This window comes from Mesorhizobium sp. M0145 (assembly GCF_040322355.1).
Lineage (GTDB): Bacteria > Pseudomonadota > Alphaproteobacteria > Rhizobiales > Rhizobiaceae > Mesorhizobium.
Window position 1 is genome coordinate 113047 of record NZ_JAMYTK010000005.1, and the last position, 55524, is coordinate 168570.

Annotated in this window: 54 protein-coding genes (2 of these 54 cut by a window edge); 23 read left to right on the forward strand and 31 right to left on the reverse strand. The window is 63.1% G+C overall.

The window, feature by feature from the left end:
- Positions 1-548 carry the 3' end of a xanthine dehydrogenase family protein molybdopterin-binding subunit gene (locus NKJ28_RS11170; RefSeq protein ID WP_352635529.1) on the forward strand. The gene continues 1714 nt to the left of window position 1, outside the view, so the window shows 548 of its 2262 coding nt (coding positions 1715-2262); its start codon lies off the left edge, out of view; the stop codon is at positions 546-548.
- On the opposite strand, the gene NKJ28_RS11175 is transcribed toward NKJ28_RS11170, so the two are convergent.
- Positions 487-1686, reverse strand: coding sequence for an amidohydrolase (locus NKJ28_RS11175; protein WP_352635531.1), 1200 nt, complete (start codon positions 1684-1686; stop codon positions 487-489). The two genes, NKJ28_RS11170 and NKJ28_RS11175, sit on opposite strands and share 62 nt — an antisense overlap.
- An 84-nt stretch (positions 1687-1770) precedes the next feature.
- Between NKJ28_RS11175 and NKJ28_RS11180 the strand changes: the two genes are divergently transcribed.
- Positions 1771-2601 carry an AraC family transcriptional regulator gene (locus tag NKJ28_RS11180; RefSeq protein ID WP_352635533.1) on the forward strand — a complete coding sequence of 277 codons (831 nt, stop codon included), beginning with the start codon at positions 1771-1773 and terminating at the stop codon, positions 2599-2601.
- Positions 2602-2671: 70 nt separating this feature from the next.
- Positions 2672-3103 carry a cupin domain-containing protein gene (locus tag NKJ28_RS11185; RefSeq protein WP_352635535.1) on the forward strand — a complete coding sequence of 144 codons (432 nt, stop codon included), beginning with the start codon at positions 2672-2674 and terminating at the stop codon, positions 3101-3103.
- A 55-nt stretch (positions 3104-3158) separates the two neighbouring features.
- Here NKJ28_RS11185 and NKJ28_RS11190 read toward each other — a convergent pair whose 3' ends face one another.
- The 5 genes from NKJ28_RS11190 to NKJ28_RS11210 form a co-directional block, all read right to left on the reverse strand.
- A complete protein-coding gene (locus tag NKJ28_RS11190) occupies positions 3159-3605 on the reverse strand; it encodes a nuclear transport factor 2 family protein (protein ID WP_352635537.1) in 447 nt (148 codons plus the stop codon).
- A 130-nt stretch (positions 3606-3735) separates the two neighbouring features.
- Positions 3736-4290 carry a nuclear transport factor 2 family protein gene (locus tag NKJ28_RS11195; protein ID WP_352635539.1) on the reverse strand — a complete coding sequence of 185 codons (555 nt, stop codon included), beginning with the start codon at positions 4288-4290 and terminating at the stop codon, positions 3736-3738.
- Positions 4287-4592: an alpha/beta hydrolase family protein gene (locus NKJ28_RS11200; RefSeq protein WP_352635541.1), complete on the reverse strand. Its 306-nt coding sequence runs from the start codon at positions 4590-4592 to the stop codon at positions 4287-4289. The genes NKJ28_RS11195 and NKJ28_RS11200 overlap by 4 nt, the downstream gene beginning before the upstream one ends.
- Positions 4589-5284 carry an alpha/beta hydrolase gene (locus tag NKJ28_RS11205; RefSeq protein WP_352635543.1) on the reverse strand — a complete coding sequence of 232 codons (696 nt, stop codon included), beginning with the start codon at positions 5282-5284 and terminating at the stop codon, positions 4589-4591. The genes NKJ28_RS11200 and NKJ28_RS11205 overlap by 4 nt, the downstream gene beginning before the upstream one ends.
- Before the next feature lie 60 nt (positions 5285-5344).
- Positions 5345-5848: a nuclear transport factor 2 family protein gene (locus NKJ28_RS11210; protein ID WP_352635545.1), complete on the reverse strand. Its 504-nt coding sequence runs from the start codon at positions 5846-5848 to the stop codon at positions 5345-5347.
- Between the two features lie 129 nt (positions 5849-5977).
- Between NKJ28_RS11210 and NKJ28_RS11215 the strand changes: the two genes are divergently transcribed.
- Positions 5978-6886, forward strand: a complete 909-nt coding sequence (locus tag NKJ28_RS11215) for a LysR family transcriptional regulator (protein WP_352635547.1) — start codon at positions 5978-5980, stop codon at positions 6884-6886.
- Between the two features lie 27 nt (positions 6887-6913).
- Here the strand turns inward: NKJ28_RS11215 and NKJ28_RS11220 are convergent, their stop codons facing one another.
- Positions 6914-7369: a carboxymuconolactone decarboxylase family protein gene (locus NKJ28_RS11220; RefSeq protein ID WP_023720025.1), complete on the reverse strand. Its 456-nt coding sequence runs from the start codon at positions 7367-7369 to the stop codon at positions 6914-6916.
- 242 nt (positions 7370-7611) lie between these two features.
- Between NKJ28_RS11220 and NKJ28_RS11225 the strand changes: the two genes are divergently transcribed.
- Entirely contained in the window at positions 7612-8376 is a 765-nt protein-coding gene (locus NKJ28_RS11225; RefSeq protein WP_352635549.1) for a copper homeostasis protein CutC, read from the forward strand.
- A gap of 32 nt (positions 8377-8408) precedes the next feature.
- Positions 8409-8897 carry a GNAT family N-acetyltransferase gene (locus tag NKJ28_RS11230; RefSeq protein ID WP_023676419.1) on the forward strand — a complete coding sequence of 163 codons (489 nt, stop codon included), beginning with the start codon at positions 8409-8411 and terminating at the stop codon, positions 8895-8897.
- Positions 8898-8916: 19 nt separating this feature from the next.
- Here NKJ28_RS11230 and NKJ28_RS11235 read toward each other — a convergent pair whose 3' ends face one another.
- Positions 8917-9939 carry an acyltransferase family protein gene (locus NKJ28_RS11235; protein ID WP_352568886.1) on the reverse strand — a complete coding sequence of 341 codons (1023 nt, stop codon included), beginning with the start codon at positions 9937-9939 and terminating at the stop codon, positions 8917-8919.
- A gap of 373 nt (positions 9940-10312) precedes the next feature.
- Here NKJ28_RS11235 and NKJ28_RS11240 point away from each other — a divergent pair, with 373 nt between their 5' ends.
- The 3 genes from NKJ28_RS11240 to NKJ28_RS11250 are packed head-to-tail and all read left to right on the forward strand — an operon-like array spanning position 10313 to position 12745.
- Entirely contained in the window at positions 10313-11023 is a 711-nt protein-coding gene (locus NKJ28_RS11240) for a fumarylacetoacetate hydrolase family protein (protein WP_023676421.1), read from the forward strand.
- Positions 11020-11670 carry a maleylacetoacetate isomerase gene (maiA, locus tag NKJ28_RS11245; RefSeq protein WP_023676422.1) on the forward strand — a complete coding sequence of 217 codons (651 nt, stop codon included), beginning with the start codon at positions 11020-11022 and terminating at the stop codon, positions 11668-11670. Before NKJ28_RS11240 ends, maiA begins: the two co-directional genes overlap by 4 nt.
- 34 nt (positions 11671-11704) lie before the next feature.
- Positions 11705-12745 (forward strand): zinc-dependent alcohol dehydrogenase family protein, encoded by a 1041-nt coding sequence (locus NKJ28_RS11250; RefSeq protein ID WP_352635552.1) that lies wholly within the window; start codon positions 11705-11707, stop codon positions 12743-12745.
- 19 nt (positions 12746-12764) lie between these two features.
- Here NKJ28_RS11250 and NKJ28_RS11255 read toward each other — a convergent pair whose 3' ends face one another.
- Positions 12765-13658: a LysR family transcriptional regulator gene (locus NKJ28_RS11255; protein WP_023676424.1), complete on the reverse strand. Its 894-nt coding sequence runs from the start codon at positions 13656-13658 to the stop codon at positions 12765-12767.
- 139 nt (positions 13659-13797) lie between these two features.
- Between NKJ28_RS11255 and NKJ28_RS11260 the strand changes: the two genes are divergently transcribed.
- Complete coding sequence (locus tag NKJ28_RS11260; RefSeq protein WP_023676425.1) at positions 13798-15246, forward strand: MFS transporter; 1449 nt, start codon at positions 13798-13800, stop codon at positions 15244-15246.
- Between the two features lie 42 nt (positions 15247-15288).
- On the opposite strand, the gene NKJ28_RS11265 is transcribed toward NKJ28_RS11260, so the two are convergent.
- Positions 15289-16197 carry a DMT family transporter gene (locus NKJ28_RS11265; RefSeq protein ID WP_023676426.1) on the reverse strand — a complete coding sequence of 303 codons (909 nt, stop codon included), beginning with the start codon at positions 16195-16197 and terminating at the stop codon, positions 15289-15291.
- 104 nt (positions 16198-16301) lie between these two features.
- Between NKJ28_RS11265 and NKJ28_RS11270 the strand changes: the two genes are divergently transcribed.
- Positions 16302-17705 carry an aminotransferase-like domain-containing protein gene (locus NKJ28_RS11270; protein WP_352517638.1) on the forward strand — a complete coding sequence of 468 codons (1404 nt, stop codon included), beginning with the start codon at positions 16302-16304 and terminating at the stop codon, positions 17703-17705.
- 39 nt (positions 17706-17744) lie between these two features.
- Here NKJ28_RS11270 and NKJ28_RS11275 read toward each other — a convergent pair whose 3' ends face one another.
- The 3 genes from NKJ28_RS11275 to NKJ28_RS11285 all read right to left on the reverse strand — a co-directional run bounded on the left by NKJ28_RS11275 (position 17745) and on the right by NKJ28_RS11285 (position 20198).
- Complete coding sequence (locus NKJ28_RS11275) at positions 17745-18242, reverse strand: MaoC family dehydratase (protein ID WP_023676428.1); 498 nt, start codon at positions 18240-18242, stop codon at positions 17745-17747.
- 138 nt (positions 18243-18380) lie between these two features.
- A complete protein-coding gene (locus NKJ28_RS11280; RefSeq protein WP_023676429.1) occupies positions 18381-18809 on the reverse strand; it encodes a phasin family protein in 429 nt (142 codons plus the stop codon).
- 84 nt (positions 18810-18893) lie between these two features.
- The gene (locus NKJ28_RS11285; protein ID WP_352454554.1) at positions 18894-20198 is read right to left on the reverse strand and encodes a DUF445 domain-containing protein; all 1305 of its coding nucleotides are present in this window, start codon (positions 20196-20198) and stop codon (positions 18894-18896) included.
- Between the two features lie 191 nt (positions 20199-20389).
- On the opposite strand from NKJ28_RS11285, the gene rirA reads away from it, so the two are divergent.
- Positions 20390-20851 carry an iron-responsive transcriptional regulator RirA gene (rirA, locus tag NKJ28_RS11290; RefSeq protein WP_023676431.1) on the forward strand — a complete coding sequence of 154 codons (462 nt, stop codon included), beginning with the start codon at positions 20390-20392 and terminating at the stop codon, positions 20849-20851.
- Between the two features lie 156 nt (positions 20852-21007).
- On the opposite strand, the gene NKJ28_RS11295 is transcribed toward rirA, so the two are convergent.
- The 5 genes from NKJ28_RS11295 to hemP are packed head-to-tail and all read right to left on the reverse strand — an operon-like array spanning position 21008 to position 25110.
- Positions 21008-21796 (reverse strand): heme ABC transporter ATP-binding protein, encoded by a 789-nt coding sequence (locus NKJ28_RS11295; protein ID WP_352635555.1) that lies wholly within the window; start codon positions 21794-21796, stop codon positions 21008-21010.
- 10 nt (positions 21797-21806) lie between these two features.
- A complete protein-coding gene (locus NKJ28_RS11300; RefSeq protein WP_352635557.1) occupies positions 21807-22910 on the reverse strand; it encodes a FecCD family ABC transporter permease in 1104 nt (367 codons plus the stop codon).
- 5 nt (positions 22911-22915) lie between these two features.
- Positions 22916-23824, reverse strand: a complete 909-nt coding sequence (locus tag NKJ28_RS11305) for a heme/hemin ABC transporter substrate-binding protein (RefSeq protein WP_352587793.1) — start codon at positions 23822-23824, stop codon at positions 22916-22918.
- A gap of 11 nt (positions 23825-23835) precedes the next feature.
- Positions 23836-24894 (reverse strand): hemin-degrading factor, encoded by a 1059-nt coding sequence (locus tag NKJ28_RS11310; protein WP_352635559.1) that lies wholly within the window; start codon positions 24892-24894, stop codon positions 23836-23838.
- 9 nt (positions 24895-24903) lie between these two features.
- On the reverse strand, positions 24904-25110 hold the full coding sequence (gene hemP / locus NKJ28_RS11315; RefSeq protein ID WP_352451949.1) for a hemin uptake protein HemP: 207 nt from the start codon (positions 25108-25110) through the stop codon (positions 24904-24906).
- A 201-nt stretch (positions 25111-25311) separates the two neighbouring features.
- Here hemP and NKJ28_RS11320 point away from each other — a divergent pair, with 201 nt between their 5' ends.
- From NKJ28_RS11320 to NKJ28_RS11330, 3 genes are read left to right on the forward strand one after another with little or no spacing between them, the layout of a single operon-like run.
- Positions 25312-27525 (forward strand): TonB-dependent hemoglobin/transferrin/lactoferrin family receptor, encoded by a 2214-nt coding sequence (locus NKJ28_RS11320; protein ID WP_502898238.1) that lies wholly within the window; start codon positions 25312-25314, stop codon positions 27523-27525.
- 2 nt (positions 27526-27527) lie between these two features.
- A complete protein-coding gene (locus NKJ28_RS11325; protein WP_502898237.1) occupies positions 27528-27962 on the forward strand; it encodes a hypothetical protein in 435 nt (144 codons plus the stop codon).
- Positions 27963-27997: 35 nt separating this feature from the next.
- Complete coding sequence (locus NKJ28_RS11330; RefSeq protein WP_352635563.1) at positions 27998-29281, forward strand: energy transducer TonB family protein; 1284 nt, start codon at positions 27998-28000, stop codon at positions 29279-29281.
- A gap of 69 nt (positions 29282-29350) precedes the next feature.
- On the opposite strand, the gene putA is transcribed toward NKJ28_RS11330, so the two are convergent.
- The gene (gene putA / locus NKJ28_RS11335; protein ID WP_352635565.1) at positions 29351-32962 is read right to left on the reverse strand and encodes a bifunctional proline dehydrogenase/L-glutamate gamma-semialdehyde dehydrogenase PutA; all 3612 of its coding nucleotides are present in this window, start codon (positions 32960-32962) and stop codon (positions 29351-29353) included.
- Between the two features lie 162 nt (positions 32963-33124).
- On the opposite strand from putA, the gene NKJ28_RS11340 reads away from it, so the two are divergent.
- On the forward strand, positions 33125-33577 hold the full coding sequence (locus NKJ28_RS11340) for an Lrp/AsnC family transcriptional regulator (protein WP_023676441.1): 453 nt from the start codon (positions 33125-33127) through the stop codon (positions 33575-33577).
- 237 nt (positions 33578-33814) lie between these two features.
- Here the strand turns inward: NKJ28_RS11340 and NKJ28_RS11345 are convergent, their stop codons facing one another.
- Together NKJ28_RS11345 and NKJ28_RS11350 are read right to left on the reverse strand one after the other, a co-directional pair.
- A complete protein-coding gene (locus tag NKJ28_RS11345; protein WP_352635567.1) occupies positions 33815-35014 on the reverse strand; it encodes a cytochrome-c peroxidase in 1200 nt (399 codons plus the stop codon).
- Positions 35015-35021: 7 nt separating this feature from the next.
- Complete coding sequence (locus NKJ28_RS11350) at positions 35022-35468, reverse strand: FixH family protein (RefSeq protein WP_352635682.1); 447 nt, start codon at positions 35466-35468, stop codon at positions 35022-35024.
- A 158-nt stretch (positions 35469-35626) separates the two neighbouring features.
- On the opposite strand from NKJ28_RS11350, the gene NKJ28_RS11355 reads away from it, so the two are divergent.
- A complete protein-coding gene (locus NKJ28_RS11355) occupies positions 35627-36556 on the forward strand; it encodes a sugar kinase (RefSeq protein ID WP_352635569.1) in 930 nt (309 codons plus the stop codon).
- On the opposite strand, the gene NKJ28_RS11360 is transcribed toward NKJ28_RS11355, so the two are convergent.
- The 3 genes from NKJ28_RS11360 to NKJ28_RS11370 form a co-directional block, all read right to left on the reverse strand.
- Positions 36549-37550, reverse strand: coding sequence for an NADP-dependent oxidoreductase (locus tag NKJ28_RS11360; RefSeq protein WP_352635684.1), 1002 nt, complete (start codon positions 37548-37550; stop codon positions 36549-36551). The two genes, NKJ28_RS11355 and NKJ28_RS11360, sit on opposite strands and share 8 nt — an antisense overlap.
- Positions 37551-37555: 5 nt before the next feature.
- Positions 37556-38503 (reverse strand): alpha/beta fold hydrolase, encoded by a 948-nt coding sequence (locus NKJ28_RS11365; protein ID WP_352635571.1) that lies wholly within the window; start codon positions 38501-38503, stop codon positions 37556-37558.
- Between the two features lie 86 nt (positions 38504-38589).
- Complete coding sequence (locus NKJ28_RS11370; protein WP_352587764.1) at positions 38590-39405, reverse strand: oxidoreductase; 816 nt, start codon at positions 39403-39405, stop codon at positions 38590-38592.
- 107 nt (positions 39406-39512) lie between these two features.
- Between NKJ28_RS11370 and NKJ28_RS11375 the strand changes: the two genes are divergently transcribed.
- Positions 39513-40097, forward strand: a complete 585-nt coding sequence (locus tag NKJ28_RS11375) for a TetR/AcrR family transcriptional regulator (protein WP_352587761.1) — start codon at positions 39513-39515, stop codon at positions 40095-40097.
- 12 nt (positions 40098-40109) lie between these two features.
- Here the strand turns inward: NKJ28_RS11375 and NKJ28_RS11380 are convergent, their stop codons facing one another.
- On the reverse strand, positions 40110-41273 hold the full coding sequence (locus NKJ28_RS11380) for a LacI family DNA-binding transcriptional regulator (RefSeq protein ID WP_352635573.1): 1164 nt from the start codon (positions 41271-41273) through the stop codon (positions 40110-40112).
- 33 nt (positions 41274-41306) lie between these two features.
- On the opposite strand from NKJ28_RS11380, the gene NKJ28_RS11385 reads away from it, so the two are divergent.
- The 5 genes from NKJ28_RS11385 to NKJ28_RS11405 all read left to right on the forward strand — a co-directional run bounded on the left by NKJ28_RS11385 (position 41307) and on the right by NKJ28_RS11405 (position 46115).
- The gene (locus NKJ28_RS11385) at positions 41307-42347 is read left to right on the forward strand and encodes an ABC transporter substrate-binding protein (protein WP_352635575.1); all 1041 of its coding nucleotides are present in this window, start codon (positions 41307-41309) and stop codon (positions 42345-42347) included.
- 127 nt (positions 42348-42474) lie between these two features.
- Positions 42475-43512, forward strand: coding sequence for an ABC transporter ATP-binding protein (locus NKJ28_RS11390; RefSeq protein ID WP_352635577.1), 1038 nt, complete (start codon positions 42475-42477; stop codon positions 43510-43512).
- Positions 43509-44396, forward strand: a complete 888-nt coding sequence (locus NKJ28_RS11395; protein ID WP_352624599.1) for an ABC transporter permease — start codon at positions 43509-43511, stop codon at positions 44394-44396. Before NKJ28_RS11390 ends, NKJ28_RS11395 begins: the two co-directional genes overlap by 4 nt.
- Positions 44389-45180, forward strand: coding sequence for an ABC transporter permease (locus tag NKJ28_RS11400; protein WP_352624600.1), 792 nt, complete (start codon positions 44389-44391; stop codon positions 45178-45180). The genes NKJ28_RS11395 and NKJ28_RS11400 overlap by 8 nt, the downstream gene beginning before the upstream one ends.
- Positions 45181-45194: 14 nt before the next feature.
- The gene (locus tag NKJ28_RS11405) at positions 45195-46115 is read left to right on the forward strand and encodes a phosphorylase family protein (protein WP_023676454.1); all 921 of its coding nucleotides are present in this window, start codon (positions 45195-45197) and stop codon (positions 46113-46115) included.
- A gap of 499 nt (positions 46116-46614) precedes the next feature.
- On the opposite strand, the gene NKJ28_RS11410 is transcribed toward NKJ28_RS11405, so the two are convergent.
- From NKJ28_RS11410 to NKJ28_RS11440, 6 genes are all read right to left on the reverse strand, one after another.
- Entirely contained in the window at positions 46615-47097 is a 483-nt protein-coding gene (locus tag NKJ28_RS11410) for a GNAT family N-acetyltransferase (RefSeq protein WP_352454573.1), read from the reverse strand.
- A 185-nt stretch (positions 47098-47282) separates the two neighbouring features.
- On the reverse strand, positions 47283-49019 hold the full coding sequence (locus tag NKJ28_RS11415; RefSeq protein WP_352635581.1) for an adenylate/guanylate cyclase domain-containing protein: 1737 nt from the start codon (positions 49017-49019) through the stop codon (positions 47283-47285).
- Between the two features lie 1317 nt (positions 49020-50336).
- On the reverse strand, positions 50337-52265 hold the full coding sequence (locus tag NKJ28_RS11425; protein ID WP_352635583.1) for an adenylate/guanylate cyclase domain-containing protein: 1929 nt from the start codon (positions 52263-52265) through the stop codon (positions 50337-50339).
- A gap of 334 nt (positions 52266-52599) precedes the next feature.
- A complete protein-coding gene (locus tag NKJ28_RS11430; RefSeq protein ID WP_352635585.1) occupies positions 52600-53625 on the reverse strand; it encodes an aldose epimerase family protein in 1026 nt (341 codons plus the stop codon).
- A gap of 82 nt (positions 53626-53707) precedes the next feature.
- Positions 53708-55165 carry an NAD-dependent succinate-semialdehyde dehydrogenase gene (locus NKJ28_RS11435; RefSeq protein ID WP_352635587.1) on the reverse strand — a complete coding sequence of 486 codons (1458 nt, stop codon included), beginning with the start codon at positions 55163-55165 and terminating at the stop codon, positions 53708-53710.
- Positions 55166-55396: 231 nt separating this feature from the next.
- A protein-coding gene (locus NKJ28_RS11440) for an AEC family transporter (protein ID WP_352470327.1) crosses the window boundary here: on the reverse strand, positions 55397-55524 show its 3' end. The gene runs 823 nt beyond the window's last position; only the last 128 of its 951 coding nucleotides appear in the window; the start codon falls outside the window, past its right edge; its stop codon occupies positions 55397-55399.

Sequence of the window (55524 nt, forward strand, 5' to 3'; positions counted from 1 at the left end):
TGAGCCATACCGACATCGGCGAGATCACCGGCTCCGGCTCGTTCGATCCGGCGCAGCATGGCAAAGGCCTCGCGATGCGCACTTTCGGCGCGATTTTCATGGAGGTCGGCGTCGATCCGGGGCTCGGCCTGCTCAGGCTTCGTCGCGCCGTGGGCAGCTACAGCGCCGGCCGCATCGTCAATCCCCGCACCGCACGCAGCCAGATGACGGGCGGCATCATCTGGGGCTGGGGCATGGCGGCAATGGAGCAGAGCAGGCACGAACCGGTGCTTGGCCGGTTCCTGTCGAAGAACCTTTCCGGAGTCGCCATTCCGGTCAACGCCGACATTCCCGGCGACATCATAATCCACTTCGTCGATGAGGTGGACGAGCATGCCAGCCCGATCGGCGGCAAAGGCATCGGCGAACTCGGCGCCACCGGCGTTGCCGCTGCTGTTGCCAACGCCGTCTTCGACGCCACAGGCAAGCGGATCCGGGAGTTGCCGATCACGCCGGAAAAACTGCTGTGGAAGGATCGGCCCGCGGAAGCGTCTGCTCGACGAGGTTGACGTAATAGCGCATCACCGTCGGCACGATCTCGTCGTTGAAAACGTAGCGGTCGCCGTGCAGGCCTTCGCCCGGGCCGACCTCGCCGGCGCCGATCCACGCATAGCAGCCGCCGGCGGCGCGGATCATGAAAGCGAAATCCTCGCAGCCGAGACTGGGGCTGAACTCGGTCAAGACATTCTCCCGGCCGACGACGGAGGCGGCGGCCTCGACGGCGCGGGCCGTCGCATCGGCCGTATTGATCAGCGGCGGATAGCCCTTCCTGTAGTCGAGCCTGGCCTTGAGCGAATGCGCGGCGGCAATACCTTGTGCGATCTCGCCGATCAGCCTCTCGCAATGGTCGGAAAGGCCGTGCTCGAAGAAGCGGCAGGTGCCTTGCAGCCAGACCTTGCCCGGCACGATATTGCCGACATTGCCGCCATGAATCTGCGTGATGCTGACGACAAGCGCGCTCTGAGGGTCGACCGAGCGGCTGACGATGCGCTGGACGGCTTGCACGAAGGCGCCCGCGGCCAGGATCGGGTCATCCCCGAGCTGCGGCATGGCGGCATGAGCGCCAAGACCCTCAAAGGTCAGTTCGAAATTATCGACGGCCGCCATTTGCGGCCCGACGCGGGCGGCGATCGTCCCCAGCCTGATGCCCGGCCAGTTGTGAACCGCATAGACCGCTTCGACCGGAAAGCGCTTGAACAGGCCGTCCTCGATCATGCGCATGCTGCCGCCCTCGTTTTCCTCGGCCGGCTGAAAGATGAAAGTGACGGCTCCGTCGAAGGCGCGCGATTGACTGAGCAGTTTGGCGGCGCCGAGCAGCATGGCGGCGTGGCCGTCATGGCCGCAGGCGTGCATCACGCCCTCTTGCCTCGAAGCATAGGACAGGCCGGTTTTCTCCAGCACCGGAAGCGCGTCGAGCTCGGCGCGAAGGCCGATAGCGCACGTTCCAGCGCCGCTGCGCAGGACACCGACGACGCCGGTGCCGCCGATCCCTTCATGCACCTCGTCGACGCCGAAGGAGCGCAGCTTCTCTGCAACGAAACGCGCCGTTTCGTATTCATTGAATGCGAGTTCCGGATTGGCATGGATATGGTGCCGCCAGCCTATAACCTCTGGTGTCAGCGCGGCGACGGGGTCATTATGCAACATGATGCCTCCTTTCCGCCGACAAAAAGCGGCTTGGTTTGCCTGCCATAGAAGGCCCGGCGAGAGGCGTCTTGAACCGGATTGACCATGGCAAGGACAAACGAAGCGGCAGAGACCGGGAAATACTGGCGCCATCCGTGCTTCCCCGACCTGGGCCTGTTCGAGGCGCGCTTCACCCGGCACCGCTATGACTTGCACACGCACCCGACCTATGTGATCGCCCTGATCACCTCTGGCTGCGAGCGCATTCGCATCGGCCGCAAAAGCGTTCTCGCTCCGGCAGGCACCATTGCCGTCGTCAATCCCGAGGAGTGGCATGACGGCGAACGCGGGGCGGATGAAGGCTGGGCCTACCGGACGTTTTATCCTTCGGTGCCGATGATGACCGCGCTTACCCGCGAACTCGGCCGCGACGGCGCTCCAGTATTTTCGCGCGCGACTATCGAAGACAGCAGTCTCGCCGCAGCATTGATGGCAGCACACCAGGGCTCGACATCCCCGGACACAATGACGGCCGAGACGTCCCTGCTCGTGGCGCTGCGACGGCTGATCGTTCGGCATGGCGACTCGAGCGGACAGGCCGAAGAGATCGAAAGCTCCGGATCGCAGCGGCGGTTCTCGCTCTACCGCGATCTTGTCGAAAGCGAGCTTGGCTCGCAGCTCGACCTCAAGCGGCTAGCCGGCGCGGCTGGCGTGACCCGATTCCAGGTCATCCGCGACTTCAACAAGGCGATCGGCCTGACGCCGGCGGCCTATATCCGCGACCGGCGATTGCGCCGGGCGAGTGCGCTGATCGAACAGGGATTTGGCCTCGCCGACGCCGCCATCGCGGCGGGTTTCGCCGACCAGAGCCATCTTTCCCGTACATTCCGGGCTATGCATGGCATGACGCCGGGCATGTTCAGAAGAGCGGGATAAGGCGCTCCTGAACAGACAAGCTTGCGCGCCAATGCTTGCTGCGCAATGCTGACGCAGCTCGGGGGGAATCATGCGAAAAATCTTGGCATCGATGCTGCTGCTCGCGGCTCCACTGTTTGCAAACAGCGCCCAGGCGCTGGATGCCAGCGGCACGCCGGTCATCGTGACCCCGCTTGCCTCTCACACCGAGACCGCGTCCGGCCAGCCGATCACGCTGCCGCAGAAGAACGTCCAGGTCCTGGTCTCGGCCTATCAGATCGCGCCGGGCGCGACCTTGCCGGTCCACAAGCATCCGTTTCCGCGCTATGCCTATGTCGAGGCCGGCACGCTTCAGGTCACCAACGTCGAGACCGGCAAGAGCAACACCTATCAAACAGGTGATTTCATCATCGAGATGATCGGGCAATGGCATCAGGCGACCAATGTCGGCGCCGATCCGGTCAAGCTGCTGGTCATCGACCAGGTCGAAGAAGGTACCAAGAACACGGTGTTGCGCCAGTAGCTGCCACGTCTGAAAACGGCGTCCGGGGCGGATCCAGCACAGCGCGTAACAGACGTCAGAACGCGAACCCCTCAGGCAAATTGTGATTCCAATAGCCTTTCTCGACAAGTTCACTTATGCGCCAGCCCTCGGACGTGCGTACGACGCGGTCTCGATACCAAAGCCCCTGGAAGAAGACCTGCCTTTTGCCTTCGCCGAGGTCGACCACCATCGGGCATGAACAATGCACGCGCGCGCTGGCCTCATCCCCTCGGAGATCCAGAAGGATTGTCGAAATGGCGTGCTGCGAGATCAATATCTTGGAAAGGGCGCCTTTCATGTAAGCAACATGCTCATCCACACCGCTCCTGATTCCACCTGTTACAGTGTCGTCAAGCACGGCATCGGGTGTGAATATTTTGCGATAGGCTTCCCAGTCGCGATCGTCCACCGCATAGCAATAGCGAACAAGCAGCTGTTCGATCTCAAGCCTATCGGAAACCTCCTGCAATGAAAGGGTCATGTCCTGTCTCCGCGGTTGGCGGCACTAATGCCGCATGCGCCAAGCCTGCCCCGACATTTCGATCAATATTCACGTTGCCGATGCTCCGAGCAACCTCGCCGCGCGACTGGGCATGCGCAAACCCGAACACTCATTTGGCCTCCGCCTTTACCCGGCCGGCGGCGGCGGCCAGCACGGCGCGATCCCCCTCTTCGTACAAGCGGCGGATGGAGATTGCCTTGACGCGCCAACCTTCCGGCGTCCGCACCAGCCGGTGGAGATAGCTGCCGCCGACCGTCCAGAACCGCCCGCCGATCCAGTGGGTTGCGCGGACATGGCTGCGCGCAACCGCACCGTTATCCCCGCCTTCGACAATGATGTTGGTGATGAGGTGCTGGGTGGCGTCGAAGCCCGGCAGCAGCGCTTGCCATTGGGCGATCAGCGCGTCGCAGCCGCTGGTCGTGACCTCGCCGCCGAAGAGGCTGGTGTAGTCGGTCGTGACACGGGCCGCGAGATAGGATCTGACCCGGTCCCATTCACGCAGATCGGCATAGAGGCCGATCCCGGCAATCGCCTCGGCGATTGCGATCCTATCTTTGACCGTCAGCGCATCTCCCGATGCGCTCGCGGCGGGCGCCGAGATAGCGGAAACCATCGCGGCTGAAACCGCCGAGACCAGGACATACCGGCGGGTGACGAGGCTCATTGTCCCGCCTCCCCCGCACCGCCCAGCGTTGCGCGGAAATGCGCGGCGACGGCATCGCTCGCCGCCTTCACCGGCGTGGCACGATCGTAGAAATCGAATTGGGTGACATTGTCGAGCCACAGCTCCTGCTTGGAGCTGGTCAGCCCCGCGTAGAATTTGTGCGCACCCTGCGGAATGGCAGCCGCCTCGCTGTGCACCATCAGAAAAGGCTGGTTCAGGCGCGGAGCCGCCCGGATCGCATCGAACCTCAACCAGCCGCGCCAGAACGCCGGATCGGCCTCGTTGCGCCAGGCCGGAATCATGCCGCGATCGGGCTCGGTGTAACGGGCTCGGTGTAATAGGGCATCTTGAACATGATCGCGCGCTCGTCGCTCAGGCTGGCGGCCGGCAGTAACGCCTGTCTGCCGGTGCGGCGATACTCGGCCTCGGCCGCATCGCTCGTGGCTTCGAGCCTGGCGACGCCTTCCTTGCCGCCATAGGTCTGCTCGACCACTTCGGCATCCTGTAACCAGGGCGCAACGAGGGCGACCGACTTGATCGCGGCGTTTCCTGCCGCGGCGGTGACCATATAGCCGGAGCTGGCGCAAATGCCGAGCCCGCCGATGCGGTCCTGATCGGTCTCGGGCCGGGTCGCGAGATAGGCGACCGCCGCTTCGATGTCGGCGATCTTGGCGTTAGGGTCCTCGTACTGGCGGCGCATGCCGCCGCTTTCGCCCCAGCCGCGAAAATCGAAGGTCAAGGCGACGAAGCCGCGATCGGCCATCTCGCGGGCATAGCGGGCCGGCATCTGTTCCTTCACCGTCATCCAGGCGCCGGTCACGACCAGCGCCGGCCGAGGTTTTGCCGCGTCCAGATCCTCTGGCAGATAGATGTCGCCGACAAGCTGCTCACCATGCGAGGAGAATGTGACGCGCTCGACGCGCGGTGCGGCGACGGCATTGGAGGCGGCGAGCGCGGCGGTGGTTGCTACGGCAAGTGTCAGGGTTTTAAGCATTCGCAAATCTCCTTTGGCTTGGAGTGAGAAGCGCTGCGCGTTGCGAGAAAGACCGCCGTCTCAGCGCTCGCCAGCCAGTCGGCCGGGCAGCGGCTTCAGCGGGTAATGCGCCCAGTAGAAAGCGTCTGACTGATACATGTCGGTCAAAAAATTCTGTGCCTCGGCGATCTTGCCGTCCTTGATGCGGAACATCAGCGCGTAGAGCTGGTCGATCTCGGGACCTGAGCCGACATTCGACCAGCCGCGATGGACGTCGACGACGAGGTCGCCCTGCGCCTGGAAGAAGATCGGCCCGGCCTTGAACTTGCCGTCGGCCAGGCCGCGGAAGAAGGCGACCACCTCGTCCGGCCCGCGCTTGTCGCCGGCGAGCGGATGATGACCGGGAATGCGCCACACGATGTCGGGCGCGAGGAAGGGCCGCACGGCCTCGGGATTGCCGGTCGCGTAAGCTGCGTAATAGTCTTTGATGAGCTGGATATTGCGGTCTTCCAGTGGCCCGCTGTGCGCCGGGGCGGCAGACACCGCCAGAAGAGTGCCGGCGGCGAGTAAAGCGAGCCTTGTCATCGGTTCTGTCTCCTTGCCCGTTCGAGCCGTTCCCAACACCGAGGCTCGTTCGTCGGACCCCAACATGACGCCTTTTGTTCGCCGGAAAAACCAGTAGAGTTCGACAGGGCTATTTGGAAAATCCTTACAATGCGCTTCGACCAATTCAGCGGCATCGTCGCCTTCGTGAAAGTCGCCCAGGCCAGGAGCTTCACCCGCGCCGCCGCCGAGCTCGGCGTCGCTCCGGCCTCGTTGAGCGAGGCGGTCAAGGGGCTCGAGGAGCGTCTGGGGGTGCGGCTGCTCAACCGCACGACCCGCAGCGTTGGCTTGACCGAGGCTGGCGCCCACTACCTCGACCACGTGCGTCCGGCAGCCGAAGACATCTGGGCGGCTGGTGCGGCTCTGCGCGAGAGCCGCGACCGTCCCGCCGGCACGCTGCGCCTCAGCTTGCCCTGGATCGCCGCGCCGCTGCTGATAGAGCCATTGATGCGGCCGTTCATGGATGCTTATCCCGAAGTGCGGCTTAGTCTGATTTTCGACGACAGCTTCGTCGACATCGCCGCCGACGGCTTCGATGCCGGCCTGCGCATCGGCGAGCTTCTCGAGAAAGACATGATCGGCGCGCGTCTGGGCGGGCCACTGCAGATGGTCGTGGTGGGTAGCCCCGATTATCTGGCGCGCAAAGGCACACCGAAGCGGCCGGCCGACCTCGCCGCCCATCGCTGCATCGCATTCGCCCTCACCCGCACGCGCGCGATTTCGCCCTGGGAGTTCACCGTGGATGGACGCGAAGTCGCATTCACGCCGGACGCATGTCTGGTCGTGAACACACTTCCGCTGTGCATTACCGCCGCCGCGCAAGGGCTGGGCCTCGCCTTCGCGGTCGAGGGCCTCGCCGTGCCGCTTCTCGCCTCAGGCGCGCTGGTCAAGGTGCTGGAGCCTTTCTGTCCCGCTTACGAGCCGCTCCACCTCTATTATCCGAGCCGCCGCCTGGTACCGCCGAAGCTGCGGGCCTTCATCGACTTCGTCCGCGCGAATTCGCACAAGCTGCGGATCTGAAGTGGCTTTTCGAGAACCCGGCCCCGTTCAGCCCCAGGCGCCGACCATCTGCCTGGTGGTTGCGTTGAGCCGGTTGAATGCGTTGATCAGGGCAATCTGGACGACCAGGGCGGCAAGCGCCTTTTCGTCATAGTGCCGGGCGGCCTCGTCCCAGACTGCATCCGGCACCGGATCCGGCCGGTCGGCCAACCGGGTTGCCGCCTCGGTCAGCGCCAGTGCGGCGCGTTCGGCGTCGGTGAAGTAAGGTGTTTCGCGCCAGGCTGACACGGTGAAGACGCGCTCGTCCTTTTCGCCGGCCTTCTTCAATTCGCGCGCATGCATATCGATACACACGCTGCATCCATTGATCTGGCTGGCGCGTAAATGGACGAGCTTGCGCGTCACATAGGACAGGTCGGCCGTCTCCGTCGACTTGTCCAGCGCGAGCAACGCCTGCAAGGCGCCGGGAATGAGCATCACCGGGTTTTTCAATCGTGCTTGCATGGTGGTCTCCTTAGGCGTGTTTTTGCCGGCCACACATTTCAGCTTTCGGCCGGCTGTGCTGTTAATCAATCAATAACTCGCTAGCTATGAATCGACATATAGCTGAACGGTTATGGATGTGTCAAGCGGCAAAATTGGAGCACCGCCGGCCGCCCTGTCGCGTGTTGAGCCAACACTTCCGGCTTTCATCGCACCATGCCCGATGCTACCGCTGGCCAGCTGAAATCATCGACGGATCGCCCATGACCGAGACCGAACGCCCTCGCCTCCCGTTGATCGAGATCTGCGTCGAAGGCATAGACGGCCTGCTGGCCGCGCAAGCCGCAGGCGCCGACCGTGTCGAGCTCTGTGCCAGCCTGATCGAGGGCGGCATCACGCCGAGCTTCGGCACGGTGCGCGCCGCGCTCGAGCTGGCGACGATCCCGTTCCACGTCATCGTGCGGCCGCGCGGCGGCGATTTTCTGTATGGCGAAGCCGAATATCGTTCGATGCTCGCCGATGTCGGCGCGCTTGCCGAGCTCGGCGTCGCCGGTGTCGTCGTCGGTTGCCTCGCTGCCGACGTCACTATCGACGAACAGCGCATGAGCGAATTGGTTAAGGCGGCGGGACGCTTGAACGTCACCTGCCACCGCGCCTTCGACATGACCCGCGACCCGACCGAGGCGCTGGAAGCGCTGATCCGCTGCAAGGTCGGCCGCGTGCTGACCAGCGGCCAGCGCGACACGGCACTGGAAGGCGCGGACCTGCTCGCCGAGCTTGTCAGGCAGGCCGGCGACCGCATCATCATCCTCGGCTGCGGCGGGCTTGATCCCGAGAACATCAGCAAGGTGCGGAGGAAAACCGGGTTGAGCGAAATGCACTTCGCCGCGCTCAAGGACGTGCCGAGTGCCATGCGCTACCGCAACCCGAAAGTCGGCATGGGCGGCACCGACCTCGACCGCGAATACCGCAACACCGTGACCGACGAGGCGCTGGTGGCGGCGACCATCGCCGCTGCCCGGACATGATCCTGGAAGATCGAAGAAAAAACATGATCGAAATGCGTTTGCCGATCGAACGGGTTTCGCCGCAGGATGAGCCCGCCATCCTCGCGCTCAACAACGAGCACGCTGCGGAATTATCATGGCTCGAACCTGAGCGCCTGTCCTTCCTGCTCGGCGAAGCGTTTTACACGCGCCGCATCGGTGCACTCGAAGCCTTCATCATGACCTTCGACCAGGACGCGAGCTACGACAGCCCCAACTTCCTGTGGTTTCGCGAGCGCTATCCGCGGTTCGTCTACGTCGACCGCGTCGTGGTCGGCGCCAAAGCGCGCGGCCGCGGCCATGCCCGCCGGCTGTATGAGGATCTGTTCGAGCAGGCGTCACGCGCGGGCCAGGCGATCGTCACCTGCGAAGTCAATGCCGAGCCACCCAATCCGGCTTCGGACGCCTTCCATGCCGCACTCGGCTTTGCGGAAGTGGGCGACGCGGTAATCCACGGCGGCAGGAAAGCCGTGCGGTATTATGCAAGACGGATCGCCGGCTGAACGGCGGGCGCCGTTCGCCCTACCAATTGCGGTTCAGCCAGGAGCGGGCCGGCTTTTCGATGATGTAGTAGCTGCACAGCGCGCAAGCGAACGCCGCCGCCAGCATCAACCACGGCGAACTGCCTTTTATGTCGACGAATTGATAAAAAGGCTGCTGCCAAAGATAGAGCGAATACGACCACAGCCCCAGCATCGTCATCGGCAGGGACGATAGAAACCCGGTCAGATACCGGCTGCTGAAGTCGAGCGAATTGACGGCGAGCGCCAGCAGCGGCACCGCGAGCAGATAGTGGATCGGGGTTGGCACGGCAGCCATGAAAAGGAGCACAGCCACTACTGAGGCCGCCAGGGCGACATGCGGCCCCTTGAGCAGCGCCGGCAGCCTGTCGTCGGCCTTGAGCAGGCATATCACCGCCGACAGCAGGATCGAGGCGATGTGCACGTCGGTGCGCCAATAGGTGCCCTCGTAGCCTATTGCGAGCACCCAGTAGGAGATGGCGCCGTTTGCCATGGCCAGCACCGACAATGCACCGAGCAACATGATGACCCGGGACCGCCCCGAGACGACGACGCTGATCAGCGCCAGGATGATATAGGCGTGCTCTTCGACGCAGAGCGACCAGATATGGTCGAGCGCGCCGGCGCGGGTGACGAGAATTCCGGCATAGTTGTAGGTGAACGTCAGCGCCGTCAGCGCCGCCTTCGACTTGAAGGCGATGAATGTGCCGGACAAGGCAACCATCGCGGCGACGACAAAAATCAGCAGTGCCGGGTAGATGCGGGAGAACCGGCGCTTGAAGAATTTCTTCAGCGGATAGTATTCGACAAACAGGATCTCGGCCATCAGCCGGCCGCTGAGCACGAAGAAGAATTCGACGCCCAGGACGCCGAGATTGATGCCGGGAACGGGGAAGAAATGGCCGATCAGCACCAGCGCGATCGACAGGCCGCGCCAGCCGTCGAGATAGGCAAGCCTGGTTCTTGCCGAGCTATCGGCCACAGGCCTGGACACGACAAGACGCGTCGCGGAGATGTCCGTCATGCCGGTCCCTTCATTGAACCTGCGAAAGGTGGGCTGGAGGCCGCATTCCTCCAGCTATATTGCAGCGCACCAGAGCTTTGTGCAAGTGCGAGATAACGACACGCCCGAAGTAGGGGGACGGACCGAAAGGGGCTGTCATGTCCGTTCCCCGAAACCAACGGTCGACAGTCTCAGGCGTTGGCGGCAGGCGCTTCGCGCCGTGGCCGGCTTGTTCCCAAATAGTACATTGCCATCTTGGCCGGCAGAGCAAAATGTACCGGCGATTTCCGCGACGCAACGCGGCAGGCCTAGCCTTTGCGCGATGCAATGCCTTGCCCGACCGGCCAAATCGGTCGAATGTGCCAGCGACATATCCACTGAACAGAGACAGTGCATGACCGGCTTCGTCCTTCCCTTGCCCGCAACCCCGTCGGTGGCCGTGGCCGGCTCGCCGGAGCGTTTTGCGGTGCGCCGGATCTTCTGCGTTGGCCGCAACTACGCAGCCCATGCCCGCGAGCTCGGCAATGACGAGCGCGACCCTCCCTTCTTCTTCACCAAACCAGGCGACGCAGTGGTCGACTCGGTGGTCGGTTCGGGCACCACGATCCCCTACCCGCCACTGACCCAAAACCTGCATCACGAAATCGAGCTGGTCGTCGCGATCGGCAGAGCCGGCTTTCGCATCCCGCGCGAGCGCGCGCTGGACCATGTCTGGGGCTACGGCGTCGGCGTCGACCTGACTCGCCGCGACCTTCAGGACGAGGCGAAAAAGGCGGCAAGGCCGTGGGACTGGTCGAAAGCCTTCGACCGTTCAGCGCCCTGCGGCCCGCTGGTCCCGGCGCAAAAATCCGGTCATCCCGAAAAGGGCTGCATCTGGCTCGCGGTCGACGGCGAGATCAGGCAGGACGGCGACCTTGCCGAACTGATCTGGCCGGTTCCCGACATCGTCTCGATTTGCAGCGAGGCGCTAGAGCTTAAGCCCGGCGACCTGATCTTCACCGGAACACCGGCTGGCGTCGGCGCCGTCGGGCCGGGCGAAAAGATCACCGGTGGCGTCGACGGCATCGGCGAAATCGAACTGACCATCGGCCAACCGATCCGATGAGCGACATCGTCCTCCATAACTACTACCGCTCCTCGACCTCTTACCGGGTGCGGATCGCGCTGGAGATGAAGGGCCTGTCCTACGACTACGTGCCGCATCATTTGCGCCACGGCGAGCATCTCGAACCCGCCTACCTCGCGGTCAATCCGCAAGGGCTGGTGCCGGCACTGGTCCTGGACGACGGCACGCTGCTGACGCAATCGCTGGCGATCATCGAATATTTCGACGAGACCACGCCTGAGCCGCCGCTGCTGCCCAAGGATGCGCCTGGCCGCGCCCGCGTCAGGATGCTGGCGCAGATGATCGCCTGCGACATCCATCCGGTGAACAATCTGCGCGTGCTGACCTCGCTGCGCACACTGTTCGGCGCCGGCGACCAGGATGTCGTCAACTGGTTCCGGCACTGGGTCAACGAAGGCTTCCAGCCGCTTGAAAAGATTCTGGCTTCCTCGCCCGAGACCAAGACATTCTGCCATGGCGACACGCCGGGGCTGGCCGACATCTGCCTGGTCGCACAGGTCACCAGCAATGCCCGCTTCGGCGTCGACATGACGCCCTACCCGACGATCTCGCGCATCAATGCCGCCTGCATGGCGCTGCCGGCGTTCCAGAAGGCCGCGCCTGAGAACCAGATCGATGCCGAATAGACCGCAAATTGCATGAAGTGATGAGGAACTGCCGATGAAAGCCGTCGTCTTCGAAAAGTTCGGCGAAACGCCAACGATCCAGACCGTTCCCGATCCGGAGCCGGCACCGGAAGGCGTCGTCATCAAGGTGGAGGCGACCGGCCTCTGCCGCAGCGACTGGCATGGCTGGATGGGCCACGACGACGGCATCCGCCTGCCGCATGTGCCGGGCCACGAACTGGCCGGCGTCGTGGTCTCCGCAGGCAACCAGGTGACCCGCTGGAAGGGCGGCGAGCGCGTCACCGTGCCGTTTGCCGTCGGCTGCGGCCGCTGCTTCGAATGCACCTCGGGCAATCACCAGGTGTGCGAGCACCAATTCCAGCCCGGCTTCACTGCCTGGGGTTCGTTCGCCGAATATGTCGCCATCGACCCTGCCGACACCAATCTCGTGCGCTTGCCCGATGAGATGGAATTCGCCACCGCCGCCAGCCTCGGCTGCAGGTTCGTCACCTCGTTCCGCGCCATCGTCGACCAGGGCCGGGTGACGCCCGGCGAATGGGTGGCGGTGCACGGCTGCGGCGGCGTCGGCCTGTCGGCGATCATGATCGCCAGCGCCATGGGCGCCAATGTCGTCGCCATCGACCTCACCGACGAGAAGCTGGACTTTGCCAAAAAGATCGGCGCGGTGGCGACGATCAACGCGGCAAAGACGCCGAACGTGGTCAAGGCGGTCAAGCAGATCACCAATGGCGGCGCGCACATGTCGATGGACGCGCTCGGCCACCCCAGTACCTCGTTCAACTCGATCGCAAACCTGCGCCGCCGCGGCCGCCACGTGCAGGTCGGCCTGATGCTCGGCGACCATGCCAGGCCGCAGATACCGATGGACAAGGTGATCGCATTCGAGCTCGAAATCCGCGGCAGCCACGGCATGCAGGCCTTCCGCTACCAGGCGATGATGGAGATGATCCGCACCGGCAAGCTGAAACCCGAACTGCTGGTCGGCAAGAAGATCAGCCTCGAAGAGGCGCCGGCCGCATTGATGGCGATGGGCGGCTTCGAAGGCATAGGCATCGGCGTGGTGACCAGATTCTAGATCACGCCCTGAGTCTGGATCAGCGAAACGACGCGCAGACCTCCCGCACGCAGGCTCGCAGCCAGCGTTGTGCCGGATCGGCATCGAGTCGCGGATGCCACAGCATCGAAATGGTGACCTCCTCGATATCGACCGGCAACGGGAAGCTGTACATGCCCGTGCGCGCGCCCAGCGTGTGCCGTTCGGGGACGCTGGCGATCAGATCGGAGGCGCGCGCCATGGCGAGCGTGGCCGAGAAGCTGGAAACCATGCACACGATCGTCCGCTGGAGACCGAGCAGTTTCAAGGCCTCGTCGATCGGGCCCTTTTCGCGGCCACGCCGCGAAACGCTGATGTGGCGGCCGGCCGCATAGCGTTCCGGCGTCATTGGGCCCTCGCCCAGCCTGTGACCCGTTCGCACCGCACCGATGAAGCGGTCGCGAAACAGCGCCTGAATGCGCATTTCGGGGCTCGTTTCACTGGCAACCCCGATTTCGAGATCAACCGCCGCGTCACGCAACGACATGTCGTTCTTGTCGGATTTCGGCGCAAAACGCAGCCGCACGCCAGGTGCATCCGCTTCGACACGGGTCAGAAGACGCGGTGCGAACTCCTCGACGAAACTTTCGTTGGCGCGCAGCGTGAAGACCTTGTCGAGAGCAGAGAGGTCGAGGAGCTTGGCCGGGCGCAGCAGCGCTTCCGCATCCTGAACGACTCGGCCTACCTGTTGCTGCAATTCGAGCGCGCGCGGCGTCGCAACCAGGCCACGGCCGGCCCGGACCAACAATGGGTCGCCTGTCGCCTGGCGCAACCGCGCCAACGTCCGGCTCATCGCCGAGGGACTGAGGCGCAGCCGCCCGGCCGCGCGCGCCACACTGCCCTCGGTCAGCAGCACATCGAGGGCGACAAGCAGATTGAGATCTGGCGACGACATGGAAGGACCGTAGCACAGCTCGGCCGCGATGTGGCGTTTCATGCACGAATAAGATGCAAATACTGCGCCTTCCGCCACATCATGCGAGGGAATAGCGTCCGACAGCTCCGATTGGGGGCTGCCGGCAAAGGAGTTCACCTTGGCATCGACCGCTGAAAAGACCTGGGACGAAGTTGCCCCGGTGAGCGCACGCTCGACCCGATGGGCATTGGCAAGCCTGTCGCTTTCAACGCTGCTGTCGTCGCTCGCCACCAGCATCGCCAGCGTCGGGCTGCCATCGCTGATGCAGGCGTTCGACGCATCGTTCCAGCTCGTGCAATGGGTCGTCCTGGCCTATCTGCTCGCCATCACCACCTTGATCGTAAGCGCCGGGCGGCTCGCCGATATATTCGGCCGCCGCCCGCTATTGCTCGGCGGCATTGCCCTGTTCACCTTCGCATCGGTGCTTTGCGGGCTCGCGCCGACGCTCTGGCTGCTGATCGCCGCACGGGCGGCACAGGGGCTCGGCGCGGCCATTATGATGGCTCTGACGCTGGCCTTTGTCGCCGACGCGGTTCCCCGGGATAAAACCGGCAGCGTCATGGGCCTGCTCGGCGCCATGTCGGCGATCGGCACCACGCTTGGCCCCTCGCTTGGCGGACTGTTGATTGCCGGCCTCGGCTGGCGCGCGATCTTCCTCATCAATCTGCCGTTGGGGGTGCTGGCCTTTGCGCTTGCCTGGCGCTTCCTGTCGGCCGGAAAAAAGACGCCAGGTCGGCGCGGTTTCGACGGGATCGGCACGGCTTTGCTCGCGCTGACGCTAGCCGCCTATGCGCTCGCCATGACCCTTGGGCGTGGCAGTTTTGGTTCTCTCAATGTCGGCTTGCTGATTGCCGCAACCGTGGCTGGCCTGCTGTTTGTCATTGCGCAGACAAGGGTCCAGAACCCTTTGATCCAACCTGCGAGGTTCCGCGACCAGGCGTTGAACGCAAGCCTCGCCATGAACCTGATCGTCGCCACGGTGATGATGGCGACACTGGTGGTCGCACCATTCTATCTGTCGCGCGCGCTCGGGCTGGACGCAGCCATGGTCGGGCTGGTTCTGTCGACCGGCCCTCTGGTTACCGCATTGGCGGCGCTGCCGGCCGGACGCCTGGTCGATCGTTTCGGGGCGAACCGGATCATGATCGTCGGCCTGTTCGATCTCGCTATTGGCACCTTTGCTCTGTCGCGGGCGGAATTCGGTATTGCCGGCTATGTCGTGCCGATCATCATCGTCTGCACCGGCTACAGCCTGTTTCAGACCTCCAACAATTCGGCCGTGATGACGGGCGTCGCATCCGACCAGCGCGGCGTCGTCTCCGGCCTGCTCAATCTGTCGCGCAATCTCGGCCTGATCACCGGTGCGTCCGTGATGGGCGCAGTGTTTGCCTTCGCATCGGCTGGGGAAGGCACTGGCTTGGCAGTGTTGGCACCTGCGGCAGCGGCACGAGGGATGCAGGTCACCTTCCAGGTGGCGACGGGCCTGGTGCTGATGGCGCTGATCCTTGCGGTATTTTCAGCCCGCGCCACTGCCGGGCGAACTGATATCGTTGCCAAGCATCCTTGAGGATTCCACCCGGTTCGCATGCAACTCCGGCAGCCGGCGCACCTATCTCGCATATCTCTTGGCACCGACGACGCAAAGCACGACGGCGGCGGTGACGGCGATCATGGCGGGACTGACCTGCTCATGCAGCAGCGCTGCCGCCAGCCCCAGGCCGAAGAAGGGCTGCAGCAGTTGCAACTGCCCGACCGCGGCGATGCCGCCTTGCGCCAGGCCGCGATACCAGAACACGAAACCGATCAGCATGCTGAACAGCGAGACATAGGCCAGACCAATCCATGCGCCCCTGCCGGCACTTTCGAGCGACGGCGGCATGGTGATGAACGTCAGCGCCAGCATGAGGGGCAGCGACAGCACCAGCGCCCACGAAATCACCTGCCAACCGCCGAGTTTGCGCGACAGCGCCGCTCCTTCGGCATAGCCCAATCCGCACACGATGATGGCGGCCAGCATCAAGATGTCGCCGAGCGGCGAGACCGACAGGCCTTGCGTGACTGCGAAACCGGCGACAAGGGCGCTGCCGAGGCACGAGAACAGCCAGAACGCCGGCTTCGGGCGATCGCCGCCTCGAACCACACCGAAGATCGCGGTCGCCAACGGCAACAGGCCGACGAAAATGATGGAGTGAGCCGACGTGATGTGCTTGAGCGCCAGCGCCGTCAGCAGGGGAAAACCGACCACGACGCCAAGCGCCACGATCGCCAGCGGGAACAGATCTCGCCGCTCCGGGCGCTTCTGACGAAAAACGAGCAGCAGCGCCAGGCCGAGGATGCCCGCCGAAGCCGCACGGGCGACCGTTACGAACACCGGATCGAAATCCATCACCGCCACGCGCGTCGCCGGAAGCGAACCGCTGAAGATCAGCACGCCTATGAACCCGTTGACCCAGCCACTCGCCGCCCAACCACTCGCCGCCCAACTACTCGCCGCCCAACTACTCGCCGCCTTGTCCATCGATGCCCCGCTGATTTCGCCCTCTATCGGGCCGGGCGTCTGGCTCCGCCAGAGACAATCAGGTACAGTTTGACAAAACCGTCATGGTAGGGCGAGCAGTACGGATGGATGAGCAGACGACAACTGATGAAGGCAGCCGGACGCTTGTCGAAAGCGTCATGGTGACGATCAGGCACAGGATCGCCGCGCGCAGCCTGACGCCGGGAACGCGGCTGCCTTCGATCCGGGCGTTTGCGAAGGCCATGCAGGTTTCCAAATCCACCGTGGTCGAAGCCTATGAGCGTCTTGCGGCGGAAGGCATGATCCGCTCGCGGCCGGGCTCGGGTTTCTATGCCGCCGGACCGTTGGCTCCGTTGTCGCTGGCCGAGATCGGCCCCAGGCTTGACCGTGCCGTCGACCCGCTCTGGGTCTCGCGCCAATCGCTGGAAGCCGGCGACGGCGTCCTGAAACCGGGTTGCGGCTGGCTGCCGGCAACATGGATGCCCGAGGCTGGATTGCGCCGGGCACTGCGGACGACGGCCCGCGCCGACGACGCCGCGCTGACCGACTACGGCACGCCGCTCGGCTTGCCGGCGCTACGCCATCTGCTGGCGCGGCGCATGGCCGAGCACGGCATCGAAGCCTCCCCGGACCAGATCATGCTGACGGAATCGGGCACTCAGGCGATCGACCTGCTGTGCCGGTTCCTGCTCGAACCGGGTGACACGGTGTTGGTCGACGATCCCTGCTATTTCAACTTCCATGCCCTGTTGCGCGCCCATCGGGCCAAGGTGATCAGCGTCCCCTACACGCGCTCGGGGCCGGACATCGAACTGTTCGCGCAGGCGCTGAACGAGCACCGGCCGCGCCTCTACATCACCAATTCGGCGCTCCATAATCCGACCGGCGCGATATTGTCCCCGGTCGTTGCCCATCGGGTGCTGAAGCTCGCCGACCAGTCGGGGCTGACGATCATCGAGGACGATATCTTCGCCGATTTCGAACACACGTCCGCGCCCAGGCTGGCGGCCTTCGACGGCCTCAGCAGGGTCATCCATATCGGAAGCTTTTCCAAGACGCTGTCGGCATCGGTGCGCTGCGGCTTCATCGCCGCTCCTCGCGACTGGATGGAAGGATTGACCGATCTCAAGATCGCCACGTCCTTTGGCAGCGGGCGACTTGCATCCGAACTGGTGCTGACGCTGCTGAAGGACGGCCTCTATCGCAAGCACGTCGATCTGCTGCGCGCGCGGCTCTCGCGCGCCATGGAAGAAACCGGCACCCGGCTCAGGGCAATCAGCATCGTGCCGTGGATAGATCAGCCGGCCGGCATGTTTTTATGGTGCAGGCTGCCGGAGGGAATAGATGCCGCGGACGTCGCCCGTCACGCTTTGTCGGCCAACGTCGTGCTTGCGCCCGGCAATGCGTTCAGCCTGTCCCGGTCGGCCAGCCGTTTCATGCGCTTCAACGTCGCGCAGTCCGGAGATGACCGGATTTTCAGGGCGCTTGAACAGGCGATGTCGCGTTGATTCGCGCTGCCGGAACCCTGCTGGCCTGAGGCTGTGCTCTCAGGCCCCTGCCCGCTTGCGGCGTGCATAAAGCATGACGAGCGTCTCGGCGGTCAGCGCCGGCCTCTGCTCGCCTTCGATCTCGACCGTATTGGCGGCCTTCATTAGATATTGCCCCGGACCTTTGTCTTCCATCGACAACAGCGTGGTGCGCAGCCTGATACGCGAGCCGACCCTGACCGGCGCCACGAAGCGCACTTTGTCGAAACCGTAGTTGAACGCGGCCTGCGTGTTTTCGGGTACGATCCCCATCTCGAGCGCCAGCGCGCCGATGATCGACAGGGTCAGATAGCCATGCGCGATCGTGGTGCGGAACGGGCTTTGCCGCTTCGCCCGCTCGGGATCGACATGGATCCATTGATGATCGCCCGTGCATTCGGCAAACTGGTCGATGCGGTGCTGATCGACCAGCGTCCAGTCCGAAACGCCCAACTCCTGCCCGGCCATCGCCCTGAGTTGCTCGAAGGTCGGCGGCGTCCTCGGCCGTATCTGCGTCATTCCTGCTTTCCCGATCGCTTGCCTGTTCCGGACCACGACGGGCCGCCCCTGTCAATTCGCCAATGCGATTCCAGCGCATAATCTTCGGCCCGCGAACCGCCAGTCTTCGCCGCCGGCAAGTGTGCTGCCGGGGAACAGCTACCTCTTGTCGTGGCCGGCGCGGATCTCCTCCATCGCCTCCTTGATGCGGCTGCGCAGGATTTCGATCGATTCGGTGCCGGACGCCCTCGCCAGTTCGGCCATCTCGCCGGCATTCTTCAGCGCGGTCTCGAAGGATTTCCTGGCGAACGCCGCCTGCTTCTGCATCATTTCCTGCGGATTGCCGGGCGCTCTGTAGCTTTGTGCCATGTCGGTGATTTCGCGCAGCGTGTCCTGCAGCATCTCGCGTTGCCTTGACAACAGCGCCGAGGCTCCAGCGGCGCTCGCCCGTGCCGACTTCTCCAGCGCTTCCAGGTTCTTGGCGTGGTGGGCGAGGATCGCCTCGACGTCGACATTCGGCAGCTTCAGGTCGCGGCCGAACTTGCCGAACATGTCGATGAAGGACTCGGACTCCGGTCGTTTTGCCATGCTGGTTCTCTCCCCCTTGTTGCCGTGAACGCCGCCACTGCACGGAAGATAGTGCAGCGAAGCTCAGCGGTCCATTCGGACGAGTCAGCCGACAAGAAACAGCCGTTCGGCAGTGTAGAGCACGAGCCCGGCAAGGCCACCGATGATCATGCCGTTGAAGCGGATATATTGCAGGTCCTTGCCGATGTTCATTTCGATAAGCCTTGTCAGTTGCGCGAGGTCCCAGCGCTTGACCTGGTCGGCGATGAACTTCGACACGCCGCTCTTCTGGCTTTCGACGAAGGACGCCAGCGCCACGATGAACCCCTGGTTCATGTCGGCCCTGATCTGCGCGTCGTCGGCAAGATGGCGGCCGACCTCGACGAACATGGTGGCGAGATGGTCGCGGATCATCGAATTCGGCGCCTTGGCGTCCTGTTCGATGAACAGCCGCAGGCTGTCCCACATATCGCCGGCCAGCGCGCTGAGCTCTGGCCGGGCAAGGAAATCGCGCTTCAGCTTTTCAGCGCGCCTGGCATATTGTTTGGATGTCCTCAACCGCTCGACGAAGGTTTCGACGAAAAGGTCGAATTCGGCTCGCATCGGATGGTGCGGATCGGCCCGCACCTCATCGAGCAGCGAGCCGGCCGACGCAATGATCTTCTTCAACAGATAGGCGTCGGCGCGAAACAGGTTGAACAGCGACGGCAGTTCCTCGCGGATCTTCTCGCGCATCGTCGCCAGCGCCTGCTCGTCGCTCAGGAAGCGGCCGACCACCTTGGTGAACTCGTCGAATAATTTCTGGTGGCGGCGATCGTCAGTCAGCGCCGACAGCAGCTCGGCGGCGAGCGGCGCCAGCGGCACCTTTTCGATCTGCTCCAGCATACGGCTGGTGACGAAGCCGCGCAGTCCGGATTGCTCGACCGCCGCCAGCGTCTGCGGCACCAGCCGGCCGACGAAGCGCGACAAATCGGCGGCGCGGTTCGGGTCGGCCAGCCAGTCCGCGACCAGCGCGGAAAAGTCGACCTCGGCGAGCTTTTCGCGCACCGGTTCCGGCGCCAGGAAATTCACCTCGATGAAGCGGCCGAGATTGTCGGCGATGCGATTCTGGTTTTCCGGGATGATGGCCGTATGCGGGATCGGCAGGCCAAGCGGCCGCCGAAACAGCGCCACCACCGCATACCAGTCCGCCAGGCCGCCGATCGTCGCCGCCTCGGCGAAAGCGGCGACGAAGCCCAACCACGCATGCCGGCTCTCGAGCGATTTCGCCACCGCAAAGACCAGCACGCAAAACGCAAGCGCTGCGGCGGCAACGAACTTGGTGCGCCTGAGCGCCGAAAGCTTGGCGTCGGCATCGGCGTCGAACCGGACGGACGCGACGGATGCAAATGCCGGGGCTGGTCGTGACATGATGGGCCGCTCCTGATCGTGTATGCGAACTTATCTAGTGTCGCCTGCCCCAGAAAGCGCGCCGCTGGTTCCGGTGCGCGCAATCGTGCACGCAAACTTGACGCCGGAATTCATCTATTATGCAGCGCCAGTCTGGAATTGTTCCAAACTATAGGCCATATTGACGCCAACCACTGTTATGTGAGGACACAATGCGGCTTACCCGTCAGACCAACTACGCCATGCGCATTCTGATGTATTGCGCCGCCAACACCGAGCGGTTGAGCCGCATCCCCGAGATCGCCGCCGCCTATTCGGTATCGGAACTTTTCCTGTTCAAGATCCTGCAGCCGCTGGTCGAAAACGGCCTGATCGAAACGGTGCGCGGCAGGAATGGCGGCGTCAGGCTCGGCCGCGCGGCCGAATCAATCAGCCTGTTCGATGTCGTGCGGGTAACGGAGGAAAGCTTTGCCATGGCCGAGTGCTTCGAGAACGACGCCGCCGAATGTCCGCTGGTCGATAGCTGCGCGCTGAATTCGGCATTGCGCGAAGCGCTCAACGCCTTCTTCGCCGTGCTGTCGCGCTACACGATCGCCGATCTGGTGGCGGCGCGCCCGAATGTGCGGCACCTGCTCGGCATCGACATGCTGGTGCAAAGGGCGCCGGCCGCCTGATTTCTGGTCGCATCTCAGTTGGTGAGGTCTGTTGAGATTCAGGTCAGGCCGAGCCGAAAATGGTGGGTTCCGAGAACCGGAACGGAGCGTACGTTTGGGTACGTGAGTACCGGAAGCGCAGGAAACCGCCATTTGCGGGCCGGCATCACCTGGATATCAACAGACCGACTGCGGCAATACGAACGGCATGTTTGCGGCCGGCAACACACCGACCTTCAGCCGGCAATCGAAGACCTTTTCGATCAGCTCGTCGCTGAGCACCTGTTGCGGCGAACCTGTAGCGGCGAGCCTGCCGCGATGCATGACGAAAATCCGGTCGGCATACATCGCCGTCAAATTGAGGTCGTGCAGGATGGCGACCACGCCGCCGCCGCGTCTGGCGAAATCGCACGCGATGTCCATGATGATCAGCTGGTGTTTGATGTCGAGGCTGGACACCGGCTCATCGAGGAACAAATAGCGCGGCTTGCCGTCGAGCACCGGCTCCCACACCTGGCACAGAACGCGGGCAAGCTGCACGCGCTGCTGCTCGCCGCCGGACAGCTCCTGGTAGAAGCGGCCGGCAAAACCGTCGAGGTCGACGCGAGCCAGCGCCCGTTCGGGCAGGCGCTGGTCCTCGCCGGACAGCGCGCCGGAGCGCCCGCCGACCAGGCCCAGCCTGACGATCTCGCGCACGGTGAACGGAAACGACAGCGTCGTCGCCTGCGGCAGCACCGCGCGCACCGTCGCCGCCTCGACCGGCTTCATCGCCGATAGATTGCGGCCGTTGACGGTGACCTCTCCCGAATAGCCAAGATCGCCGGACAGTGCTCGGAGGAAGGTCGTCTTGCCCGAACCGTTGGGGCCGACGATGGCCGCGATTTCGCCGGGCCGCGCCTCGAAATCGACATTGGCGACAATGCCCTTGCCGCCGATCGCCACCGAGACATCCCGCGCTTCGATCATAGGCAAACTTTCACAGGTCGATGACGCCGCGCTTGCGCAGCAGGATCCACAGGAAGAACGGTGCGCCGGCGACCGCGGTGACGATGCCGATCGGCAATTCGGCTGGGGCGACGATGGTGCGGGCGACGGCGTCGGCCAACAGCAGCAGCGCCGCACCAAGCAGCGCCGATGCCGGCAGCAAATAACGGTTATCGGGGCCGATCAGCAGACGCAGCAGATGCGGCACGACGATGCCGACGAAACCGATGCCGCCGCTGACGGCGACCGATGCGCCGACCGCTGCCGAGACGCCGACAATCGCGGTGTATTTCAGCCGCTGCACCGGAATGCCGAGATGGCCGGCCGTGGCCTCGCCGAGCGCCAGCGCGTTGAGGCCGCGCGCCAGGAACGGCATTGCCGCCAGCGCCAGCACGATGACCGGCCCGACCGAGCCGATCTTCTGCCAGGTTGCGCCGCCCAGCGAGCCGAGCTGCCAAAAGGTCAGGTCGCGCAATTGCCGGTCGTCGGCCATGAAGATCAGGATGCCGGTCAGCGCCATGGCAAGCGCCGCCAGCGCGATGCCGGCGAGCAGCATGGTGGCGACCGAGGTCCGGCCTTGCCGTGTCGCGACCTTATAGAGCAGCAATGTCGTCGCCAGCCCGCCGCAGAACGCAGCCAGCGGCAAAGCCATCGTGCCGAGCGCCGAAGTCAGCGGCGCCAGCATGGTCGAGCCAAGCACGATGACGGCGACCGCACCGAGGCTCGATCCGGCCGAAACGCCGATCAGGCCGGGGTCGGCCAGCGGATTGCGGAACAGCCCCTGCATGACGGCACCGGAGACGGCAAGCGATGCGCCGATCAGCACGCCCATAATGATGCGCGGCAGACGGATGTCATGGATGATCAGGTGGTCGCGGGCGCTCAACGCCGCGTCGCCGGGCAACGCGCCGAACAGCCAGTCATGCATGACGCCGATGGCCGAGGCATCGGATGCGCCGGAGGTCAGCGACAACAGCACGGCGATAGCCAGCCCGACGCAGAGCAGCACGACGACGAGGCGGGCGCGCCGCGAACGGTCACCCTCGGCTGCCGTCGCCATGATGCCCGCCGCACCGGCGATCGAATGATCGGCCATCGCGCTCAATCCGTGACCTGGCCGCCATAGAGCGAGACGGCGAGGTCGTGGATGGCGTCGGCCGTGCGCGGGCCGAAGCCGAGCAGATAGCCGCCGTCCATGCGGATCAGCTTGCGGGCGGCACCCGCCGGCGTCGAAGCCACGGCAGGGTTCGAAAACAATTCGTCATCCGCGGTGGCCGGTCCGGCATTGTTCATCATCAGGATCACGTCGGGCCTGGCGGTGATGACTGCCTCGTCCGACAATTGCTTGTAGCCGGCAATGCCGTCGACGGCGTTGATGCCGCCCGAAAGCTTGATGATGCCGTCGGCGGCGGTGTCGCTGCCGGCGGCAAGCAGCTTGCCGCCCTGCATCGACAGCACGAACAGGATGCGCTTGCGATCCTTGATCGAGGCGGTCTGCTTTTCGGCTGCCTTCAGCCTGGCATCGATCTGGACCGCCAGCGCATCGGCCTTGGCCTCGGTGCCGAGCGCCTTGCCGACGATGTGGATCTTTTCGAGAATGCCTTGATTATCATAGCGCTCGGTCACCTCGATGAACGGGATGCTTGATTTCTTCAAGACGTCGACGGCTTCCTTCGGTCCGCTGCCGTGCAGGGCCAATATGCCCGACGGATTGACCGACAGCACACCCTCCGGCGACAGCTGGCGCATGTAGCCGACATCAGGCAGTTCCGCCGCCGCTTGCGGATAGCGGCTGGTCGAATCGCGCGCGACAAGACGATCCTGTTCACCGAGCGCGTAGACGATCTCGGTGATCGAGCCGCCAATAGCCACGATCCTCGAGCGATCGGCGAAAGTCGCGATGCCCTCGGCGGCTTGAGCCGTCATCAGCGCGGCGAAGGCCAGGAAAACAGCGGCCACAGGACCAAGCGCCGACCTGGAGACCGATGCCAGCCTGGAGAAAAGAACCATCGTCGTTTTCCTCAAGCTGCGGTCGGGCTTGGGATACGCGGCAGGTTTTCGGCCAGAAAGCGCCAGTCTTCGCGCTCGCTTTCGCCTTCATGCCGCTTACCGAAGAACTGGATGATCATCTTGCCGTCGGCGCCATAGACTTCGAGCGACGTGACATAGCCGTCCTTGGTCGGCTTGCGCACGGCCCAGACCTCATCGATGTGGTCGGTCCGCAGGTGCAGATGGAAGGTCTCGTCGAGCACGTTGAGCCATGGTCCCATCGGCTTGATCGAGGCGACGGGGCCGGAATGGATCTGGATGCAGCCGCGATTGCCGACAAAGCACATGATCGGCATGGCGCCAGCAGCGGCGTGGTTGAGCATGGCGTTCACCGCATCCTTGTCGACCAGCCAGGCGTAGTCCTGGCCGACCATGCGCACCGCCTGTCGGCGGCTGATCTTCAGTGTCTTCAGCATGCCGAAGAACTGATGCACGTCGGTCAGCTGGCTCCAGCGGTCGCGCAGATCGTCGATGCTCGCCGGGTTGTCCGCAGTCTCGGTCTCGTCGGCCGTGCCCGCTGAAATCGCCACCGGCGGCTCCTGGTTCGGCGATTCCAGCCCGGCCACCAGTTTCTGATAGGCGTAAAGGTTGGAGGCTGGCCTGAGATGCACCTTGTGTACCGCCTCGCCTGCGGTATCGAAGAACTGCAGGCTGCGGCGGATGTCGGCGCCATCGCGCTTTTCCACGGCAAAGCCGTGCGCCCAGACTTTTGGGAAAATGCGCAGGTCGATATTCTCACCGAGCACCATGGCATTGTGATTGCCGGTGACGACCTTGTCGTAGACGCCGATCTTCTCGTGCACCGCGCTTTCGTTGCGGGTCAGCGCCATCACCTCACCGACAGCTTCGAGGCCAGTCAAAAGGTCGTTGACACGCGGCTCGACGCGCACGACGCCGTCGCCGCAATGCGCGGCGACCAGTTCGGCCTCCGAAATACCGAGCTGGGCGGCGAGGTCGCGCTCGCGCATTTTCGGATTGTCTGCCCGTGCCCGCCGGATCTCGTGTGGGGCGGGTTTTACGCGCTGGTCCATTTCTACCACCTACTTGTTGAGGATGAGCTTGCCCTGCCGGGTGATCTTCAGCCGGTACAGCGCACCATGATGCTCGATGCCGATCTCGTGCTCCCCCTGGAACAGCGTGTTGCTGGACAGCGTTCTCACGGCCGATTGGACCCGGTCGAAACGGACGGAATTTTCGTCGGAACGGCGGACGCGATAGCGAAAGTCGCTGGGATTGTGCGTGTTCATGGGTTCGATCCCTTTCCTGTGCCTGGCATCTGGCTCGGCGCCTGCGTGAAATGCCGATTCAATTCTTGACTCGAATAATCATGTTATCTAGCAGTGCAATACCGGAGTAAATGAGTCAACATTTAAGACGCCGGACGCGATGAAAAATGCCAGCGAGCCCCAAGCCAGCCAGCATCGAACATGGATTCTTGGAGTTGCAGCATGGGGTTGGCGAATTGGGGACGGCTGGCGGGCAGCGGCCTGACACATTGTTCTATGACAAGCAAAATGGCCGCGTTGCTGGCCGGCGCGGCGGCGATCCCGCTGCTCGCAACACCGGCCGGCGCCCAGCAGGCCGCCCAACCGGCAGCCGACCAGCAGCAGACTGACCCGTCTCAACAGCCCGAAAAGGTAAAGCCGGCCCCGGCGGGTACCACACTGCTCGACAAGATCCTGATCCTCAGCCGTACCGGCGAGACGGCGATCGAGTCGCTTGCTTCAGCCAGCCATGTCGACGAGGAACAGCTCGAGCGCCGCATGGCGACGACGCCCAACGAAATGCTGTTCGGTGTGCCGGGTGTCGCCGTCCAGGCCGACGCAAGGCGTGTCAGTTCCAGCATCAACATCCGCGGCCTGCAGGATTTCGGCCGCGTCTCCGTCATCGTCGACGGTGCCCGCCAGAATTTCCAGCGCTCGGATCACGGTACGCAATCGACCTTCTACATCGATCCCGAATTGATCAAATCCGTCGATGTGATCCGCGGCCCGGTCGCCAACACCTATGGCTCCGGGGCGATCGGCGGCGTCGTATTTTTCGACACCAAGGATGCGCAGGATTTCCTCAAGCCGGACGAGACCTGGGCGGTATCCGCAACTGGGCGCTACGAAACCAACGGCAAAGGCTGGACCACCAGCGCCACCGGCGCCTATCGGATCAACGAGAACTGGGACGTGCTCGGCAATATCGTCTACCGCGACTATGACGACTACAAGCATGGCGGCGGCGACACTGTAGCGGGCACCGGCTTCGACGTCTTGAGCGGCCTCCTCAAGACGACCATCCGCCCCAGCGAAAACAGCGAGCTGAAGCTGGGCTGGATCGGCTCGAACGACGGATGGACCGAGACCAGCGGCAGCGCGCCGGTGAACGACGCCGACCTGAAGGCGAATACCTTCACGGCCCGCTACAACATCACCGACGAAGACAAGAGCTGGCTCGACCTCCACATCAACGCGTCCTACAACAAGACCAAGCTCGATCTGACGACCCTTGTGGCGCAAAACCGGTTTGATCCGGTCACCGGTCTGCCCGTGGTTTTGCCGGCGGGTTCGAAATCGACGTTCGACATCGGCACCTCCGGCATCGACATTTGGAACACGTCGAGATTCGAGACCGTTGGAATCGCGCATGAGCTGACCTATGGCGGCGACTGGGTTGGCGACGATGTCGAGACAGGCGGCACGGCGGGCGGCGACAGCTTCTATACGCCCTCGGGCAACAGGAACGTCTCCGGCGCTTACGTTCAGGACAAGCTCACCTGGGACTGGCTCGAGGTCATCGCCGGGCTTCGTTACGACAGCTACAAGCTCCACAGTGATGTCGGCGAAACCTCTGGCGACCGGCTGTCGCCACGCATCACAGTGGGCATTTCGCCCTTCGAGAGCGCCAACCTTTCCGGGCTGCAATTTTACGGCACCTACGCTGAAGGCTATCGTTCTCCGTCGCTGTCGGAGACCCTGATCAGCGGCAACCATCCAGCCGGCGTCAGCTTCCCGTTCCTCCCCAATCCCAATCTCAAGCCCGAAACCGGCAAGACGGTGGAGTTTGGCGTCAATTACAGCACCAACGGCGTCATCGAGGCTGATGACGCGCTGCGGCTGAAGGCGGCCTATTTCAACAACAATGTTGACGATTACATCGATGGCGTAACGCTATCGCCGTTCGACCCGACCAGCGGCTGCCCGTTCGGTCCGGGCATACCGATCTGCTTCCAGTATCAGAATTTCGCCAAGGCCAAGATTCACGGCTTCGAGATGGAGGGCGTCTATGATGCCGCCTGGGGCTTTGCCGGGCTTTCGGCGTCGTTCACCGACGGCCACACGATTTCCTATGAAGGCGAACGGGCGGACCTTGTCACCGTCCCCTCCTCACAGATCACCGGGCAACTCGGCTTTCGCTTCCTCGAGGACAGGCTGACCATCGGTGGCGAGGTGCAATACAACGGCAAGCCGCAGGGCAACCCGGTGGCCAAGGACTATACGCTGGTCAATGCCTTCGCCAGCTACCAGGCGACCGACAATTTCGAGGTCGATTTCCGCGCCGACAATCTGTTCGATGTCAAATACGCCAACCCGCTGAACGCATCGACAACGAGTGTCGTCTACGAGCCCGGCGTCACCCTGAAGCTGGCAGCGACCATGAGGTTTGGAGGCTGACGATGAGGCAAGCCGTGACAGCATCCCTTCGTCTGTTCGCCGCGGCGCTGGCTATGTCGCTTGTCGCGGCTCCGGCGTGGACACAACAGCAAGCACCGGCGCTGATCCTCGAGCTCAACGGCGCGCAGCCTTCCGACAAGGGCTGCCGCCTGACCTTCGTGGTCACCAACAATCTCGGCGCCGGTCTTTCCAAGGCGGCGTTCGAGATCGCGCTGTTCAACGAGGCCGGCGTCGTCGACCGGCTGACCGTGCTCGATTTCAAGGAGCTGCCGGCAGGCAAGACCAAGGTGACGCGTTTCGACCTTGCCGGCACCGATTGCGGCAAGATCAGCCGCGTGTTGATCAACAGCGCCACGGAATGCGCCGGCGCCGAGCCGAATGCCTGCATGCGCGGGCTGAAGACGCAGACCAGGACCGGCATCGCCTTCGGGGTCTGAATTTGGGACTGGAACCCGCATTCGCGCGAAACACCGTGGCGTGGCCACTAGCCGGTTTCCTGCCGCCGGAGCCGGACGATCCGGATTTCGCCATCCCGCGCGGGGCGCTGCGTGTTTCGCCGCGCGACAGGCCGGAAGACAGTTACATCGCCGATGTCGACGGCGACTTGACTGCGGTACCTGTGGAGCCATTGCGGCAGGCACGACAGACGCGGCGGCGCCGCAACTGGACGGTGGCGATCGCCTGCTCTTGCGCATTCCACGTGGCGGTGGCGCTGGCCTTCCTCACGCTGCCAGACGACCGGCCAAGCATCGAAGGTGCCGACCAGCAAGGCGAAATGCTGCTCGGCGCCGACCCGCAGCAGGCGGCCGGCGATGTCGGAGACGATCCGGAAGTGGCCAACGTGACGATGGTGACCATGCTCGACGCCAAGCCGGTCGAAACGGTCGAGGCGCAGGCGGCCGCGGCGGAAGAGACGCTCCAGCCGGTCACCGATCCGGCGGAGACATCGGACAAAGAAGTGGTTGAGCCGGTCAACGAGGCCGCCACGGAAACCGCTGCCGTTGCCGACCGGACCGAGCCTGCGCAACCTGTCCAGCCGGCGCGCCAGGACCCGTCGCCCGACATTCTTGCGACAGACAGGCTGGTCCCCGCCGACGACAATGCCGTGCCGCCGCCAGTCGGTGCGGTCGAAACGGCCGAGCCTGCCGAGACGGCACCAGCCGACCCGGCGCCGGCCGAAACGGTTGAGACGGCCGAGACCGTCGTCGCGGCGGAAGAACCGAGGCCGGACAAGCCTGAGCCCAGGCAGCCGAAGAAGGCAACCGCAAAGAGCAAGCCGGCCGGGAAGGTCGAACCAAACGAGCCTGAAAAGCCGGCCCTGCGCAAGAAGGCGGGCAAGGCTGCGGCCAAAGCCGACACCAAGAAGAAAAAAGCCGGCTCCGGCGGCCGTGACGAAACGGATGTCGCGCGCGGCATGGCCGACGCCAGGAAGGACGGCAAGATCCTGACCGCCAGCAGGGGCGGCAAATCAGGCATCGGCAATGCAGCCGTCACGAACTATCCCGGCAAGATCAGGTCAAAACTGGTGCGGGCCTTCAATTCGACACGCACGCGCGCCACCGGCACAGCTACGGTTGCCTTTACCGTCGGCTCGAACGGCAGCGTCCGGTCGGCCAGGCTGACGGGCAGTTCGGGTGTTGCCGCGCTGGACAAGGCCGCACTCGACGCAGTCCGCCGGGCTTCTCCGTTTCCCCCTATTCCGGAAGGAGCCGGTCGCTCGGCCTGGCAGTTCGAGGTGCCGCTCGGTATCAGGTAGCGACCGTCCCCATGCCGGCACCAAAGTTGGCGCCGCCCTGCCCGCGACACGCGAGCCCTGGCGAAACCCTCAGGCCGCGGCCAGCAGGCTGGCATTGCCGCCCGCCGCCGTGGTGTCGACGCAGACTGCGCGCTCGTGGGCGTAGGCGGCCGGATAATAGACTTCGCTGATCAGCGGCACGATCGGGCCGGCGCGCTCGGCGATGACCTTGCGCACGATGCGCGCGGCCTCGGGCGTGCCGGAAAAGGCCACGACATCGACCCGCAGCGAGCGCGCTTCGACCGGGTCCGGCCGGCCGTCGATCGCCGCCAGCGGCAGGCCCTTGCCGGTCAGCGCTGATAGCGCCGCCGGCGCGCCGGGTGCGACGGCGAGCACGGCATTGCCGGCGGCCAGCGCCTGGATCGTCTGCGCAAGCAGCGTATCCGCGTCGGGACCCAGACACAGCACGCGCCCGCGCGGCGACAGCGACAGCGTGTTGGCCTCGCCGGTCGGCCCGGGCAGGTCGACCTGGCCGAAATCGATGCCGGCGGCAGTGCCGATAGCCGCGGCACCCTTGCCGCGCAGATGTTTCCTCAGGATGGCGACGCGATCCGGCCGCGTCGACCAGCCGCCAAAGGCCGGGTCCGGCAGATTGTCGGCGAGCTCGGTCGCCGTCACCTTGCGGCCTTCGGCAAGATGGGTGCCGGCTTCCGGCCCCTTGCGGAAGCGCCGGAGATAATGTGGCCCGCCGGCCTTCGGCCCGGTGCCGGAAAGGCCCTCGCCGCCGAACGGCTGCGCGCCGACGACGGCGCCGATCTGGTTGCGGTTGACGTAGATGTTGCCGGCATGGATGCCATCGACGAAATGCTGGGCGCGGCCTTCGATGCGGGTGTGCAGGCCAAAGGTCAGGCCATAGCCTTTGCGGTTGATCGCAGCGATCACCGCATCGATCTCGTCGGCATCGAAGGTGGCGACATGCAGCACCGGCCCGAACACCTCGCGCTCCAACTCCTCGATGCCCTTGACTCGAAAGACGTGCGGCGCAACGAAGCGGCCGTCCTTCGGCGCTTCGAGCTTGGCGATCAGCCGGCCCTGCAGGCCCATTTTGGTGCAATAGTCACGGATCGACGCTTGCGCCTCGTCATCGATGACCGGGCCGACATCGGTCGATATCCGCCACGGGTCGCCGAGGCTGAGCGCTTCCATCGCGCCTTTCAGCATCTCAAGCATCTTCTTCTCGACGTCCTTCTGCACGTAGAGAATGCGCAATGCCGAGCAGCGCTGGCCGGCGCTCTGGAAGGCGGAGGCCAGGATATCGCGCACCGCCTGTTCGGGAAGTGCTGTGGAATCGACAATCATGGCGTTGAGGCCGCCGGTCTCGGCAATCAGCATGGCGTCGGGCGCGGCGGTGTCGGCTAGCTGCTTTTCGATCAGCTTGGCGACCTCGGTCGAGCCGGTGAAGCAGACGCCGGCAATGCGCGGATCGGCGGTCAGCGGGCCGCCGACCGTGGGGCCGTCGCCGGGCAGAAGCTGGATGATGTCTTCCGGCACGCCGGCCTCGCGCAGCAGCTGGACAGCGCGGAAGGCGATCAGCGGCGTCTGTTCGGCTGGCTTGGCGATCACCGAATTGCCGGTGACGAGTGCCGCTGCAATCTGGCCGGTGAAGATGGCGAGCGGAAAATTCCACGGCGAGATGCAGGCGATGGCGCCGCGCGCCTCGGTGCCCGCCTCGGCATTGGCGGCCTCGGCCGCATAGTAGCGCAGGAAATCGACCGCCTCGCGCACCTCGGCAACGCCGTCGGCGAGCGACTTGCCGGCTTCGCGGGCGGCGAGCGCAAAGAACTCGACGGCGTTCGCCTCGTAGAGATCGGCCGCCCGGTTGAGGATGGCAGCGCGCTCGGCGACCGGGCGTCTTGCCCATGCCGGTTGTGCCTCCACCGCAATGCGTACCGCGGTCTCGACCTGCTTGGCGCCGGCCTCGCTCACCGTGCCGACCACTTCGGAAGGTTTTGCCGGATTGACCACCGGACGCTGCTTGCCGTAGCCGGCGGCGCGGCTGACCGGCTTGGCGTGCCAGCGCTCCGGCCCGGCGAACTCGGCCCTGGCCTTGTCGATCGCCGCCAGCGTCGGCGTGTCGGTGATATCGAAGCCCTTGGAATTGCGGCGGGCCGCACCGAAGATCGCCGGCGGGCGGGGGATAGCCGGATTGGCGGCGGGACCCTGTTTCTCGACGGTTTCGAGCGGGTCGCGAGCAATATCCTCGGGCTCGACTTCCTCGTCGGTGAGCTGGTGGACAAAGGAGGAATTGGCGCCGTTCTCCAGCAGCCGGCGGACCAGATAGGCGAGCAGGTCGGAATGCGCGCCGACCGGCGCATAGATGCGGCAGCGCGTGCCTTCGGTCCGCCGCACCGTCTCATGCAGCGCCTCGCCCATGCCATGCAGCCGCTGGAACTCGAATGTATCGCGCTCCGTCGTCATCGACAGAATCGCGGCGACGGTGTGGGCGTTGTGGGTGGCGAATTGCGGATAGATGCGGTCGGTCATCGACAAAAGCTTCTTCGCGCAGGCCAGGTAGGAGACGTCGGTGTTGGCTTTGCGGGTAAAAACCGGATAGCCGTCGAGCCCGAGCGTCTGAGCCCGCTTGATCTCGGTGTCCCAATAAGCGCCCTTGACCAGCCGCACCATGATGGTGCGATCGTATTTCTTCGCCAGCGCATAGAGCCAGTCGATGGTGAAGGCCGCGCGCGGACCGTAGGCCTGGACGACGACGCCAAAGCCGTTCCAGCCGGCAAGCTCCGGCTCGGCCAGTACCCGTTCGATGACGTCGAGCGACAGGTCGAGGCGGTCGGCCTCCTCGGCGTCGATGTTGAGGCCCATGCGCGAATGGCGCGCCGCCAGCGCCAGCGACAGCAGCCGCTCGGCCATGACGGGCAGCATCTTTTCCTTCTGCGTGACTTCATAGCGCGGATGCAGCGCCGAAAGCTTGACCGAGATGCCGTGGTTCTGGCGGATGTCGGGGCCGTTGGCGCCGGCATCGAGCGAAGAGATGGCATCGGCATAGGCCTTGAGGTAGCGCAGCGCGTCGGCCTCGGTGCGGGCCGCCTCGCCCAGCATGTCGAAAGAATAGAGATAGCCCTTCTGCGTCATCGGCCGGCCGCGCCTGACCGCCTCGGCAATGGCGCGGCCGAGCACGAACTGCTCGCCCATCTCGCGCATCGCCGCCGCAACCGCCTTGCGGATGACCGGCTCGCCGAGCCGGCGCACCATGGCGCGCAGCGTGCCTTCGATGCCGCCCTCGCCTTCGTCGAGCACGCGGCCGGTCAGCATCAGCGCCCAGGTCGACGCATTGATGAAGATCGAGCTCGAGCCGCCCGAATGCGCCGACCAGTCGTGCGGCGCGATCTTATCGGCGATGAGGTCGTCCATCGTCTCGGTGTCGGGCACGCGCAGCAGCGCCTCGGCCAGGCACATCAGCGCCACGCCCTCCTTGGTCGAGAGGCCATAGGCGGACAGGAAGACCTCCATCAGCCGCGGATCGGACGAGCCGCGCACCGCCCGCACTAGATCGGCGGCGCGGGCCGAGATCGCCTTGCGGTCTTGCGCGGACAGCCCGGCCGCCTCGGCCAGCCGCTTCACGGCCTGGTCTTCGTCGGGCAAATAATTGGCGCGGATCTGCTGGCGGATGGTGTCGAGCGCTGGCATGGCGGTCCTGTAGAGCGAGCATAAGGGAGCGGGCCGGCGGTCACCGGACCGAATGGCGCAAGCTAACATAAGTAGGGATTGCAGTCGGTCCAAAGAAGTCGACAGAACAGATCGATCGATCTATCATTAGGACCGATCACCTCCAATTCGACCAGGAATCCAGTGACAGAAGACCAATTGGACCGGATCGACAGGAACATCCTGTCGGCTCTGGGCAGCAATGGCCGGCTTTCCATGTCGGAACTGGCGGCGAAAGTCGGCCTGTCGAAGACGCCGGTGCAGGCACGAGTCAAACGGCTGGAGAAGGACGGCTTCATCAGGGGCTACCAGGCGATCATCGACCGTGAGCGCATGGGCGAAGGCCATGTCGCCTTCGTCCAGGTGAAACTGTCCGACACCCGCTCGGCCGCGCTCGACGCCTTCAACCGCGCCGTGCAGGCGGTGCCGGAGATCGAGCAGTGCCACATGATGGCATCGAGCTTCGACTATCTGCTGAAGGTCCGCACCACCGACATCGCCGCCTACCGCCGCGTGCTCGGCGAGCGCATCTCCGCCCTGCCGCACGTAGCCCAGACCTCGACGTTTGTCGCGATGGAGACGGTGAAGGATCGGTGAGTATCTCTGCATACAGACAGATATCAGCGGTCGATCCAGCGCTGGCGACTAGCCTATCTCCACCATCCCTTCGTCATCCCAGGGCGGAGCAAGGAGCGAAGCGACGCGGCGCAGACCCTGGGATGACGAAGTGGAGAGATGTCTCAGCTAATCTCGAGGCTTTGTGATTGCCACCTTTTTAATTTGCTTCAAGTCGGGAAAGTCGAAATCTATCTTCACGTCCCGGCAAACCCAACCTCACTCCGCCAGCGTCTTCAGGAACGCCACCAGCGCCGCGCGCTCGCGGTCCGAAAGCTGCAGCGGGTGGACCTCCGACACACCCTCGACACTTGCCGGCGCCTTCGAATAATGCGCCACCACCTCGTCGAGCGAGGAAAACTGCCCGGCGTGCATGTAGGGCGGACGGGTGGCGGCACCGCGCAGCGACGGCGTCTTATAGGCGCGGACGAGTTCCGGCCCGGTCTTGACCATGAAGCGCAACTCGCGGCAGGCGCTGGCATCGCCGTCGCGAAAGGCGCCGAAACAGTTGAACGGATCGGCCTCGACCTGCGCCACCGCCTCGACGCGGCCGCGATCCGGCGGCAGGCCCGCGACCGGCGGCACGCCGGTGTTGTGGAAGCTGCCGTCGGTAAAACGCGGGCCGTTGTGGCAGGTCACGCAATTGGCCTTGCCGATGAACAATTTCAGGCCGAGGATTTCCTCCGACGAAAAGGCGGCGTCGCCTTTCGGCTCGGCGCCCGCAGCCAGGTCGAGGGCAAAGCGGTCGAAGCGTGTCTGCGGCGGCGCGATCGAGCGCTCGAAGGCGGCGATCGCCTTGCCGATATTGGCAAAGACGCGGTTGACCTCCTCGGCTTGGCTGGCGGGCATGGCGTTCCAGGCCGCCTTCTCGGCATCGGTGCCGAACGGGCCGGCATTGGCCGGCACGCCCGAAAGGTCCGGCAGCGGCCCGAAGATGCGCTCGTAGCGCTCGCCGAAGCGGGCCTTGATGTAATGCGCGAAGGCGGCGCGGTTGCCGGCCTGCTCCAGCGGATTTTCGAGCGGTGTCAGCGCTTGCGCCCACAGGCTGTCGCGCCGCCCGTCCCAGAAGAACCAGGGATCATGCGCGACGCCGGCCAACGGCATGGTACGACGGTTGGTGCGGCCGACGCCGACCGCTTGCGGCAGGTCGTCCTGGAACTGCCGGTCGATCTTGTGGCAGGTCGAGCACGATACCGTGCCGTCGCCGCTCATCCCTGTGTCGAAAAACAGCGTCGAGCCGAGTGCCGCGGCGGCCGGCATATCGGCGAAGCGATTGGTGGTATCGGGCTTCAGCGGCGGCAGCTTGGACAGGGCCAGCGAGGCGATGGTCTGCTTTTCGGCATCGGAAAACTCCGGTCTGCCGCAGCCGGCAAGTACGGCCACCATCAGCAACGCGAGAAGACTGGAAAACCGGCTCATCAGTGGCTCACAGCACCACGTTGAAGACGACAGTGTCCGAACCGGCCGCAGCGGAAATGGCAAAATGCAATTGCCACCAACCGCTCATCGTGAATTTCACGCCGTCGATGCGATAGCGCCCCGCGCCGAGGTAATCGGTCGCCTGCGGGCTGGTCGGCAGACCGTGCTTGTGCTGCGGCATGCCGCCGGAAATCGTTATCGCAGCACCTTCCACCGGCGCACCTTCGACGGTTTTCAGCGTCAGCAGCCAGGTTTCCAGTTCGCCCTGCCGGATGACGCCTTTCTCGGGCTCGAAAGTCGCCACGAACAGCTTGTTCGCCGTCGTCTTGGAACGGCCTACATCCGAGCTTGGTTGCGGTGCATGCGGCGCCGTCAGATAGACGATTGCCAGCACGCCGGCGAGCAAGGCAGCCAGGCCGAGGCCTCCAAGAAGATAACGCCATAACGATGCCAAACCCATTCCTGTTCTGCGGATAACGTTTCGCTGGGCAGATCGCGTCCCACGCCCCTGTGGGAAATCGCGCCCAGTGCAAGAATCCGCCGTTGCCAAGCATGGCGCTGCCGGTTGCAAAAAGCTACAGCACCGCAATTGCAGGGATGGAGGAGAACTTCATGGCAGGAAATGGCGTCGCCTCGATCGGCGAGTGCATGCTCGAGCTTTCGGGCCAGGCCGGGCCGAACTGGCGCATGGGCTTTGCCGGCGACACGTTCAACACTTTATGGGCGCTGCATGCCTTGAGCGGCGAGCGGCCGGCGACCTATGTGTCGGCCTTCGGCGACGACCCGTTCTCACGCGACCAGATCAAGTTCCTGGCCGAGAGCGGCATCGGCATCGGCGCCAGCCCGGTGATAGCGGGCGCCCGCCCGGGCCTCTATGCGATCACGCTGACCGGCGCCGAACGTTCTTTCACCTATTGGCGGGCCGATGCGGCCGCAAGGCAGTTGGCTTCGGACCCAGCCGCTTTGCAGAAAAGCCTTGAAAACCAGGCGCTTGTCTATTTTTCCGGTATAACTTTGGCAATCCTCGACGACGACGCACGCACGGTGCTGCTGATGGCCGTGGCCAAGGCGCGCGCGGCCGGCTCGCTGATTGCCTTCGACCCCAATTACCGGCCGCGGCTATGGCGCCAAAGCGAGGAAGCGCAGGCCGCGATCCTCGAGGCGCTCGCCGTCGCCGACATCGCGCTCCCGACCTTTCCCGACGAGCAGATGCTGTTTGGTGATACGACACCGCAGAAAACAGCTGAACGGCTGCGAAAGCTGGTCGGCGAAGTCGTCGTCAAGAACGGCGAGGAACCGGCGCTGATCGCGCAAAACGGAACCTTGCAATCGGTGCCGGCGGTACACGTCGCCACCCCGGTCGACACCACCGGCGCCGGCGACTCCTTCAACGGCGCCTATCTCGCCGCTCGCCTTGCCAGCGATGCCCCGGCAGAGGCGGTGCTGCGCGCCCATCGCGTCGCCGCCGCCGTCGTGCAGGTGCGCGGCGCCCTGGCGCCGTTCGAGACGCTCAAGGCTGCGTTCGAGGCAACTGCTATCTGACCTTGATGACGACCTTGCCCTTGGCGCGTCCTGTTTCGACATAGGCCAGAGCGTCATTGGTCGCTTCGAATGGAAAGACCCGATCCACAACCGGGCGGATCGCGCCGGCTTCGATGAGAGCGGTGATTTTGCTCAGCTGATCGCCCTGCGCCCACATGAAAAGGAACGAAAACTGCATGCCACGGCGCTTGGCTTTGGCCCGAATTCCGCGACTCAGGAAGCGCAGCACCAGCCTCAGCATCAAGTTCAGTCCCTTTTCCCTGGCAAATTCGGGATCCGGTGGACCGGAGATGGAGATGAGCTTGCCACCCGGTTTCAGCACGCTCAGGGATTCTTCCAGTGTCTTGGCGTCCTGGCTGTTCAAGACGACATCGTAGCCCGACAGAACTTTCTCGAAGTCGTCTTTCCTGTAGTCGACGACGACATCGGCGCCGAGACTTTTGACCAGATCGGCACTCGCCGCGCTCGCTGTTGTCGCAACGGTCGCGCCGAGGTGCTTGGCTAACTGAATAGCAAATGTCCCGACGCCGCCGGAACCAGCCTGAATGAAGACCTTCTGTCCCTTCTTCAGGTTTGCCCGTTCCATGAGCGTCTGCCAGGCGGTGAGACCGACCAGGGGAATCGACGCCGCCTCTTCCATACTGAGATTCTCGGGCTTCAAGGCTACGTCGGCCTCATTCACGGCAATGAATTCGGCGAATGTCCCAATCCGGCCGTCGCGCGGCCGCGCATAGACCTCGTCGCCGGCCTTGAACTTGCTGACTTTCGATCCCACGCGGATAACCTTCCCAGCCACGTCGTGGCCCAGGATGAAGGGGCGGCGGTAGGGCAGGATGAGCTTGAATTCTCCGGTTTTGACCTTGGAATCGAGCAGGTTCACCCCTGCGGCATGGACCTCGACCAAGACATCGCTGTCCTGGAGCTCCGGCTCCGGCATTTCGGCCAGCCGCAGGATGCCCTTTTTATTATACTTATCGACAACGAATGCCTTCATGGCAGTCACTTTCTAAGAATGTCTGTTGCTGTTCGGGACGAAACAAGCCGAACGTTTTCAGCTGCATGGCCGCCCTGCGGCAAGGCCTCAGCCTCGAGGAAGGACAGCGCCTTCGGGACAAAATCGGCGTAGTTCTGAAATACCCCGCCATGCCCGGCATCCGGGTAGATGACCAGATGCGCCCCAGGGATACGCCCGGCGAGATCGTAGGTATTGCTGCTCGGCACCATCCTGTCCTGGTCGCCATTCGCAACCAAAGTGGGAATGCGGATGGTGCTCAGGTCTTGTGGCGCCTGGAGTCCGTAGGCCTTGATCGCCTTGAGTTGCGCGCCGAACGCGCTCAGCGATATCGCCTTGTCCCGGTTATTCCGGCGCTCTTTCAATCGTTGGAGAAATGCGTTTGCGGCGCGGCGGCCATTCGGCGTTCTTGTGAAGAAGAGATAGTACTTCGGATCCCGAAAAGTCAGCGCGCCCTTGATCATGTCCACGATCGTCAGCGGCGTCACCTTGTCGATGCCTTGCCCACCGGCCGGCCCCGTGCCAGCCAGGATGAGTTTGCGCACAAGCTTGGGCTCGGTCAGTACAATCTCTTGCGCCACGAAGCCGCCGAGTGAAAAGCCGAAGAGATCGACTTCTTCGAACCCCAGCGCCCGGACAAAGGCGACCGCATCCCGCGCCATGCCGAAAATGGTCGACGGAGTTTTGCCACCCGAAGCACCGATGCCGCGATTGTCGAAGGCAATTACCCGCCGGGTCGCAGCGAGGCCATCGACGATGCGCGGATCAAAATTGTCCAGCTGAGCAGCCAGATGGTTGAGCAGGATCACCGGCACGCCCGTCCTGGGCCCGAGTTCCCTGTAAGCAAAGGCTGTGCCGCCGACATCGACCGAGCGCGTTGGTGCGTCCTGGAACAACGCCGGTGAACGCGGCGACCGATTGGATCTATGTGTCATGCTTGGCGCCTCCGTTTCGTAGGGCCTGGCCAAATGTGTCGTAGTTGCTAGTCGCATGTGCGTGAAATCCTCTGCCTCGCCGTTATTCAGACCGGCAGTCGGAACTGCTTGCGCAGGCTCTTGTCGAAAATCCCCGCGGGGGCAAAGCGGCGCAGCAGGCTGACCTGGCGCGCTGCCTTGCCAGCGGTATAGCGCCGCCGCGGACGGGCATCGGTCGCTGCCTTGACAACCACATCCGCCACCACTTCCGGCCGATCGGCCTTGGGCATCACATCGCCCAGCAGCGCCTTGAGCCCGGCTCGAGCCCGATCGTATTCCTTCAACAGCGAATCCGGCTCGATGCCGTTCTGGTCGAAGACGGTGCGGACGAATGCCGGCTCGATGACGGAAACGCGGACGTTGAAGGCGCGCACCTCGTGGTCGAGCGATTCCGAATAGCCTTCGAGCGCGTGCTTGACCGCCGAGTAATGAGCTGAGTATGGCGCGGGTACCAGTCCCAGAATCGAGCCGATATTGATGATGCGCCCGTCGCCGCGCCGCCGCATCGACGGCAACACCGCATTGGTCATCCGCATGACGCCGAACAGATTGACGTCGAATAGGGCTTGTACCTGTGCGACCGAGGATTCCTCGGCGCCTCCTAGCAGACCGACACCGGCATTGTTGACCAGGAGATCGATCCGGCCGGTCTGCGCGAGCACGTTGGCAACGAGCGCATTGACGGCCGCATCATCGGTCACGTCGCATGCCAGCATGGTCACTCCGCCCGGACCATTACTGGTCTTGCGGCGACTTGTCCCGAAGACAGTGAAACCCGCCCGCGCCAAGGCCTCGGCGCTGGCGCGGCCGATGCCCGAGGAGGCTCCGGTCACGATTGCGGTCTTTTCAGAATTCCCATTCATTTTTGATGTTCCAGGTTCGAGAGGTCTAGCTTATTTCCACGAATTGAATTATGGTCGTAATATCAGATTATGAGCATAATGCAATAGCAGGACAGGAAAGAAAGACCATGCGCTACGAAAAGGGCCGAAAAGACGCGTCACGCAGCCGGATCATGGAGGTCGCCGCCGAACGTTTTCGATCTGACGGCATCGCGGCGTCCGGGCTGGCAACCATCATGAGCGACGCCGGGCTGACGAACGGCGCCTTCTATCCGCACTTCCAGTCGAAGGCGGAGCTCGTCCGTGAAAGCGTGGCGGCGGCCTTGGACGCGCAGTCGCATCAAGTGCAGGAAGCGTTGGACGCCGGCGGCCCGGAAATGGCCATAGAGGCATATCTGTCGGCCGAGCACCGGGACAATCCTGGAAAGGGCTGTGCTTCGGCCGCGTTGTTGCCGGAAATCGCGCGGCAGCCGCCTGAAACGCGAGCCCTCTATGCCGAGCGCGCTCAATCCCTGGTGCGCCAGATAGCTGAAGCTCTGCCGCAGACGAACGATCCCGAGGGCGCTGCGTTGGGCATGTTTGCAACGCTCATCGGCGCGCTTCAACTCGCGCGCGCCGTGGAAGGGACGGAATTGTCGGATCGTATCCTTGCGGCGGGAGCAGTTGCCGCAAAGGCGCTGATCCGGCCGGTTCAAGACGAGGTGGCCCCCTGAGGGCAGCCCGGATTATTCGGCCGGCTCGAATCTACCTTGCACCAAGACTGTCTCCACCGGCCCAAGCGGATTGATGATCCGGCTCTCCAGGACTTCGATAAGTTTGCGTCCAACACCCGCCATATCCACGGAATGAACTCCGATCTTTGCCGGCAGGAAGCGTGCCAGCCGCGTGCTGTCACGGGTGACGATGTGGACGTCGCGGCCTGGTGTAAGACCCCGCTTGCCGAGAGCGTGCAACGCTCCCAGAAGGCCCAGTTCGTTGGCGCACGCCAGGCCCGTTGGCGGATATGATGACGCCAGCAAGCGATCGAACCAGCCTGCGCTCGATTCCATGGTGAACATGCCATGACCGATCAACGATTGGTCGATCGGAATACCGGCCTCGGCCATTGCCCTTCCATACCCGGAAAGACGCATGGCACTCGCCTGGTCCTCCGGAACGAGAAGTTGCAGCGCAATGCGTCGACAGCCCTTATCCATGAGCCGCCGGGTCGCCTCGTAGGCAATCTGTTCATTGTCGACATCGACATAAGGATACGCGATATCCAGGTCGGTTCTTCCAAACGCGACGAACGGCATGCGTTTATCCAGCAGCAGCTTGACGCGCGGATCAGCCGACACCAGGCGCGTGATGACCAGGCCGTCTGCGCTGTGCGCCTGAAGCTGCCGCTGCACACTCTCAACGGGATCGTCGTCGGGAGTGGTGGAATAGATGGACAGACTATAGCCGGCTTGCCGCGCCGCCAGCGTCATGCCTTCGATTAAAGGAAGCTTCAACAGATCGGACAGATGGTCTCGTGTTTCCATCGGGAGTACGGCCGTCAGCGTCTGCGTTCGACCGGTTTTGAGCGCGCGACCATGATGATTTGGTAAATAGCCGACCCGCTTGGCCGCCTCCTTGACGCGGGCTATGGTCGAGGGCTGCACCTCCGGCCCATCCTTCAGAGCGCGGGATACCGTGGTCACCGACAGGGAAAGTTCAGCGGCGATCTGCTTTAGATTGGCCATTGTTCGCCCGACTTCATTTGCGAAAGCGCCGGCTGATTTGCTGACCGCCATAACGTTACCGAATTCGACATCCCGGTCAATCCAAACTCCCCCAGGAAGCAGCTTGACTCCGGCGTATTCAGATGCAATCGTAACGTTACGATTACAAAATAATGGCTCTTTCAAGCGATATTCCATAAAAGTTGGGGAGGAGAACCTATGTCCTGGCTACGCATTTCCTTAACAGCATTCGCAATCTCGGCTGCCCTGCCCGTTCATGCGCAAACAGTCACCATCACGACCGCGGGTGGCGACTATGGCAACGCCATGAAGGAGGCCATGTGGGCCCCTGCTGCAAAAGAGCTTGGCTATGATGTCCGCGAGGAGACCCTAAGCGACGGCCTGGCCGCCTTGAAGATGCAGGTCACCTCGGGTGCGGTCACGACCGACGTCATTCACCTGGGCTCACCGGAAGGTGCCCAGGCGGCCGCACAATCGCTGCTGGAGCCACTCGACTACAAGATCATCGATCCGAAATCCGTGCCGGAGGGTGCGAAGTCCGACTACTGCTATCCGTTTGACTCCTATGGCACCGTCATGTCGTGGAACACCAAGACCTATGGCGAGAACCCGCCGAAGACGTGGGCGGAATTCTGGGATGTTGCCAAATTTTCTGGCCGTCGCGCGTTGCGCGCCAATGCGCAAGACTCGATCGAGATCGCGCTTCTCTCCGATGGCGTGGCACCGGCGGACGTCTATTCCGTGCTCAGCACCCCGGAAGGGCTAGAGCGCGCCATCAAGCGGCTTGAAGCGATCAAACCAAACGTCGCCGTGTGGTGGACCTCGGGAGCTCAGTCCGCGCAGTTGCTGAAAGACGGTGAAGCGGATTTGGTCGTTACCTGGAACGGACGAGCGCAAACCGTGAAAGCAGATGGCGGCGCGGCTGACTACACGTTCAAGGGTTCGGTCATCGGCACGGACTGCCTTGGGGTGCCGAAGGGAGCGCCGAACAAGGAAGCCGCGATGAAGCTCATCGCAGCGATGACGCAGCCCGCGCGGGTTGCGAAGCTGACCGATTTCATTGCCTACGGCCCAGTCAATCCTGCGGCATATGAGGGTGGCCTTATTCCCGAGGACCGTCTGAAGACCCTTGCGACCGCGCCTGAAAATGCTGGCACTTCGGTGTTTTCCAATTCAGAATGGTGGGTCAAGAATGGCGAGGCTGCCCAAAGAGCCTTCGATGAAATGATGGCCCGCTGACTCTCAGCTCTAACGCATGTCGCGCAAAAATGTGCAGCGCGCGACAACGACATGCATGAAAACAAGAACCTAAAGCGCGTCGCGTGAAGCCAGTCGAACGCGACGCGCTTCAAGGCTGGAGCACATGATGAAGTCGCTCGCGATCACCATCGAAAGCGTGCACAAGGCTTATGGGTCCTACGTCGCACTGGATGATGTTTCGCTCGACATCCAGGCTGGCGAATTCCTCACGCTGCTAGGGCCATCGGGATCGGGCAAGACCACGTTACTCATGGCTCTGGCCGGTTTTGTCCGGCCGGATTCCGGTAAACTTTTCTTGGGCGATCGAGACATCACCCGCCTGCCGCCCAACAAACGAGACATCGGCATGGTATTCCAGAATTACGCCTTGTTTCCCCACATGAATGTCATGGCGAACGTCGCGTATCCGCTGGTGCTGCGCAAGGTACCGAGAGCGGAGGCGCGTCAGCGGGCGCTTGATACCTTGGCCCGCGTGAAGCTGGATGGTCTGGCGGAGCGCAATATTGCCGCACTATCCGGCGGCCAACGTCAACGGGTGGCATTGGCGCGGGCTATCGTCTTCGAACCGCGCGTGATGTTGATGGACGAGCCGCTGTCGGCGCTCGACAAGAACCTGCGCGAGAGCATGCAGTATGAGATCCGGCGTCTGCATGATCATCTACGGATCACCACAATCTATGTAACCCACGACCAGCGCGAAGCGCTGATTATGTCTGACCGGATTGCGGTGATGAATTCTGGCCGCATCCAGCAGATAGATACGCCGCAGCGGATTTATGATCGTCCATCGACCCGCTTCGTCGCGGAGTTCATGGGCGAGGCCAACATTGTGGCCCCGGGCTCAGCGCGCAGAATCGACGGCGCCGAAGCATCACGCGAAACTCTGATGATCCGCGCCGAAAGCTTCCATCTTGATGCGAAGCTCGTCGGGGGAGACGGAGTGGCTCTCGAAGGAATACTGCGCGCCAAAGCGTTCCGCGGCGAGAACTGGCTTTTGACGCTGGCGCTTGACGGCGGGCAAGAGGTTCTTGTCTGCATTCCGGCAGCGCTGGCCGGCGGCTGCGCCGAGCTTGCCGCCGGTCAGCGGATGACCGCATATGCACCAGCAGCGAAGGTTCACGCGATACCGGGAGCGATGGCGTGATCGTCGTCCGGGACCCGGCGCTCGCGGCGGATGCGCGGCGCGAGCGGCGGTTTTTTCTTTCACTTTCGCTCCCGGCGCTGTTCATCGTTGGACTGGCGGCGATACTGCCCATCCTTTGGATCATCCGGCAATCCTTCCTGACCACCGGGGGTGAGTACACCGTCGGCAACTACGAGAAGGTCCTTTCGAGCGGACTGACGTGGTCGGCGCTCGTCACGACCCTCGAACTGTCCTTGGGTACGCTGGCGGGCTGCATTCTCCTCGGCACTCCTCTGGCGCTGGCGCTGGCCAGCGTCAGACCAAGGCTGGCCAACGTGCTCATGGCGTTCGTCATGCTGCCGCTGTGGACCTCTATTCTGGTGCGTACCTATGGTTGGCTCGTGCTCTTGCGGCGCGACGGCCTGATCAACGCGGCTTTGACCGGTTCAGGCCTGACGGCGGAGCCATTGCCGCTGGTCTACAACTTCACGGGAACGCTCATCGGCATGGTGCACTACATGCTGCCACTTTTTCTGCTGCCTGTTTATGCTGCGATGCGCGATATCGACCCAAATCTCATTCGCGCGGCTGCGAGCATGGGAGCCACTCTCAGGCAGGTCATCCGCACAGTCATTATGCCGCTTTCGGCGGGCGGCATCTTCTCGGGTTCGATCATCGTCCTCATCTACGCCATAGGTTTTTTCATCACGCCGGCGGTGCTTGGCGGCGGCAAGGTAAATCCGCTCTCTACCCGGATCGAGCGTACACTATCGACCTTTCAGGACTGGGGGTCGGCAAGCGTCCTGGGCATTCTGCTCCTCGTTCTTATGGCGCTGATCGGTGTGATGTTGCTGGCGGCACGCCGTCTGGTGGCCCAGAACGCCGTGGAAGCCTCCCATGCTTGAAGCCTATCCGCAAAACAGGCTCGCCCGCATTTTGCTCTGGAGCTTTGCCGCTCTTGTCATGGCATTTCTGATGCTGCCGACGCTCGTGGTGGTGCCGCTTTCCTTTTCGGCGTCGAATCTCCTCGAGTTTCCGCCGCACGCCTACTCGTTGCGCTGGTACGAGAACTTCTTCGGCTCGGCAACGTGGATGGCCGCGCTCAGAACGAGTTTGATCCTTGGGACGTTGACGGCGTTGATCGCGGTGCCTTTCGCGCTGCTCGCCTGCATTTCAATGAATCGGCTGGGCGGAAAGACCGCTGCGGCCATCCAGAGCGTCCTGCTGACCCCCTCGATCACCCCAGGTATCCTGCTTGCGATCGGTCTCTTCTTTGTGTTGGCCGCACAACATCTGATCGGAACGCTATTCGGTGTGCTGGTCGGACATGTGGTGCTGGCCGTTCCGGTCGCCTGCATTGTGTTGCTACCCGCTCTCGCCCGCTTTGACTGGAACCAGGTTCAGGCGGCGCGCAGCCTCGGTGCAAACTGGGCCAGGTCCATTGGCGGAATCATCGTTCCGCAACTTCGGATCAGCTTGCTGTCGGCGACATTGATGGCGTTCCTGACTTCGCTCGACGAGTCTGTGATTTCGATCTTCATCGCAAGTGGTCGCAACAGCACGATGCCGAAGCTTATGTTCCTGTCGCTGCGCGATCAGATCGATCCGACCATTGCGGCGATCTCGACATTGTGGACCGTCATCGTCGTGGCCGTGGTCCTGATTGTGACCCTTCGCCAAAAATCCTGACCGAGACTGGAAACATGCCCACCAATTACCATGCAGCCGACGATCTGACGGATCATTCGACGGACATCCCTCAGGTAGGGTTGGCCATCATCACAGGGTCGGCAAACTGGGGGCTTGCCTTCCCGGAAGATGTCGAATTCGATGGTGTGCGCACCTTGCGGCGCGACATGAGTTTTGAAACACCTTTCGGTCGCACCGACAACTGGAAGCTGCTCGAGTTCGATGCGTCGATCACAGCGGAAGGGAGAGCAAAACGCGCGCTGTGCATGTATTCGCACGGCAATCCCCGCGACCGTATCGACCATTCCTGCCATCGCCGCGCGTTCTGGGTATTGATGCGGGCGGGTGTACGGCAAGTTCTCGCCTGCTCGACTGTAGGCGCCGTCAACAAGGCGATCCAGCCGGGCGACATGGTGGTGACCGCCGATATCATTGAACTGACGCAGACCCCGTTTTCACTGCTTCCTGACCGTCAGAGCTTTGACTGTTCGGGCAAGCAAATCGTGTGTCCAAGATGTGCGGCGGTTCTGGTCGAAACGGCCCGCCGTCATTGGCCAGCCGAATGCCGCGTTTATGGCATCGAACAGCAGTTGGTGGCTGCCCATTGTTATGGGCCCCGGCTGACAACGCCTGCCGAAGCCTTGGCATATCGGGGCATGGGGGCGGATGTACTCAACCATTCCATCGCCCCTGAGGCGACCTTGTCGCGCGAGATCGGCGCGTGTTTCGTGCCTTGCGCGTTCGTGACGGCGGGCTTCAACGACTATATGGATCGCAATCGCCAGAAATTGCTGCAGGAGGACGTGCTGCCCAGTCTCTCCATGACAGCCTCGCGGGTCGCGCTGGAGACCGCCGCGCGACTTCCCGCTGATCCGGAATGCTCCTGTCACGGCTTGAAGTCGCCTCAGCCGAAAGAACGCTCCAGCCGGTTCTGAGACGACCTTGGTGCGCCGGATAGCTGAAGCTCTGCCACCGACCAAGAATCCCGAGGGCGCTGCATTGTGCGTGTTTGCGACGTTCGAAACGCTGAGGGCGGCGTTTGAGGATTACGGTCAAAACTCAATCAGACTGGCTGCCGCCAATGGCCCAGATGGGCGGAACTTGCCGTTTGAATTAGTCGGCGGGAATGAGCACAGAGCGCCATTTGCTGACAATCATGGCGCTTCACCATTGCGGTCGTTCTCGCTACGACCTGATGCGGACCCGAAGCGGATGGTCGTTTGATCCGGTTAAACTCAACGCGCCACCCTACCACGTGCGCCATCTCGAGACGTTCGCGAAAACCTCCACGTCGGTCGCGACTCGACCATGGAGCGGAAGTACAGGCGAAGTCCTGTTTCGTTCGAGATGGCCTGGTTCAATCTCCAGCATCCTCCTCCTGCCATACTGGCCGGAGCGAGTGCCGGCCGCGAGCGAGTGGCCTTTGAGCGTAGGTCAGAGCGTCTTGCTCATCATCAGGATCGGAACCGGAGCGCCGCCACGGTCATCGACGAATTTCTCGGCGGGTTGGTAGCCGCAGGCTCTATAGAGCGGCTCTCCTGCCATCGTGGCTGCCAGATCGGCACGGCGGAAGCCCTCAGCCTTAGCGGCACGTTCACACAGCGAAAGGATAAGGCGGCCGACGCCTCGCCGGACAAAGTCCGGATGCGTATACATGGCTCTGATACGCGCCGCGTCCGTGGCTGGATCAAGCAGTGCCGCGTTGCGTCCCGGTGACTGATCACCACCATACATGGTCGTGCGCCGGCTCCAGCCACCGCACCCTGCCAGGACGCCGTCGTGCTCCACGACGAAATAGGTGCCATCATCGACAAGCTGCGTGTCCAGCCCCATGATTGCGCGGCTGGATCGGATCTGGTCATCGTCGAGAAACGGTTTCTGGAGTTCGGAGATCGCTGCATCCATGAGCGCAATCATGGAGGCGAGGTCCTCGCGTCGCGCTATCCGGTGCCGAAAGTCTTCACTGGCCATGTTCAAGCACACCATGAGGCGAAACAAACGCACGATATGGCGAATTTCGTTCCGTCAGAAGACCAAAATATTCGCTGCTGCGGCAGCCTTGGGACGCCTGTCGAGCAGGCCGAAGGTATAACCAATGACAGTCATTCTGGCAGCCCCGCCATGCGATAACCTTCCACGATATGCCGGCGCACGTCTTCGGCTGGGAATGGCTGCGAATCCGACCAGTGCCGGATAGTGAAGTGCGGATTGCTTATCATGAACATTTTCGCCTCCCAGCCCGCTTCCTCCAAACGGCCAAGTTGCGCAAGGCTTGCTGCAAGCAGGCGTCGTGAAGTCGTGCGATAGGTTTCGGGCCTGCGCAGCGTTAGGATCGCGGATTCGTAGTCGCCCAGGGCATATTGGGCCTGGCCCAACATCCAATAATACCAACCGGGCGGGTGAGGGTTGAGTCGCAGTGCCCTGCGGACCTGCTCTATGGCTTCGGCAGGTCGGCCCTTTTCCGTCGTCAACTCGGCCTGCATTGCCCAAGCGTCGGCGTGGTTGGGGTCCAACTCGTGGGCAGCATCGAATTCGGCATCCGATTCCACCCAGCGACTCTCATGTCCAAGTATGACGCCCAATACCCATCTGTTCCCGGCGTCGTTCGGGTCGAGTTCGACCGCCAGCTGTGCTTCGGCGAGCGCTCTTGCGCGGTTGGGGTCCATCGGTTCGTCCCAGAACTCCCAGCCCAGCCAGAGGTTGAGCGCCAGCCAACGGTGCGCCTCCGCGTATTCCGGGTCGAGCGCGATTGCCCGGTCTAGCAGCAAAATGGCCTCTTTCGCGGTGAGCGCCGTTTGCAGGCCAAGGACCCGGGCACGCACACAGAGATCATAGGCCTCCAGGTTGCTCGGTCTGTTGCGCGCCGGCGCGGTGGTCAGGCGGCCAACCAGAGCCTCGACAATCTTGCCGGTCACCTCGTCCTGAACGGCGAAGATATCTTCTAGGCTCCGGTCGAATCTTTCGGCCCAAAGGTGGTCACCCGCGATCGCGTCGATCAGTTGGGCGTTGATACGCACCCGTCCAGCGGCCCGCCGTGCACTACCTTCAAGAAGATGGCGAACTCCCAGTTCTCGCGCGATGCGACGCACATCCACGTGCCTGCCTTTGTATGCAAATGCCGAGTTGCTGGCGATGACGAACAACTCGCTTGTCCTCGACAGATCCGTGATCAAGTCTTCGGTGAGGCCATCGACAAATGCCTCCTGCTCCGGATCATTGCTCATGTTCGTAAAGGGGAGGACGGCAATGGAGGGCTTGGCGGGGAGCTGCAGAGGCGCTTTCTCCGCGAACCCGCCATCGTCCGATGCGGTCGACAGCCGGATCCGGTAGACAGACACTGGTTCGGTGACGTTCTTGATCGCTTGCGGACCAAGTTCGTCGAAGCCGCAATCGAGCTTCCGCTTGACTTGGTCGTAGACGCTGCCGGACACACAGACATCTCCTGCCCCGGCCATTGCCTGGAGCCGCACTGCGACAATGACGCCGTCGCCGAACAGATCGCCGTCCTCGACAACGACATCGCCCAGATTGATGCCGATATGCAGGTAGATTCTCCGGTCGGCGGTCACACCCTCGTTTGCGGCCGCCATCCGCTTCTGAAGGTCCACGGCGCATGACACGGCGTTCACCGCGCTTCCGAACTCGACCAGAACGCCATCACCCATCACTTTCACAATACGGCCATGACGGTCGCGGACGAGTGGTTCGAGGATTTCCTTCCTCCTCCTCCTTAAAGCGGCCAACGTTCCTTGCTCGTCCAGGTCCAGAAGTCGACTGTAGCCCACCACGTCGGCAGCCAATATGGCGGCAAGGCGGCGTTGGGCGCGTTCTTCGGCCATTTCGCGTTGCTTTCATTGAAAGCAGAAAAGCGAATTTTATGCCGCCCATTTCAAAAGTCTATCAGGTTGACTTCGAGGCTCGATCGCCAAGCAGCTACATAGGGTGATCGCGCCTGTCGATTGTCCCCACTGGGGCCACGACTTGCGCTTGGGGCTCGTCTTGGAGAAGGTCAGCAAGGGGTCAGTGCCGAGTGCCGCGAATGTCGGGTATCGGGCAGTGAAATGGGCTGACCAAGGGCAGCTCAGGGTCAGATCGCGTCATGCGACGCTCGCAACTGATCGACTGCAAGGGTCGGAACTCGGTCGTCTTAGAGTGATTTGGGTTTTTGGCGGCTAGAGCGACCCGGCATGAGGTGGTCCGGACTGTGAACGAGGGTGTCGGCAGAGCGCGTCTCATAGGGGGCCACAAGCCAGTGCCCCACCGCCGACAAACACCGGCGGGCGGGTGCCTCGGGGACACGATGGTAGATTGCCAATGCGTTCGCGGGTGTGGCCTTAAGTCGCAAACTATTGGCTTCAGAAGCAGGGCGTCGGCCTTCATTAACGGTGCTACCAACACCACATGGTCCGTAGCCCTCCCAAACGAGAGAAGCTCGCCCCGACGGGTCGCACTGCGGCCGTCAGCCGGCAATTGCTGTGAACTAGGAAACCATCATGCCTGAAAATATCAGACTAACTTCGAGAGACGTCCCTCTCATTCAGCTAGGCCTCTATCAGTGCCGCTTCCCGGTGAGCGAAGACCCGTCAGTACCCGGCGGCTATCGTTTTTGTGCTGGGCCAACTTCGCCGGATCGCGTCTACTGCGATCACCACCACCACATTGTGACCGCCGTGGACCCTCGTCGAGCCCGTTCGGGTCTCCACCTCGCTCAACGACGCGCCGCGTAAGTCTGGCTGGCGGCGGCCTCCCGGCCAGGCGCTATGCGCTCCAATGGCTACGACCTTTCCGTCGGCTCGGTCTGGCCCATCCTCCCTTATGCCGTCTTCGCCGATGTCTCCCCCTTCGCCCGATTGAGAACGACGACTTCTCGCCGAAGCGATCGCTTCGGAATGCCGTCGTAGCCCGACCCGAAGCTCAGTGAGCTTTTGTAGAGGTCGAGGGTCCAATCCAACGTCTGGACTCCACTGGAGTGCCTGCACTCGAGAGCGATTGGCTCTCCGGCAGCCGATAAGGATCCAAATTTAAGCGCCACTTGCCGCCATTCATCGTTTGGCCAGTGAACTGTCGCTTTCGATGCACAGCGGTCGTTCCTGGCAACGCGCGCCGTTCGCGCGCTGGCGAGCAGCGGCCCTCGCCTTTCTTTGCACAGGGGTGTTCTATGGCTGCCCGAGAGGCTTCGCCTCCCCCGCCTCGCATTCCGACAATCGCACAGGTTTGGCGAGTTTCGCCAGCGCCTCGGGCTTGGCGCAAGCCGGAAAGCCGGCGAGCGGCATTGTTTCAATAAACCGGCTGCGCTCTTTAGTGCTCAAGCCCACTTCATTAATCATGCTCTCGACGGTCAGGTCCGGGTACTGCTTGAGAGTTTCCCTAACCGAAGCATTCGCCTCATCCATTCGACCCAGAGCCGCAAGGGAGCTGCTAAGCACCACCCACTTCCACTTGTCGTAGTTGTTAGGCGTCATGCGCTCCAGCATCTTCAACGCGTCCTCATATCGGCCGGCCATAAAATAGGCAGGGGCGAAGAAGTTGGACGTCCACATCGGGTAGTTCGGGTCGAGCCGCATTACTTGGTCGACCATCTGAGCGCCGCGTTCGGGTTCATTGAAGCGTGCCGCAAAGCCGGTATAGAATGTCAGGATTTCGGACGAACCGGGAGCTAGACGAAGGGCCGTGTCCAGCTCAGCCTTGGCGCGAGCGTTGTCGCCCTTCTGGCTGAGGCTCATACCAAACACGGCGTGTGCCTCAGCGTCACTTGGATCGAGCTGCACCGCGCGTTCGGCCACATCGGCAGCCGCCTTGATCTCGCTCTCGGGATTGATACCGAAGCCAGCCAATATACCATGAGCATGATAAAGTTCTACCCAGGCCCGGGCCAGCCCGGGGTCCAGCTCAACGGCGCGGTTGAGAAGCGCGATGGCCTCCTCCTCATCCGCTATGGTGATCTTTTCAATCTTCTCGGTCCCGAGCAGATAATAATCATAAGCATTCAGGTTTTCAGGTCGTTTACGTTTGGCCGCGGCCCGCCCGGCCGCCTGAATCAACCCTACGCCGCCGCCCAGACGGTTGGTGACTTGCTCTGCGATCTCGGTCTGGACGGCGAAAACGTCCTCAGCAGGCCGGTCCCAACGATCCGACCAAAGATGGTTGCCGGTTTGTGCATCGATCAACTGCGCGGTGACCCGCACCCGCCCATTTTGCCGCTGGATAGAGCCTTCTAGTACGAAGCCGACATGGAGCGCACTTGCTACCTGGCGGGCATCCACCGGCTTGCCTTTGTAAACTTCCGTCGAATTCCGGGCCACGACCTCAAGTTCGGGAAACCGCGCGAGGTCGGTTATGATATCCTCAGTCAAGCCATCGGCCAAACGCCCGGTGGCCTCGTCGCCGCCATAGTTATTGAAGGGCAGCACCGCGACCGATGGCTTGGCCCCCAGCGGCGCGGGCTGAAAGAACCACCAGGTCCCTCCACCCGCCAGAGCCAGCACGACGATGGCCGCTGCAGTCGTCCTGGTCCAGCGCGGCATCGCCTTGCGTAAGGTCCAACGCACCCGCTTGCCATCGAGCCTCAGTCGGTACATCCGCACGGGGCGGCTGATGTTCTTGACCTGCTGCTCGCCGGCGAAATCGAGGGGCAAATCAAGCTTGCCCTGCAGATGGTCAAAGGCCGTGCCCGATACGATCACGCCGCCCGGCTCAGCGAGTTGCTGCAACCGCGCGGCGACATTGACGCCGTCGCCATAGACATCGCCGTCAACCAGCGCAACGTCGCCCAGATTGACCCCGATGCGGAACACGATGCGCTCAGGCTCTGGCAGACCTTCATTGCGCGCGGCCGCCGCGCTTTGGATTTCCGCTGCGCAGGCGACTGCGTCGACCACGCTTTCGAAGGCGACAAGCGCGCCATCGCCCATCAACTTGACGACGCGGCCATGGTGCTGGGAGATGGCGGGGTCGAACACCTCGGAACGAACGGTTTTCAATCGCTCAATGGTTCCGGCCTCATCGGCCTCCATCGCCTTCGAGTAGCCAACCATATCGGCCGCCAGGATCGCCAGCAGCTTCCGATTGAGAGGGGGAACCGCCATATGCGCCTCTTTATGGCACAACCCTACACCCATGGAAGCATCGGAGCCAGAACGCGCCGTTGGCCGCGCGGTGAATGACCGCTCGTCAGCCGTTCCTGACTTTCGACCGGGTGCGGATGAACGTCTTCAACGGGTCAACTTGCGTCGTCAGGGCTCTCGGCGTCAAAGGTCCGAGAGGGTTCGAAGTCGGTCGTTCAGAGTGATTGCGTTTTGACTCCAGAGCGCCGCGCGTCATGGACGCGCAAAGGACGCTATAACACTTTGAATTTTGCATGATCCTTTCCGAACCGGAGGTCAGCGCAGCAAAACCATGCCGGTTTCCGGGGGTCATGCCCTAAGGCAGCCTGAACCGGTATTCCGTCACGTGATGATAGATCTGGCCCGGCCACAGCGTGGCTTGCGGGAAATAGGGCCGGTTGGGCGCATCCGGCCAGATTTGCGGTTCCAAGCAGAAGCCTGAAAACGCCTTGTACTGGCGTCCGCCCAGTCCAGGCGAGGACGGCGCCAGATACTGGCCGGTATAGAGCTGGACGCCCGGCTCGGTCGTCCAGAGCTCCATCTCGACGCCGGAATTCGCGCCTTGCGCCCACGACGCCTGCTTCAGCGGCCCGCGCGTCGAAGCGAGGCAGAAATTCTGGTCATAGGGGAGTTGTTCGCCCTCGGTCTCCATGCGCAGCGGCCGCGCCTGGCGAAAATCGAAGGGGGTGCCGTCGACCGGCTTGACCGTGCCTGTCGGAATGAGATCCGCGTCGACCGGCAGATAGGCGCCGGCATTCAGCATCAGCCGGTGGTCGAGAATGTCGCCGGTGCCGCCGTCATCCAGGTTGAAATAGGAATGCTGCGTGAGATTGCAGAGCGTCGGCTCCTCGCAGGTGGCTGTCAGTTCGACGCTGAGCGTGCCGGGGATCTTGAGCCGGTAGGTGCAGGTCACGTCGAGCGCGCCGGGAAAGCCCATCATGCCGTCGGGGTCGTGCAATGTCAGCGTGACAAAATCCCTGCCATGCAGCGAAACCGCCCAGGCACGGCGCGAAAAACCTTGCGAACCGCCATGCAGCGTGTGCTTTTCGAGGAAATTGCGCTCGGTCTGGTAGCGTTTGCCGGCAAGCGTGAAGCGGCCGTCGCGGATACGGTTGGCATAGCGCCCGACGACGGTGCCGAAGAAGGCGGTATCCGTCTCATAGTGCTCGAAATGATCATAGCCGAGCACCAATGGCGCCTCGTGCCCGGCCAGGTGCAGATCCTGGATGATCGCACCCAGGCCGATGATGTTGGCGGTAAGGCCGCCGCCACGAATGGTGAAACGGCGGACTTCCTCGCCCGCCTGCGTCGTACCGAAAACCTCGCCGTCCTTCATCGCCATGCTCGCAAGTTCGTTGCTCGACGCCAGCCTGGCCTTTTCCGAAGCGGCTCAGGGTCTTTTTCGGTATTACCGCATGAGGCTTCTAGAGACCAAGTCCGCCGATGCAGACATATTTGGTGTCGAGATAGTCCTCGATGCCCTGATGGCCGCCTTCCTTGCCGAGGCCCGATTCCTTGACGCCGCCGAACGGCGCCTCAGGGGTGGTGATGAGCCCTTCATTGACGCCGACCATGCCGTATTTGAGCCCTTCCATGACCCGGAAGGCGCAACCGAGATCGCCGGTGTAGAAGTAGCAGGCCAGGCCGAACTCGGTGTCGTTGGCCAGTGCCACGGCCTCTTCCTCGGTCTCGAACTTGAACACCGGCGCTACCGGGCCAAAGATCTCTTCCTTCATGAAGCGCATCCTCGGCGTCGCATTGGCGATCACCGTCGGCTGGAAGAACGAGCCGCCGAGCGCGTGGCGCTTGCCGCCGGCGACGACCTTGCCGCCCTTGGCGGTAGCGTCGGCAATCAGCTCCTCGACCTTCTCCACCGCCTTTTCGTCGATCAGCGGTCCCTGCTGGACACCTTCCTCGAGGCCGGAACCGACCTTCAGCCCGTTGCTCGCAGCAGCCAGCTTTTCGACAAACTGGTCGTAGATGCCGGCCTGCACCAGGAAGCGGTTGGTGCAGACGCAGGTCTGGCCGGAATTGCGGTACTTGGCGGTGATGGCGCCGGCGACGGCCCGCTCGAGATCGGCGTCATCGAAGACGATGAACGGCGCGTTGCCGCCGAGCTCCATCGACACTTTCTTGACCGTCACCGACGACTTCTGGATCAGGATCTTGCCGACCTCGGTCGAGCCGGTGAAGGTGATCTTCTTGACCAGCGGGTTGGCACAGATCTCGTCGCCGATCTCACCGGCAGCGCCGGTCAGGATATTGATCACGCCTTTGGGGAAACCGACTTCCTCGGCAAGCGCGCCCCAGGCAAGGCCGGAATAAGGCGTCTGCGACGCCGGCTTGACCACGGCGGTACAGCCGGCGGCAAGCGCCGGACCAAGCTTGCGGGCCAGCATCGAGGATGGGAAATTCCACGGCGTGATGGCGGCTATGACGCCGACCGGTTCCTTGGTCACCAGGATACGGCGGTCCGCCCAGGGCGACGGCACGACGTCGCCATAGGTGCGGCGGCCTTCTTCGGCGAACCACAATATGTAGGACGCGGCCGAGCCGATCTCGCCCTTGGATTCGAACAGCGACTTGCCCTGTTCGATGGTTAGCAGTTCGGCCAGCACGTCCTGATTGTCCATCATCGCGTCGTGCAGCTTGCGCAACAGCTTCGAGCGTTCGAGCGCGGTGGTCTTGCGCCATGTCTGGAAGGCAGCGTCGGCGGCTTCGATGGCGCGGCGGGTCTCGGCCTTGCCCGACTTCGGCACGGTGCCGATCTTGAGGCCGGTGGCAGGATTGTTGACGTCGATCGTCTGGCCTGAATCGGCCTGCACCCATTCGCCATTGATGAGATTGGCCTGCCGCATGAAATGGCTGGTTTTCTGAAGCATGATCTCGCCTCCGTTCGGCACCTGGCGGGCCGGTCGCTGATTTCGTGAATGGACGTGCGCGATAGCATCGCTAGAGCCACTGCTCTTAGCCCAGGGCAAGCCCCGCAAGCAATCACAAGATGGCATATAGGGTTTGGGCCAGCCAAAGCGAGAGGCGATGCAGCCGGGTTCTTATCCAAAAACCCGGGCTCTTATCCAAAAACCCGAGTTCTTATCCAAAAACCCGAGTTCTTATCCAAAAACATGGACGACCACTGTCAGCCAAAACGCAGTGGTCACGACCGCACAGGCGGTGGCGATGGTCATCTGGTTCGACGCCAGCGCCTGGCCGGTGTTGAACTGCACCGCGATGAGATAGG

Excerpts from the sequence above, each read along its gene's own strand:
- NKJ28_RS11175 (WP_352635531.1), bottom strand. The coding sequence starts at position 1,686 with ATGTTGCATAATGACCCCGTCGCCGCGCTGACACCAGAGGTTATAGGC.
- NKJ28_RS11180 (WP_352635533.1), top strand. The coding sequence starts at position 1,771 with ATGGCAAGGACAAACGAAGCGGCAGAGACCGGGAAATACTGGCGCCAT.
- NKJ28_RS11185 (WP_352635535.1), top strand. The coding sequence starts at position 2,672 with ATGCGAAAAATCTTGGCATCGATGCTGCTGCTCGCGGCTCCACTGTTT.
- NKJ28_RS11190 (WP_352635537.1), bottom strand. The coding sequence starts at position 3,605 with ATGACCCTTTCATTGCAGGAGGTTTCCGATAGGCTTGAGATCGAACAG.
- NKJ28_RS11195 (WP_352635539.1), bottom strand. The coding sequence starts at position 4,290 with ATGAGCCTCGTCACCCGCCGGTATGTCCTGGTCTCGGCGGTTTCAGCC.
- NKJ28_RS11200 (WP_352635541.1), bottom strand. The coding sequence starts at position 4,592 with ATGATTCCGGCCTGGCGCAACGAGGCCGATCCGGCGTTCTGGCGCGGC.
- NKJ28_RS11205 (WP_352635543.1), bottom strand. The coding sequence starts at position 5,284 with ATGCTTAAAACCCTGACACTTGCCGTAGCAACCACCGCCGCGCTCGCC.
- NKJ28_RS11210 (WP_352635545.1), bottom strand. The coding sequence starts at position 5,848 with ATGACAAGGCTCGCTTTACTCGCCGCCGGCACTCTTCTGGCGGTGTCT.
- NKJ28_RS11215 (WP_352635547.1), top strand. The coding sequence starts at position 5,978 with ATGCGCTTCGACCAATTCAGCGGCATCGTCGCCTTCGTGAAAGTCGCC.
- NKJ28_RS11220 (WP_023720025.1), bottom strand. The coding sequence starts at position 7,369 with ATGCAAGCACGATTGAAAAACCCGGTGATGCTCATTCCCGGCGCCTTG.
- NKJ28_RS11225 (WP_352635549.1), top strand. The coding sequence starts at position 7,612 with ATGACCGAGACCGAACGCCCTCGCCTCCCGTTGATCGAGATCTGCGTC.
- NKJ28_RS11230 (WP_023676419.1), top strand. The coding sequence starts at position 8,409 with ATGCGTTTGCCGATCGAACGGGTTTCGCCGCAGGATGAGCCCGCCATC.
- NKJ28_RS11235 (WP_352568886.1), bottom strand. The coding sequence starts at position 9,939 with ATGACGGACATCTCCGCGACGCGTCTTGTCGTGTCCAGGCCTGTGGCC.
- NKJ28_RS11240 (WP_023676421.1), top strand. The coding sequence starts at position 10,313 with ATGACCGGCTTCGTCCTTCCCTTGCCCGCAACCCCGTCGGTGGCCGTG.
- maiA (WP_023676422.1), top strand. The coding sequence starts at position 11,020 with ATGAGCGACATCGTCCTCCATAACTACTACCGCTCCTCGACCTCTTAC.
- NKJ28_RS11250 (WP_352635552.1), top strand. The coding sequence starts at position 11,705 with ATGAAAGCCGTCGTCTTCGAAAAGTTCGGCGAAACGCCAACGATCCAG.
- NKJ28_RS11255 (WP_023676424.1), bottom strand. The coding sequence starts at position 13,658 with ATGTCGTCGCCAGATCTCAATCTGCTTGTCGCCCTCGATGTGCTGCTG.
- NKJ28_RS11265 (WP_023676426.1), bottom strand. The coding sequence starts at position 16,197 with ATGGACAAGGCGGCGAGTAGTTGGGCGGCGAGTAGTTGGGCGGCGAGT.
- NKJ28_RS11270 (WP_352517638.1), top strand. The coding sequence starts at position 16,302 with ATGGATGAGCAGACGACAACTGATGAAGGCAGCCGGACGCTTGTCGAA.
- NKJ28_RS11275 (WP_023676428.1), bottom strand. The coding sequence starts at position 18,242 with ATGACGCAGATACGGCCGAGGACGCCGCCGACCTTCGAGCAACTCAGG.
- NKJ28_RS11280 (WP_023676429.1), bottom strand. The coding sequence starts at position 18,809 with ATGGCAAAACGACCGGAGTCCGAGTCCTTCATCGACATGTTCGGCAAG.
- NKJ28_RS11285 (WP_352454554.1), bottom strand. The coding sequence starts at position 20,198 with ATGTCACGACCAGCCCCGGCATTTGCATCCGTCGCGTCCGTCCGGTTC.
- rirA (WP_023676431.1), top strand. The coding sequence starts at position 20,390 with ATGCGGCTTACCCGTCAGACCAACTACGCCATGCGCATTCTGATGTAT.
- NKJ28_RS11295 (WP_352635555.1), bottom strand. The coding sequence starts at position 21,796 with ATGATCGAAGCGCGGGATGTCTCGGTGGCGATCGGCGGCAAGGGCATT.
- NKJ28_RS11300 (WP_352635557.1), bottom strand. The coding sequence starts at position 22,910 with ATGGCCGATCATTCGATCGCCGGTGCGGCGGGCATCATGGCGACGGCA.
- NKJ28_RS11305 (WP_352587793.1), bottom strand. The coding sequence starts at position 23,824 with ATGGTTCTTTTCTCCAGGCTGGCATCGGTCTCCAGGTCGGCGCTTGGT.
- NKJ28_RS11310 (WP_352635559.1), bottom strand. The coding sequence starts at position 24,894 with ATGGACCAGCGCGTAAAACCCGCCCCACACGAGATCCGGCGGGCACGG.
- hemP (WP_352451949.1), bottom strand. The coding sequence starts at position 25,110 with ATGAACACGCACAATCCCAGCGACTTTCGCTATCGCGTCCGCCGTTCC.
- NKJ28_RS11320 (WP_502898238.1), top strand. The coding sequence starts at position 25,312 with ATGGGGTTGGCGAATTGGGGACGGCTGGCGGGCAGCGGCCTGACACAT.
- NKJ28_RS11325 (WP_502898237.1), top strand. The coding sequence starts at position 27,528 with ATGAGGCAAGCCGTGACAGCATCCCTTCGTCTGTTCGCCGCGGCGCTG.
- putA (WP_352635565.1), bottom strand. The coding sequence starts at position 32,962 with ATGCCAGCGCTCGACACCATCCGCCAGCAGATCCGCGCCAATTATTTG.
- NKJ28_RS11345 (WP_352635567.1), bottom strand. The coding sequence starts at position 35,014 with ATGAGCCGGTTTTCCAGTCTTCTCGCGTTGCTGATGGTGGCCGTACTT.
- NKJ28_RS11355 (WP_352635569.1), top strand. The coding sequence starts at position 35,627 with ATGGCAGGAAATGGCGTCGCCTCGATCGGCGAGTGCATGCTCGAGCTT.
- NKJ28_RS11360 (WP_352635684.1), bottom strand. The coding sequence starts at position 37,550 with ATGAAGGCATTCGTTGTCGATAAGTATAATAAAAAGGGCATCCTGCGG.
- NKJ28_RS11365 (WP_352635571.1), bottom strand. The coding sequence starts at position 38,503 with ATGACACATAGATCCAATCGGTCGCCGCGTTCACCGGCGTTGTTCCAG.
- NKJ28_RS11370 (WP_352587764.1), bottom strand. The coding sequence starts at position 39,405 with ATGAATGGGAATTCTGAAAAGACCGCAATCGTGACCGGAGCCTCCTCG.
- NKJ28_RS11375 (WP_352587761.1), top strand. The coding sequence starts at position 39,513 with ATGCGCTACGAAAAGGGCCGAAAAGACGCGTCACGCAGCCGGATCATG.
- NKJ28_RS11385 (WP_352635575.1), top strand. The coding sequence starts at position 41,307 with ATGTCCTGGCTACGCATTTCCTTAACAGCATTCGCAATCTCGGCTGCC.
- NKJ28_RS11390 (WP_352635577.1), top strand. The coding sequence starts at position 42,475 with ATGAAGTCGCTCGCGATCACCATCGAAAGCGTGCACAAGGCTTATGGG.
- NKJ28_RS11400 (WP_352624600.1), top strand. The coding sequence starts at position 44,389 with ATGCTTGAAGCCTATCCGCAAAACAGGCTCGCCCGCATTTTGCTCTGG.
- NKJ28_RS11405 (WP_023676454.1), top strand. The coding sequence starts at position 45,195 with ATGCCCACCAATTACCATGCAGCCGACGATCTGACGGATCATTCGACG.
- NKJ28_RS11410 (WP_352454573.1), bottom strand. The coding sequence starts at position 47,097 with ATGATTGCGCTCATGGATGCAGCGATCTCCGAACTCCAGAAACCGTTT.
- NKJ28_RS11415 (WP_352635581.1), bottom strand. The coding sequence starts at position 49,019 with ATGGCCGAAGAACGCGCCCAACGCCGCCTTGCCGCCATATTGGCTGCC.
- NKJ28_RS11425 (WP_352635583.1), bottom strand. The coding sequence starts at position 52,265 with ATGGCGGTTCCCCCTCTCAATCGGAAGCTGCTGGCGATCCTGGCGGCC.
- NKJ28_RS11430 (WP_352635585.1), bottom strand. The coding sequence starts at position 53,625 with ATGGCGATGAAGGACGGCGAGGTTTTCGGTACGACGCAGGCGGGCGAG.
- NKJ28_RS11435 (WP_352635587.1), bottom strand. The coding sequence starts at position 55,165 with ATGCTTCAGAAAACCAGCCATTTCATGCGGCAGGCCAATCTCATCAAT.